The organism is Streptomyces sp. NPDC090021, from assembly GCF_044748225.1.
GTDB lineage: Bacteria > Actinomycetota > Actinomycetes > Streptomycetales > Streptomycetaceae > Streptomyces.
On the sequence record NZ_JBIVFO010000026.1, the window covers coordinates 15,444 to 73,114 of the forward strand.

A 57,671-nucleotide genomic window follows, 5' to 3' on the forward strand; every position below is an offset into this window, starting at 1 on the left:
GGGCCCCTGCGCCTCGAATGCCGGCGGGGTTGGAGGGGGGCTGCCCCGGGCCCCCGCGCCTCAGATGCCGGCGGAGCTGGATAGGCGGCTCCGTTTCGGGCCCCTGCGCCTCGAATGCCGGCGGGGTTGGAGGGGGGCTGCCCCGGGCCCCCGCGCCTCAGATGCCGGCGGAGCTGGATAGGCGGCTCCGTTCCGGGCCCCCGCGGCTCGATCGTCGGCGGGGTTGGAGGGGCGGGGTGTTGCCTTCGGGCTGCTGCGGCTCGAATGCCGGTGGGGCTTTGCTTCCGGCTTCTGGGCGTCGGGTGGCGGTGCGGTCGGGGGCGTTATGGGAGCGGGCCCTGGATCTCGACGGCTGCGCAGCGCCAGCGGAGGTCCGGGCCCTGTTCGAGGCGGAAGGCCATGGCCGTCACGCGGTCGCCGGTGGCGATGCGGGCGAAGGCCTCGATGACGCCCGGGCCGGGGATGAAGCGGCCGCACCGGCGGACGACCGGGCGCAGGCGTTCGCGCAGGGGGTCCGCCGGCGCCAGGGTGACCAGCTGCTGGTAGGCGGGGCCGACGGTGTGGCCCAGGAGCGAGTGGACCGGGCGCATGCCGCTGATCACCGCCAGCAGGCGTTCGGCGAACCAGTGGTGCGGGCCGAGGTGCGGCGGGCGCCCCGGACCCCTCGCCCCGGTGGGCCCCTCCCGCCCCTCCCGCCCCGCGGGCGGCGCGGGAGGGGCCGGGCGGCGCTGGTCGCGCCGGCCGGCGGGGCGGGTTCCGGAGCGGCCCGCGGGGCGGCGGCGGCCGCCGTTGCTGCCGATCGTGCCGCGCGTCGTGGTGTCCATCGAGATCTGCCCCCGAACAGGCCGGGCCCGGAGCGGTACCGGGCGGTAACTTGATGGGGACCTTCTACGGTCGGCGAACACGCTCCGCAACCGGCGGCCGGCCCCCGCCCGCGGCCCGCCGGGTTCACCTATCCGAGTGCGCGGCCCACCACCGGCCGGGCGGGGCGGCCGGGCGCCGGGGCAGCCGGTGGACGGCCCTCCCGTGGGCCGTGGCAGCCCGATGGGGTACGGCGGCCGTCACCCTGCCGGACCCCGGCCGGCCACCTCCGAGTCGTATCCTGGGTTGGTTTCCGACTACCGAAAGCAGCCGGCCATGCGCGTGTACGTCCCCCTGACCCTCCCCGGGCTCGCCGAGGTGCACAAGGCGGGTGAGCTGGGCCCCGCCCCGCTGCGGGCGTACGCCGTCACCCCCGGCCTGCGCGAGTGGTACGTCTCGGACGACATCGAGGAGCTGGAGTACGCGGCCCTGGGCCGGGCCGCGGCCGCCTCGCTGCGGCTGCTCGCCGCCGACCCCGGCGCACCCCGCCGTCGCGTCGTGGTCGCCCTCGACGTCGACGACAAGGCCGCCACGGCCTCCCCGGGCGTGGACGAGGCCACCCTCGGCCAGGTGAGCCTCGCCGCCGCGGTACGGCTCACCGTGGCCGCCGCCGTGCACGTGGACGCCGACGACGCCGAGGAGGACGTCGCCGCCGCCGCGCTGGCCCTGCCCGCCGCCGACGGCGGTGACGAGGACGCGCGGTTCACCGTCGACGGGGCCGATGACCACGAGCTGCTCTGGTTCGGCGTCCAGGAGATCCCGGGGCTGCTGAAATGACGCACACGAACCACCTTGTCTGGGACTGGAACGGCACCCTGCTCCACGACATCGACGCCGTCATCACCGCGACGAACGCCTCCTTCGCCGAGCTCGGGTTCGCGCCGATCACCCTGGAGACGTACCGCGAGCTGTATGTCGTACCGGTGCCGAAGTTCTACGAGCGCCTCATGGGGAGGCTGCCCACCGAGGAGGAGTGGCTCGTCATGGACGAGGCCTTCCACCGCCACTACTGGGCCGCCGCCGCGGACTCCGCTCTCGCCGAGGGCGCCCGGGAACTGCTCCGCGACTGGCAGTGCGACGGGCTCACCCAGTCCCTGCTGTCCCTCGCGCCCCACGACAAGCTCCTCCCGCTTGTGCGCGAGCACGGCATCGACGGGCACTTCCTGCGTGTCGACGGGCGGACCGGCCCCTCGCACACATCCAAGGCCGGACATCTCGTACGCCACCTGCAGGCCCTGGACCCGACGGGAGTGACCGCCGCCCGTACGGTCCTCATCGGGGACGCCGTGGACGATGCGCTCGCCGCCGCGCACGTCGGCGCCCGCGCCGTCCTCTACACGGGAGGTTCGCACAGCCGCCGCAGTCTGGAATCAGCCGGAGTACCGGTCGTGGACAGCCTGGCCGAAGCCGTTCTGACAGCTCGCGAGCTGGCCGAATAGCGACTGGACAGGCCGCTGCACGGACGGCCTGCCACGTCGCTGGCCAGAGTGTCAAAGTTCCACCCCAAGATTTGTACAGATGCAGTGAATGACGACTTGGGGGTAGGTCGGGATAGCCTTGTACCCGTGATCAGCGCGATATCCCTCGGGGGCACTGGAGCCTCCGTCCTGCGCCCGGCGTACGACAGTGCCCGGGCCATCGCTGATCGCCGCCACCGGGACCTCCTGCCGATCTTGGCTCATTCCCTCCCGGTCGGCTCTCACGACGGCATAGCGTCGGCCCAGAACGGACACCCCGCCTCGCGGCGCTACGCCATTCCTTCCTTCACCTACGTCACGCAATGGCGCGCGACAGGAGCCAGAGGACATGCAGACCAAGCTGGACGAAGCAAAGGCCGAGCTGCTCGCACGGGCGGCCCGGGTAGCTGAGCACAGCCCGGCCGGGGGGCTACTTCCGACTGGGTCCGAGCAGGGAGAGCGGCCGGACCAGGACACCGTCCTCTCCTACCTCCAGCGCTACTACCTGCACACGGCGCCCGAGGACCTCACGGACCGCGACCCGGTCGATGCGTTCGGAGCCGCGCTCTCGCACTACCGGCTGGCCGAGAACCGGCCGCAGGGCACCGCGAACGTACGCGTGCACACCCCCACGGTGGAGGAGAACGGCTGGACCTCCAGCCACTCCGTCGTGGAGGTCGTCACCGACGACATGCCCTTCCTCGTGGACTCCGTGACGAACGAGCTGTCCCGCCAGGGCCGCGGCATCCACGTCGTGATCCACCCGCAGGTCGTCGTCCGCCGTGACATCACCGGCAAGCTGATCGAGATCCTCGGTCCCGACTGCGACGCGCACGGTCCCCGCACGGCGCGCCCCCACGACTCCCTCGTCGAGTCCTGGATCCACGTCGAGATCGACCGCGAGACCGACCGCGCCGACCTCAAGCAGATCACCGTCGACCTGCAGCGCGTCCTGTCCGACGTCCGCGAGTCCGTCGAGGACTGGGAGAAGATGCGCGAGGCCGCGCTGCGCCTCGCCGAAGGCCTGCCCGACGAGCCCACCGCCCCGGACCTGCGCGAGTACGAGCTCGAAGAGGCCCGTGAGCTGCTGCGCTGGCTCGCCGACGACCACTTCACCTTCCTCGGCTACCGCGAGTACAACCTCGTCGACGGCGACGCCCTGTCCGCCGTGCCCGGCACCGGCCTCGGCATCCTGCGCTCCGACCCGCACCACAGCGGCAAGGAGGACGGCCACCCCGTCTCGCCGTCCTTCAACCGGCTGCCCGCCGACGCCCGCGCCAAGGCCCGCGAGCACCGCCTGCTGGTGCTGACCAAGGCCAACAGCCGCTCCACCGTGCACCGCCCCTCGTACCTCGACTACGTGGGCGTGAAGAAGTTCGACGCCGCCGGCAACGTCGTCGGCGAGCGCCGCTTCCTCGGCCTGTTCTCCTCCGCCGCGTACACCGAGTCCGTGCGCCGCGTGCCGGTCATCCGCCGCAAGGTCGCCGAGGTCCTGGAGCGGGCCGGCTTCTCGCCGTCCAGCCACGACGGCCGCGACCTGACGCAGATCCTGGAGACCTACCCGCGCGACGAGCTGTTCCAGACCCCGGTCGACCAGCTCCAGTCCATCGTCACCTCGGTCCTCTACCTCCAGGAACGCCGCCGGCTGCGGCTGTACCTGCGCCAGGACGAGTACGGGCGCTACTACTCGGCGCTGGTCTACCTGCCCCGCGACCGCTTCACCACCGGTGTGCGGCTGCGCCTGATGGACATCCTGCGCGAGGAGCTCGGCGGTATCAGCGTCGACTTCACCGCCTGGAACACCGAGTCGATCCTCTCCCGCATCCACTTCGTCGTCCGCGTCCCGCAGGGCACCGAGCTGCCCGCGCTGACCGACGGCGACGTCGAGCGCATCGAGGGCCGCCTCGTCGAGGCCGCCCGCTCCTGGGCCGACGGCTTCGACACGGCCCTCAACGCCGAGCTCGGCGAGGAGCGCGCCGCGGAGCTGCTGCGCCGCTACGGCAACGCCTTCACCGAGGGCTACAAGGCCGACCACTCGCCGCGCTCCGCCGTCGCCGACCTCGTGCACCTGGAGAAGCTGCGCGGCAGCGACAAGAACTTCGCGCTGTCGCTGTACGAGCCCGTCGGCGCGGGCCCCGGCGAACGCCGCTTCAAGATCTACCGCGCCGGTGAGCAGGTCTCCCTGTCCGCCGTCCTGCCCGTCCTGCAGCGCCTCGGCGTCGAGGTCACCGACGAGCGCCCGTACGAGCTGCGCTGCGCCGACCGCACGACCGCGTGGATCTACGACTTCGGTCTGCGGCTCTCGGCGGGCGACCTCGGCGACGACGCCCGCGAGCGTTTCCAGGACGCCTTCGCGGCCGTCTGGAACGGCCAGGCCGAGAACGACAACTTCAACACCCTGGTGCTGAGCGCCGGTCTGACCTGGCGGCAGGCCGTGGTCCTGCGCGCGTACGCCAAGTACATGCGCCAGGCCGGCTCCACCTTCAGCCAGGACTACATGGAGGACACCCTCCGCAACAACGTCCACACCACCCGGCTGCTGGTCTCGCTCTTCGAGGCCCGGATGTCGCCCGTCCGCCAGGCCGCCGGCAGCGAGCTCGTGGACGCGATGCTGGAGGAGCTGGACGGGGCCCTGGACCAGGTCGCCTCGCTCGACGAGGACCGCATCCTGCGGGCCTTCCTCACCCTCATCAAGGCCACCCTGCGCACGAACTTCTTCCAGCTCGACGCCCAGGGCGAGCAGCACGCCTACGTGTCGATGAAGTTCGACCCGCAGGCCATCCCGGACCTGCCGGCGCCCCGCCCGGCCTTCGAGATCTGGGTGTACTCCCCGCGCGTCGAGGGCGTCCACCTGCGCTTCGGCAAGGTCGCCCGAGGCGGCCTGCGCTGGTCCGACCGCCGCGAGGACTTCCGTACGGAGATCCTCGGCCTGGTCAAGGCGCAGATGGTCAAGAACACCGTCATCGTGCCGGTCGGCGCCAAGGGCGGCTTCGTCGCCAAGAACCTCCCCGATCCGTCGGTGGACCGCGACGCCTGGCTCGCCGAGGGAATCGCCTCGTACAAGATCTTCATCTCGGCGCTGCTCGACATCACCGACAACATGGTCGCCGGCGAGGTCGTGCCGCCGCGGAGCGTGGTCCGGCACGACGAGGACGACACCTACCTCGTCGTCGCCGCCGACAAGGGCACCGCGACCTTCTCCGACATCGCCAACGGCGTGGCGGAGTCCTACGGCTTCTGGCTCGGCGACGCCTTCGCGTCGGGCGGCTCGGCCGGCTACGACCACAAGGGCATGGGCATCACCGCCCGCGGCGCGTGGGAGTCCGTCAAGCGGCACTTCCGCGAGCTCGGCCACGACACCCAGACCCAGGACTTCACCGTCGTCGGCGTCGGCGACATGTCCGGTGACGTCTTCGGCAACGGCATGCTGCTCTCCGAGCACATCCGCCTGGTGGCCGCCTTCGACCACCGCCACATCTTCATCGACCCGACCCCGGACGCGGCGACCTCGTACGCCGAGCGCCGGCGCCTGTTCGAGCTGCCGCGGTCCTCGTGGGCGGACTACGACACCTCGCTGATCTCGGCGGGCGGCGGCATCCACCCGCGTTCGGCCAAGGCCGTCCCGGTCACCGCGCAGATGCGCGCGGCCCTCGGCATCGAGGCCGGCGTCACCAAGATGACCCCGGCCGACCTGATGCAGGCCATCCTCAAGGCCCCCGTGGACCTGGTGTGGAACGGCGGCATCGGCACCTACGTCAAGGCGACCTCCGAGACCCACGCCGACGTCGGCGACAAGGCCAACGACGCCATCCGTGTCAACGGCTGCGACGTGCGGGCGCGGGTCATCGGCGAGGGCGGCAACCTGGGCCTGACCCAGCTCGGCCGGATCGAGTTCGCCCGCAGCGGCGCCGGCGGCGAGGGCGGCAAGGTCAACACCGACGCCATCGACAACAGCGCGGGCGTGGACACCTCCGACCACGAGGTGAACATCAAGATCCTGCTCAACGCGGTGGTCGCCGACGGCGACATGACCGTCAAGCAGCGCAACAAGCTGCTCGCGCAGATGACCGACGAGGTCGGCCACCTGGTCCTGCGCAACAACTACGCGCAGAACACCGCGCTGGCCAACGGCTCGGCCCAGGCGCCCAGCCTGCTCCACGCCCAGCAGCGCTTCATGCGCCGCCTGGAGGGTGCCGGACTGCTCAACCGCGAGCTGGAGTTCCTGCCCACCGACCGGCAGATCCGCGAGCTGCTCAACAACGGCAAGGGTCTGACCCAGCCGGAGCTGGCCGTGCTGTTCGCCTACACGAAGATCACGACGGCGGACGAGCTCATCGCCACCGGGCTGCCGGACGACCCGTACCTGCGCCGCCTGCTCTTCGCGTACTTCCCGGCGGTCCTGGGCGACAGGTTCGCCGAGCAGATCGACACGCACGCGCTGCGCCGCGAGATCATCACGACGATCCTGGTCAACGACACCGTCAACACCGGTGGTTCGACCTTCCTGCACCGTCTGCGCGAGGAGACCGGCGCCTCCACGGAGGAGATCGTCCGGGCACAGCTCGCGGCCCGCGAGATCTTCGGCCTGGCCGAGGTGTGGGACACGGTGGAGGCGCTCGACAACAAGGTGGCCGCCGACGTCCAGACCCGGGTGCGCCTGCACTCGCGCCGTCTGGTCGAGCGCGGTACCCGCTGGCTGCTCAACAACCGGCCGCAGCCGCTGCAGATCACCGAGACCATCTCCTTCTTCGGTGAGCGGGTGGCCCAGGTGTGGGCGGAGCTGCCGAAGCTGGTGCGCGGCGCGGACCTGGAGTGGTACCAGCTGGTCATGGACGAGCTGACCGGTGAGGGCGTGCCGGAGGAGCTGGCGGCGAAGGTCGCCGGATTCTCCTCGGCCTTCCCGACGCTGGACATCGTCGCGATCGCGGACCGGACGGGCGTGGACCCGCTGGGTGTCGCCGAGGTGTACTACGACCTCGCCGACCGCCTGGACATCACGCAGCTGATGGACCGCATCATCGAGTTGCCGCGGGCCGACCGCTGGCAGTCCATGGCCCGCGCGTCGATCCGCGAGGACCTGTTCGCGGCGCACGCGGCCCTGACCGCGGACGTGCTGGCGGTGGGCAACGGCGCGTCGTCTCCCGAGGAGCGCTTCACGGCGTGGGAGGAGAAGAACGCGGCGATCATCGGGCGGGCCCGGACGACCCTGGAGGAGATCCGGGGCTCGGACGACTTCGACCTGGCGAACCTGTCGGTGGCGATGCGGACGATGCGGTCGCTGCTGCGCGCGCACAGCTGATCGGCTCCGCGCAGCCGGACGGGCCGGGCCCGGGACCGAAGTGGTCCCGGGCCCGGCCCGTTCGTGTTCCGTCCTGTGATGTCCGCGGGTGCGGCGCCATTGCGGGGGCTCCGCCCCCGGGCCCCCGCGCCTCAAGCGCCGGCGGGGCTGGGAGGGCGCCTCGATCGCCGGCGGGGCTTCAGCGGGTGGAGGCTTCGTAGGCGGCGCAGACCTCTTCCGCCGGGCCGTCCATGCGCAGGACGCCCGAGTCCAGCCAGATCGCGCGGTCGCAGGTCTCGCGGACGGTGTTGATGGCGTGGCTGACCAGGAAGACGGTGCCGGCGCGCTCGCGCAGTTCCTCGATGCGGGCCTGGCTGCGCCGCTGGAAGGCGGCGTCGCCCGTGGCCAGTGCCTCGTCGATCATCAGGACGTCGTGGTCCTTGGCGGCGGCGATGGAGAACCGCAGCCGGGCGCCCATGCCGGAGGAGTACGTGCGCATCGGCAGGGAGATGAAGTCGCCCTTCTCGTTGATGCCGGAGAAGTCGACGATCTCCTGGTAGCGCTGGTGGATCTGCTGCCTGGACATGCCCATCGCCAGGCCGCCGAGGATGACGTTGCGTTCGCCGGTCAGGTCGTTCATCAGGGCGGCGTTCACGCCCAGCAGGGACGGCTGGCCGTGCGAGAAGATCCGGCCGCGGGCCACCGGCTGGAGGCCGGCGATGGCCTTCAGCAGGGTGGACTTGCCCGAGCCGTTCGAGCCGATGAGGCCGATGGCCTCGCCCTCGTACGCGGTGAAGGAGACGCCCTTGACCGCGTGCACCTCGCTCATCCCGGGGGTGGGCCGGCGGGAGAAGATCCGGCTGAGGGCGGCGGTGGCGCCGCCCTTGCGGGCTCCGGCGCCGTGGACCCGGTAGATGACGTGGACGCCGTCCGCGATCACGGTGGGCACCCGGGTGCCGGTCTTCGTCGTGGTGTCAGCCACGTCCGTACGCCTCCTCCGCCTTCCAGAAGTAGATGAATCCGCCGACGCCCGCGAGCAGTGCCCAGCCGACGGCCAGCGGCCACACGTGGTGCGGGAGGGCGTGGGCGGGGAAGCTGTCGATCAGCGCGAAGCGCATCAGGTCGATGTAGACGGCCGGGGGGTTGGCCTTGAGGGCCGTCAGCACCCAGTGCGGCAGGTCGTTCTTGCCGAGCATCTGGTCGATGGACCACATGACGCCCGAGGAGTACATCCACGTCCGCAGGACGAACGGCATCAGCTGGCTGACGTCGGGACTCCTGCTGCCGATACGGGCCATGACCATGGCGCAGCCGGCGGCGAAGACGGCCGTCAGCAGGAGCGCCGGCAGGGCCAGGAGCCAGGCCGGTCCGGGTCGCTGGCCGAAGGCGAGCAGCAGGATGACCAGGGCGGCCATGGAGACGAGCAGCTGCTGGAAGAGCTGTACGACGGTGGAGATGGGCAGGCTCGCGCGGGGGAAGTGCAGGGCGCGGACCAGGCCGAGGTTGCTGTGGACGGCGCGGGTGCCGGCGTTGACGGAGCTGCTGATGAAGTCCCAGACGAAGATGCCGGTGATCAGGAACGGGACGTAGTCCGGCACGCCGTGGCTGGCCTTCAGGACGAGGCCGAAGATGAAGTAGTAGACCGCCGCGTTGAGCAGCGGCGTCACCAGGTGCCAGACCTGGCCGAGCCGCGCCGTGCTGTACGTGGCCTGCATGCGGGCGGTCGCGTAGGCGCTCACGAAGTGGCGGCGCTGCCAGAGCTGCGTGAGGTAGCGGGGGAGCGGGGGGCGGGCGCCGCTGAGCGTGAGGCCGTGGGCGGCGGCCAGCCGGGCGAGTTCCGCGGAGGTGGCGGGAGCCGGTGCGGGCGCGGGCGTGGATGCGGTCGCGGTGGTCACTGGGTTCGCTTTCGCTTTCGACGTAGGTCGGGACGGGTCCGTATCGTCGCTACGGCGAGGTTAGGGCGTCGTGCGATGGAACGCAACCGTATCGTCGTTACGGGGCGCAGCTATGCTCTGTGCATGACCACGGACCCCGCCCCCTCCGCCGCCGCCCCCGCCCGCCGTGCCCCGGCCGGTGCCGCCGTCCTGCGCGAGGACGTGACCGAGGCGATCCGCGACGCGGTGCTGGAGGAGCTGGCGGCGGTCGGCTTCTCCCGGATGTCCATCGAGGGCATCGCGCGGCGCGCCGGGGTCGGCAAGACCGCCGTGTACCGGCGCTGGAAGTCGAAGCTGCACCTGGTGCTGGACCTGGTCGGCGCCTTCGCGGTGGACGGCCTGCCGGTCCCGGCGACGGGCTCGCTGTACGGCGACGTACGCGCCCTGCTGGAGGTCATGTCACACGTGCTGCGGCACCCGGTGGCCTCGGCGGTGATCCCCGACCTCCTGGTCGAGGCGTCCCGCAACCCGGAGATCGCGGACGCGGTCCGCGGTGCCCTCCTGGACGGCCAGCACCGCATGGCGCAGGGCATCGTCGCGGACGCCGTCGCCCGTGGCGAACTCCCGGCCGACATCAGCCCCGACCACGCCCTCGACCTGCTGATCGGCCCGCTCTACTGGCGCCAGGTCGTCGTCCGCGACGCGGTCACCCCCGCACACCTCGACGCCCTGGCCCGCCAGGTGGTGGCAGGCCTGAAATCGGCCGCCGGCCCGGCGTGACGGGTGCCCCGGCCGCCTCGTGGACGCCGTTTCGCCGCGGCGGCGGCAGTGCCGCCCCGGCTCCGACTACGGCCAGACGTGGGCCAGGGCCGGTTCCGGGGTGGTGGCCGGTGGGGGTGCGGGGGTCGGGTGGCGGTCCGGGAGGGGGACGATCGGCGGGGTCGGGGTGGGCTGGCCCAGGAAGACCCGGCGCACCACCCGCTCCGCCGCGTGGCCGTCGTCGTAACCGCAGAAGCGGGCGCGGAACGCTCCGCGCAGCTGCGCGGAGCGCGAGCCCTGCCAGTGCCCCGTGGTGAAGATGTCCACCAGCTCGTCCTGGGTGCGGGCGATCGCGCCCGGCGGGCGCGAACGCAGGTCGAAGTACGTGCCCCTGGCGGCCTCGTACGCCTCCCAGTCGTCCGCGTGGATCACGATCGGCCGGTCCAGCGCCGCGTAGTCGAACATCAGGGACGAGTAGTCCGTGACCAGCGCGTCCGAGGCCAGGCAGAGCTCCTCCACCGAGGGGTGGGCGGAGACGTCCAGCAGGCGCGGGTGGGGCTCCCACGTGCGGTCGGCGCCCGCGTACGTCAGGTGCGTGCGGACCAGCACCGTGAAGCGCGGGCCCAGCTCCTGCAGGAGCCGCTCGAAGTCCAGGTGGTCGGGCCGGCTGCGGCGGTAGTCGCGATGGGTGGGCGCGTACAGGATCGCCGTCGAGCCCGCCGGGATCCCCAGCCGCTCGCGCAGCTCCAGCACGTCCGAGCGGGTCGCCCGGTGGAAGACGTCGTTGCGCGGGTAACCGTATTCGAGGGTCGTGTAGGAGGACGGGACCGCCTTCTCCCAGACCAGCGTGGAGTGCCGGTTGGAGGAGAGCAGGTAGTCCCACTGGTCGGCGCCGCGCAGCAGGCCCGCGAAGTCCGTGGTGGGGGTGGCCGCCGGCCGGTCCTGGAGGTCGAGGCCGACCCGCTTGAGCGGGGTCCCGTGCTGCGTCTGCAGCAGGATCTGGCCGGGCCGTTTGACCAGCGCACGGTCGAAGTTGACGTTCGTGACCAGATATCCGGCCCGGGCCAGGGCGCTCCAGTACGCCGCCGAACCCGGCCGCAGCGCCACCGTCTCCCGCGGGAGCGTGGCCGCGTGCGCCGGGTCGCAGATCCACGCCGTCCGCATCCGGGGCGCCAGTTCCCGCAGTTTGGCCTCGATCGCCGCCGGGTTGCAGGCGTAACCGCCGTGCCAGTACGCGGAGAAGACCGCGAGTTCCGGGCGCAGCGGCAGCAGCCGCTGGATCCGGTAGTGCAGCCGCAGCGCGGACTCCTGCAGGCCCCGGCCCAGCGCCGAGGCGGCCCGGCCCAGCACCCGCCCCGCCGAGCGCAGCACCGACAGCAGCCGGTAGCAGCGCCGGGCGCCCAGCCGCATCAGGGCGTGCCGGATCCGGTCGGTCCGCGACAGGGACAGCGGCGGCGAACTGCGGGCACCCGGGTCGCGGTGGCGGCGCAGCATGTCGGAGGCGCGCGCGAAGAACTCGGCCCGGCTGGCGCGCGGGAGGCGGCGCGTGTCGGAGTGGACGGCGCAGAAGTGCTCGGCCATCCGGCGGTGCAGGGTGGAGTGCCAGCGCTCCAGCTCGGGGCGCCCGGCGAGGTGGCCGAAGACCCGTTCGTACTGGTCGAAGATCTCCAGGTGGCGGGGGGTGGAGGTGGTCAGGATCGACCCGGTGCGCCGCTGGCGGTAGTGGACGCAGACCCGGTCCAGCACGGCGACCGACTCCGCCGCCAGCAGCGCCGCATAGGTCCAGGGGGTGTCCTCGTACAGTCCCGGCGGGAACGCGAGGCCCTCGCGTTCGACGTACTCGCGGCGGTACGCCTTGTTCCACACCACCATCAGCATCGAGAGCAGGGCCGGGCGGTCGGCGAGCCGGAAGCTGGCCGGGCCCTCCTCGGACAGCCGGTGCGAGAGCCGGTTGCGCACCACTTCCCCGGACCAGTAGGCGCGTGCGTAGTCGTAGATCAGGACGTCGGGGGAGCCGGTGGCCTTCAGCCGGTCGGTGAGGGCCTGCAGGGCGCCCGGGACGAGGGTGTCGTCGCCGTCGAGGAAGATCAGGTAGTCGCCGGTGGCCCGGGCCAGGCCCGCGTTCCGGGCCGGGCCGAGCCCCAGGTTCTGCGCGAGGTGCACCGGGGTGACCCGCGGGTCGCGGGCCGCGTACTCGTCGATGATCGAACCGCAGGCGTCGGGGGAGGCGTCGTCGACCGCGATCAGTTCCAGGTCCGGGCAGGACTGCGTCAGGACCGAGTCCAGACTCTCCCCGAGATAGGCCTGGACCTTGTACGCGGGCACGATGACGCTGAACCGGGGCACGGGACATCCAGAAGTCGGCGCGGGTATTTCGCCCAGGAACCCCCGCCGCGGCGATCGGGTTACGCAGCGTGTGGCATTCGGGTCACGGAGCGTCAACCCCGCATGCGGGGCCGGGCCGCCACGGGCAGCGGGCCGCCGGGCCGGGCCGGGCAGCGCAGGGTCGTGCCGGGCGGGGTTACTTGACCGCGCCGGCCATCACCCCCGTGACGAACTGCCGCTGGAAGGCGAAGAAGACGACGAGCGGGACCACCATCGACAGGAACGCGCCGGGCGCCAGCACGTCGATGTTGTTCCCGAACTGCCGTACCTGCTGCTGCAGCGCGACCGTGATCGGCGGACGCGCCGAGTCGGCGAAGACGAGCGCCACGAGCATGTCGTTCCACACCCACAGGAACTGGAAGATGCCGAGCGAGGCGATCGCCGGGCCGCCCAGCGGCAGCACCACCCGTGTGAACAACCGCAGTTCACCCGCACCGTCGAGACGGGCCGCCTCCAGCAGCTCGCGCGGGATCTCCGCGAAGAAGTTGCGCAGCAGGAACACCGCGAAGGGCAGCCCGAAAGCGGTGTGGAAGAGCACCACGCCCGCCGTGGTCTCGAACAGCCCGATGGTGCCGAAGAGTTCCGAGACCGGGATCAGCGCCACCTGCACGGGGACGACGAGCAGTCCGACGACGACGAGGAAGAGCCAGTCCCGGCCGGGGAACTCCAGCCAGGCGAAGGCGTATCCGGCGAACGCGCCGAGGCCCAGCACGAGCAGGGTCGCCGGCACCGCGATAGCGAACGTGTTCAGCAGCGAGGAGGTGACCGTCTCGTTGGCCAGGAGCCGCTCGTAGTTCTCGGCGGTCAGCCGCGAGGGCGCGCCGAACACCTGCCACCAGCCGCCGTCGTTCAGATCGGTCGGGGAGACGAGGGAGGAGACCAGCAGGCCCAGGGTGGGCAGCAGCCAGAAGAGCGCCGCCACGACCAGGAAGACGCGCACGGCCCCGCCGGCCAGCCGGCCGGCGGCCCGCCCGGCCCACGGAACGGTACGCGGGGCCGGCGTCGCGCCGGCGCCGGACCGGGTCATCGGGCCCCCTCCTTCCGCAGACGGCGGATATTCACGAGCATCACCGGAATCACCAGCACCAGCAGCAGCACGGCGATGGCGCTGCCGAGCCCCGGATCGGCGTCGGTGCCGAAGGACGTCCGGTACAGCTGGAGCGCCAGCACGTTCGCGTCGTCCTGGACCGCTCCCGGCGCGATCACGAAGACCAGGTCGAAGATCTTCATGACGTTGATGACGAGCGTGACGAGCACGACCGCCAGCAGGGGAGCCAGCAGCGGGACGGTGATCCGGCGGAACACCTGCCACTCGGTCGCCCCGTCCACCCGCGCCGCCTCCAGCAGCTCGCGCGGTACGGCCGCCAGCCCGGCCCCGATCAGCACCATCGCGAACCCGGCCCACATCCACACGTACGCCCCGATGACCGCCGGGGTGACGAGCGCCGGGCCGAGCCACTGCACCCCGCCGTACGCCTCCCGGAAATTGACCGCGGGCAGCCGCAGCAGGGCGCCGTCGGCCTTCTCGGACAGGGTGAAGGTGCCGTCGGCCCGGGCCGTCGCCGCATCGACGACCCGGCCGTCCCTGACCGCCTCGATCCGCATCCCGGCGAAGCCCTGCTCGCTCGGGTCGATCACGTTCGTCACGCCGCCCCCGCCCCGGGTGAAGTCCTGCCAGACGGTGCCGGTGACCTTCCCCGCAGCGGCCGCCGCCGTGCCCGCCGTACGGGTCCCCTCGGGCAGCGCCTCCGGCGCCACGCCCACCAGCGGGAGCAGCACCGGCACCCCGGCGCGCACCGGCTCGCGGGTCACGAAGGCGCCCCCGCCCGCGTCCGCCAGCGGAGAGTCACGGCCCGGCCGGGCCTTGGGGAAGGCCGAGGGCTGCGCGAAGGTGTCGTGGACGCCGACCAGGACTGCGTTGGCGACGCCCCGATCAGGGTCGTGGTCGTAGACGAGCCGGAAGATGATGCCCGCCGCCAGCATCGAGATCGCCATCGGCATGAACACCAGCAGTTTGAACGCCGTTCCCCAGCGCACCCGTTCGGTGAGCACGGCGAAGATCAGCCCGAGGGCGGTGGCCGTGGCCGGGGCGAGCACCACCCACACCGCGGTGTTCTGCAGGGCGGTGCGGATGCCGTCGTCGGCGAAGATCTCCCGGTAGTTGTCGCCGCCGACGAACACCTCGCCGGAGCGGTCGAAGAAGCTGCGGTAGAGGGAGTAGCCGATCGGCTGCACGACGAGCGCGCCGAGCAGCACGAGGGCCGGCAGGAGAAACGCCACCGCCACCAGGCGGCGGCGCCGTGCCCCGGCGGACGGGCCGTGCGCGGCGGGGGCCGTCACGGGATCAGTTCCCGTAGGCCTTGGCCGCGTCCGCCTCCAGTTTCGCCTGGGTGCCCGCCACGTCCGACGGGTTCGCCAGGAAGTCCTGCAGCGCCTTCCACTCACCCGCGCCCGGGGTCCCGCCGAAGGCCGCCGGTGCCTGGTCCGACATGTCGAAGCGGAAGTCGTCGCCCGCCGCGATCAGCGATATGGCGATACCGCGCTGGATGTCGTTCGGGTACACCGCCGGGTCGACCGACTTGTTCGGCGAGAGGAATCCGCCCTCGCGGGCCTGGATCTGCGCCGCGTCCGGCGATGCCAGGAAGGTCAGCAGTGCCTGCGCCCCCTTCGACGGCTTCAGCGCGACGGCCACGTCACCGCCCGAGACCACCGGCGCCTTCGCCCCGACCGCCGGGAAGGGGAAGACGAGGGCGTCCTCGCCGATCTTCGCCTCGGTCTGCGCGATGTTCACCGCGACGAAGTCGCCCTCGAAGACCATCGCGGCCGCCGGCCGGTCGCCGCCCGTGAAGGTCTGCGTCACCGACTTCGGGAACTCGGTGGCCAGCGCCCCGCTCGTGCCGCCCGCCAGGAAGTCCTTGCGCCCGAACAGCTCGCCGAGCGTGGTCAGGGCCTGCCCGACGCTGTCGTCGGTCCACTTGATCTCGTGCTTGGCCAGCCGGTCGTACTTCTCCGGGCCCGACTGGGAGAGGTAGATGTTCTCGAACCAGTCCGTGAGGGTCCAGCCGTCCGCGCCCGCGACCGAGACCGCCGGGGTGCCCGACGCCGACAGGGTGTCCGCCGCGGTGATCAGTTCCTTCCAGGTCTTCGGCGGCTGGACGCCCGCCGCCTCGAACGCCTTCGCGTTGTACCAGATCAGCGACTTGTTGGCGGCCTTGTAGTAGATGCCGTACTGGGTGCCGCCGACCGAGCCCAGCGACCTCCAGCCCGCGGAGTAGTTCTTGTCCAGCTGTGCCTGGGCCTCCGGGCCCACCGGCTGCGCCCACTTGTTCTGCACCGCCGAGACCAGCGCCCCGACCTGTGGCAGCAGCGCCACGTCCGGCGGCGCCCCGCCGGCGATCTTCGTGCCGAGGAAGGTGACGATGGGGTCCTGGGCCGGGACGAAGGTGACGGTGGCGCCCGTCCGCTTCTCGAACTCCTTCAGGACCTTGGTGAAGTTCTCCTGCTCGGGCCCCGTCCAGACCGCCGCGACCTGGAGTTTCTCGCCGTCCAGCCTCGGTAACCGCACCCCGGGCGAGGATGTGGCGCCCTGTGGCGGCCGGGGCTCCTTCCCGGCGTCGCCGCCGCACGCGGTCAGCGCGAGAGCGCCCGCCGCGGCCAGCGCCGCCCACCTGAGATGCGTACGGCTCGTTCCGTGCTCGCGCATGGCTCTGCCCCCGATACCCGTGGTGTGTCCCGGACCACAAGGTCTACGCCGACCCGCGCGGCCCCGCAATACCGCCTCGCGGTGACGGGCGCGAGCGGCCGGGCCGCTCAGGGAGCCGGCGGGAACAGCACGGGTATCGCCGAGACCAGGTGCGCGGCCCGGTCCAGGGCACTGGCCAGCAGTGCGAGGTCGGTCGGTCCGTTGCCCAGCTCGCGTACCGGCCGGCGGGCCGGCGGATCGCCCATCCGCTCCCACTCCACGGGGACCACCGTCGGCCGCAGGGTCGCCGTCCGGGGGATCCGCCCGGTGACCCGGCCGGCCTGGAAGGGCACCGTACGGCCGTCCGCGAACCGCAGCACGCCGCGGCCGGGCCCCGGCTGGTCCGGCGCCTCCAGCTCCACCCGCAGGGCCGCCATCCGGGCCGGACCGGTGTCGGCCGTACGGTCCGGGCGGGAGGTGCTCGCCACCAGGTGCACGCCGAGCCGGGCGCCGTCCCGGGCCACCGCCTCCAGCGCCCGGACCACCGAACCGGCGGCGGGGCGGCCCGCACTGCCCAGCCCGGGCGCGACCAGCGCGTCGAGGTCGTCCACCAGCACCACCAGGCGGGGCAGCGGGCTCGGGCCGACCGGATCCGTACGGGTGGCCGCGGCGCGCAGCCGGAGCGTCCCCGTCCGTACGGGCTCGCCCTGGCCCGCCCGGCCGTCGGCGCCGCCGTCGCCGCGGACCTCGCCCGGGGCGGGCCGGCGGGGCGCCACCATCCGGCCGGACACCTCGCGCTGCGCGTGCCACTCGGCGAAGGGCACGCCGTCCAGCAGTTCGGCGCGCCGCTTGAGTTCCGCGCCCAGAGCCTGCGCGAACTCCCGCATGCGCAGCGGATCGGAGGCGACCAGGTGGGCGGAGACGTGGGGGAGCTCGGTGCAGGGCAGCAGGCCGTCGCCGCGCTCCCCGCCGGCCCCGTCGAGGAGGACCAGCCCGAGCCGGTCGGGCCGGGCACCCGCGGACAGGGACGCGGCCACCGACCGCAGCAACTCGGTCCGCCCGCTCCCGGCGGGGCCCTCGACGACCAGGTGCGGGCCGTCGTGGACCAGCTCGGTGCCGACGGGGCCGCGCCGTCCGCTGCCGAGCACGATCTCGGCCAGCCCGCCCTGCCCCTGGTCGGTGGCGGCCGCCCAGCGGGCCATCAGGGAGGCCGGAGTGGCCCGGGCCAGCCCCAGCTCGTCCAGCAGCCGTGCCGTGGCGGGCAGCGTGGCGGCCGTGGGACGGCTCGGCCCGCCGGCACTGCCGTCGGTGGGCCGCAGGGGTGCCAGCGCCCGGGCGAACCGCTCGGCCCAGGCCGTGGAGACGGCGTCGCAGACGGCCGTGGCGCCGGAGGGGACCGGCCGGCCGCCCCGGACCTCGAAGGTCCGTACGGCCGTGGCCACGTCCCCGCTGAGGAGGGCGACGGCGCCGCAGTCCCGGAAGGCCGGGACGGCCGCGCAGGCGGTCTCGTAGGTGTCGCAGACGGGGGAGGCGGCGGTGGCGGCCGGGGCCTCGGCGAGCGCCAGGACGTGGATCCCGGCGGCCGGGCCGTGCGAGGCGAGCCGGCCGGTGATGTCGCGCAGCGCGCCGGTTCCGGGGTCGCCGTCCAGGACGAGGAGCGTGTACGGGCCCGTGTGGGCGTCGGCCGCCTCGCGGATCTGCTCGGCGGGGGCGCTCGCCCAGTGCGCGCCGAGCGGGCCGTCGTCGAGGCGCCGGGTCAGCTCGGCGGTGCGGGCGGCGGCCTGGTCGCGGTCGTACGCGAGGAGCAGGCGGCAGTCCTGGCCGTGCGCGGGCCGTACGTGGGGCAGCCAGCCCAGCCAGGCCCAGTCGCGCCGCCGGTCGGCGAGCGGACGGGCCCGGTCGGCACTGACGAGCACGATCTCCAGCTGTCCCGGTGCGTGCAGCCCCGCGAGCTGCGCCACCACCCAGCGGGCGGCCCCGGACAGCCGGGGCCGCGGGCCGGCGATGCCGAGGGCGCCCACGGCCGACAGGGACACCCGGCTCCCGACGCCGAGCCCGACCTCCAGCGGCGCGGCGCGGCCGGCCCGCCCGGACGTACGGGACCACAGGCGGCCGGTGGGGCCCATCGCGGCCAGCAGCAGCGCGGCCGGGTCGTCGGGGTGGGGCGCGGCGGCGGTGATCACGGTCTCCGGCAGGGCCTGCGGGGCGTCCTGCCCGCGCACCCATTTGCGGGCCCAGGCACCGAGGCCCCTGCGGCGGCCCGAGCCGGGCCGGGCACCGTCCGGTCCGGTCGCGTCGGGGGCGCCGGAGGGGCCGGGGGAGCCCGGGTGGGCCGCGCCGGTCGCACCCGCCGGCCCGTACGGACCGGTGGCGTCCGCGGGCGTGCCGGTGGCGCCCGGTGGTGTGCCGGGGGCGGCGCCCGGCACGGGCGGGGCGTACGCTCCGGGGCCGGCCGGACCGCGGGCACCCGCCGCCGTCCCGGGGGCGTCGGGGAAGGCGCCGGTGGGGCCGTCGGGGCCGTCCGGGGCGGTGGGTGCGGTGGGGGCAGCGGGTGCGGCGAGGGCCAGGTGGCCCTCCTGGTCCGGGGTCACCGGCAGCGAGGGCGTGCCCGCGGGCGCCAGCCGCAGGGTGGACTCGCCGACCCGTAGCAGGGCCCCCGGGGGCAGGGCGACCGGCTGGGCGCCCACCGGGGAGCCGTCGAGGGTGGTGCCGTTCGTGGAGTTCAGATCGGCCACGGCGATCCGGCCGTCGTGGACCATCGTCACCGCGCAGTGCATGCGGGAGACGTCGGGATCGTCCAGCGGGACGTCGGCGTCGCCGGACCGGCCCACCCGGATCTGCCCGCCGTGCAGCAGGTGCACCCCGCCCGCGTCGGGTCCGGCCACGACGTGCAGCTGGGGTGCGCCGAGACCGTCCTCGGGCAGTACGTCCGGCATCGGCGCGTTCAGCGCCAGCACCGCGCCGTCCACCAGCGGCGGCTCGCCCAGCACCCGCCGCTGGAGGTCGAGGCGCTCGGAGCCCGCGTACAGCACGACCGTGCCCCCGGTGTCGGGGCCGCCGACGGTGGCCGCGAGCCCGGAGGCGACCGCGGCCAGCGCGGTGCCGACGGGCGCGGTGACGAGCACGTCACAGCTCGCCGGGGCGGTCGCGGCCTGGTGGCCGCTGCGCGACCCGAGGACGGTCAGTCGGATCTGCATCGCCGTCAGCGGTCCCTTCTGCGCGGTGCGCGGTGTGTGCGCCCGGCAGGGGACCCGTGACATGACTGCCCGATCGCCCCCCGCCCGGCACGGACGCGTCGTCCGGTCAGGTCTGCCCGGAAGGCGCGGCTCCCGTCCCGTGCCGTTCCGTACGGGTGCATCCTCGCACCTGTCGCGGACAACACGCCCGGTACCCGGCAAGAAATGATCTTGATCTGTCGCGGGGTGCGCCGGGGCCCGGCCGAATCCGGACCGCGAGCGGGGGAAACAAGGTGAAAATCGCCTCCGGCATACCCCGAGGACGTCACCCTCCGTACATATGTACGGCAACCAACCTCCGGGGACCCGCGTCTTCCCGGGGGACACCCCCTAGAGTGGGCCGGAAAACCACTCGACGGATCGACCACAGCAGACGACAAGCAGGGGAGCGCGAGACGTGCGGCCAGTCGGCAGTAAATACCTGCTCGAGGAGCCGCTCGGGCGCGGCGCCACGGGTACCGTCTGGCGTGCCCGCCAGAGGGAGACCGCCGGTGCGGAGGCGGCCGTCGCGGGACAGCCCGGCGAGACCGTGGCCATCAAGGTCCTCAAGGAGGAGCTGGCCCAGGACGCGGACATCGTCATGCGCTTCCTGCGCGAGCGCTCGGTCCTGCTGCGCCTGACGCACTCCAACATCGTGCGCACCCGCGACCTCGTCGTCGAGGGCGACCTGCTCGCCCTGGTCATGGACCTGATCGAGGGCCCTGACCTGCACCGGTACCTGCGCGAGAACGGCCCCTTCACGCCGGTCGCCGCGAGCCTGCTGACCGCCCAGATCGCCGACGCGCTCGCCGCCAGCCACGCGGACGGCGTCGTGCACCGCGACCTGAAGCCCGCCAACGTGCTCCTCGACGAGCGCGGCGGCCAGATGAAGCCGATGCTGACCGACTTCGGCATCGCACGCCTCGCCGACTCCCCGGGCCTGACCCGCACCCACGAGTTCGTCGGCACCCCGGCCTACGTCGCCCCCGAGTCCGCGGAGGGCCGGCCCCAGACCTCCGCCGTCGACATCTACGGCGCCGGCATCCTCCTCTACGAGCTGCTCACCGGCCGCCCGCCGTTCGCCGGAGGCACCGCGCTCGAAGTGCTCCACCGCCACCTCAGCGAGGAGCCGCAGCGCCCCTCGACCGTGCCCGAGCCGCTCTGGACGGTCATCGAGCGCTGCCTGCGCAAGGAGCCGGACGAGCGCCCCAGCGCGCTGAGCCTGGCCCGCGCCCTGCGCGTGGTGGCCGCCGGCATCGGCGTGCACTCCTCGGCCGCCGACGTGGAGGCCGCGCTCGGCGTGGGCGCCCTCCTCGCGCCCGACCCCTCGCCCGCCCCGGTCCCCGAGACCCCCGGCGCCGCGGACCCCACCCAGGTACTGCCGTCCGGGGCGGGCTCCCCGGCGGGCGCCTACGACCCGAACGCGATGACCAGCGTCATGCCGCCGGTCGGTGCCGCCGACGCCACCTCGGTGCTGCCCTCCACCGCGGGCCCCGGGGCCGACCCGACCTCGGTCATGCCGCCCGTGCAGCAGCCGGACGCGCCGCACCCGTGGCAGAACCAGATGCGGGCCGCCCGCGACCGCAACGAGCAGACGCAGATGCAGTACCTCGACCCGGAGGACGACCCGCTGCGCCGCCGCCCGCAGCGCCAGGCGCCCCCGCCGCCGCAGCACCGGCCGCAGCAGCCGCCGCAGTACCGGCAGGGACCGCCGCCGCAGCAGCAGTACCAGCAGCCGCAGTGCCGCCAGCCGCCGCAGCCGCCGCAGTCGCAGCAGCAGTACGCGCCTCCGCCCCCGCCGCCGCAGCACTACCAGCCGCAGCAGCGCCAGCCCCAGCAGTACCAGCAGCCGCAGCAGCCCCAGTACCGGCAGCCGCAGCAGCCCCAGCAGCCCCAGCAGGCCCCGCCGCAGCCGCCGGCCCCCCGGGAGCCGCGTGAGCCGCGCCGCCGCAGCGCCAACCCGGTGCGGATCCCCGGCCTCGGCTGCCTCAAGGGCTGCCTGGTGCTGATCCTGGTGTTCTTCGTGGCGGGCTGGCTGATCTGGGAGCTCACCCCGCTCCAGGAGTGGGTGGGTACCGGCAGGGGATGGTGGGACCAGGTCTGGGCCTGGGGCTCCGGAATCGTCGACTGGGTCACCACGATCGGGGACTCGGCGAGCTCGGGCTCCTCGGGTTCCGGCTCCGGCACCCCCTGAGGAGGGGCCCGTAGCGACGACTTCGTGGATTTGTCGACATCCAGGACGTGATTTCGCCCCCGGAAGTGAAGGTCGTCGCGAATCGGGCCCCCTGCCGGACTCCGAAGCCCGCCGGGCCGCGTAGCTTTGGGGCGTACGCCAGCCACTGAGGGAGCAGTCGTGGCACGGAAGATCGGCAGCCGGTACACCGCGCACCAGATCCTGGGGCGCGGCAGCGCGGGCACGGTGTGGCTGGGCGAGGGGCCCGAGGGGCCCGTCGCCGTCAAACTCCTGCGCGAGGACCTCGCGTCCGACCAGGAACTGGTCGGACGCTTCGTCCAGGAGCGCAGCGCCCTGCTCGGCCTGGAGCATCCGCACGTCGTCTCCGTCCGCGACCTCGTCGTGGACGGCAACGACCTCGCCCTCGTCATGGACCTCGTCCGCGGTACGGACCTGCGCACGCGGCTCGACCGCGAGCGCCGGCTGGCGCCCGAGGCGGCCGTGGCGATCGTCGCGGACGTGGCCGATGCGCTGGCCGCGGCGCACGCGGCGGGGGTCGTCCACCGCGACGTCAAGCCGGAGAACGTCCTGCTGGACATGCAGGGCCCGCTCGGGCCGGGCGGTTCGCACCCGGCCCTGCTGACCGACTTCGGCGTGGCCAAGCTGATCGACTCCCCGCGGCGGGCCCCCGCGGGCCGGGCCACCGCCTCGGCGACGCGCATCATCGGCACCCCGGACTACCTGGCGCCGGAGATCGTGGAGGGGCTGCCCCCGCGCGCGGCCGTCGACATATACGCCCTGGCCACCGTCCTGTACGAGCTGCTGGCCGGATTCACGCCCTTCGGCGGGGGCCACCCGGGCGCGGTCCTGCGGCGGCACGTGACCGAGACGGTCGTCCCGCTGCCGGGGATCCCGGACGAGCTGTGGCAGCTCATGGTGCAGTGCCTGGCCAAGGCCCCGGCCTCGCGGCTGCGGGCCTCGGAGCTGTCGGTCCGGCTGCGCGACCTGCTGCCGATGCTGGCCGGGATGCCGCCGCTGGACGTGGACGAGCCGGACGACGCGGAGCCGGAGCCCGCCGCCCCGGAGGAACCCTCCGCCGACCCGGTGCGGCGGCGGAGCGTGGTCCCCCTGGTGCCGGGGTCGGCGACCGACTCCAACCGGGACACCCACACCTCGATGCGGGTGCCCGGGCCGGACGAGCTGTCGGGCGGGGCGCTGGGCACGGCCCGCGTGCCGCGCCCGGCCGGCGGGCACCGGCCCGGCTCGGCCCGGCACCGCGCCGAGGCCGCCCGCAAGCGGCGGCTGACTCTGTCCGCGGTGGCGGTGGCCCTGGCCGCCGCGGTCGGCCTGGGCAGCTGGCTGGCCCTGTCGGGGGGCGACGAGCCGAAGCCCCGGCAGGACAACAAGCAGTCGGGCCCCCGCCACCCGTAACCCGTCCGCGGCGCCGGGTGCCGGGGGCGCCGCTCCCGGACCCGCGCGCCTCAAACGCCGGCGGGGCTGGATTTCCCGGCCCGGGAGGGACTACACCGCGGCCAGCTCCGGGTGCCAGCGCCGTGCGACGGCCGGGTGGGCGCGCACCCATCCCTTGAGTTCGTTGCGGCCGTACTCGGCGTGCAGCGGGTTCGACGCGTCGTGCGCGACGCCGGGTGCCGAGCGCAGGTAGTCGCCCGGGACGGTGTCGATCACGGCGTCCAGCCGCGGGTTGTAGAAGAACGGCACCGAGAACCGCTCCACCGCCCCGGGCGGGCTGACCACCCGGTGGTCGGTCGCCGTCAGGTAGCCCTCGGTCGCTATCTCCAGCAGTTCGCCCAGGTTCACCACGAAGGCCCCCGGCATCGGCGGCACGTCCAGGTAGCCGCCGTCCCGGACCACCTGCAGGCCGCCCACCGAGTCCTGCAGCAGCAGCGTGAGGAAGCCGTAGTCCTTGTGCGCCCCGACCCCCTGGTCGGCGCCGGACGGGGCCGACCCCGGGTAGCGGATCAGCTTGGTGTGCAGGTGGGGGCGGTCGGCGAAGGCCTCGTCGAAGAAGTCGGCCGGCGCGCCGATCGAGACCAGCAGCTCCTGCAGGAGGCGGTGCGCCACCGCCGCCAGGCGGGACTGCCAGTCGAGGACCACCGTACGGAGCTCGGGGAGGGCGGCCGGCCACTGGTTCGGGCCCTCCAGCCACAGGTACGCCGGGTCGTCGGGGCCCACCTGCGGCGCCGGGCGCTCCGCGCCGACGTCCAGCTGGTCGCGCCAGTCGGAGGCGCCGCCGGTCAGCTCGTGGCCGATGCGGGTGTAGCCGCGGAAGTGCGGGGAGTTCAGGTTGCTCACGGCGAGCCGGTCGGCCTCCGGGAGGGCGAAGAAGGCCCGGGTGACCTCCAGGATGCGGGCGCTCTCGGCGGCGGTGACGCCGTGCCCGGTCAGGTGCAGGAAACCGGTGTCCCTGGCTGCCGCGTGCAGCTTCTTCAGGAATTCGGCCCGCTGGGCCGGGTCGTCGGCCTGGGAGAGGTCCAGGACGGGGAGAGAGTGCGCGGACGGCATGACGGCTCCGTTTCGGATGTCACGGGGTCCTGTTCCCCAGAGGTGGCGGGGTGCGGGTGGGGTGGGGCCGTCGGCAGGGGTGGCGCCGGGGCCGCTTGGCTCGCGTACAGGACCAAGTCGGATCGGTGTGGATCAGGCTTGGGGTCGGTCCGGCGGCAGACAGCTCGTCGTCGTGACGCGCATGAGGTCCACATGGCGGCGCTTGACGAGGTGAACGGTCATACGGTGAGCGTACGCCCGCACGAGCCGTCATCAGAACGGGTGATCCGGCCTGCCCGGACGGGCTCGCCCGCGGACCGGCTAGGCTGGACCCGTGGCAGTCGTCGATGTTTCCGAAGAGCTGAAGTCCCTCTCCTCGACCATGGGGTCGATCGAGGCCGTCCTGGACCTCGACAAGCTGAGGGCAGATATCGCCGTGCTTGAGGAGCAGGCCGCCGCGCCGTCCCTGTGGGACGACCCGGAAGCCGCCCAGAAGATCACGAGCAAGCTTTCGCACCTCCAGGCGGAGGTCCGGAAGGCCGAGACCCTGCGCGGGCGCATCGACGACCTCGGGGTGCTGTTCGAGCTCGCCCAGGAGATGGACGACGCGGACACTCTCGCCGAGGCCGAGACCGAGCTGGCGTCCGTCCGCAAGGCGCTGGACGAGATGGAGGTCCGGACCCTGCTCTCCGGCGAGTACGCCGAGCGCGAGGCCCTGGTCAACATCCGCGCCGAGGCCGGCGGCGTCGACGCCTCCGACTTCGCCGAGCGCCTCCAGCGCATGTACCTGCGCTGGGCCGAGCGCCACGGCTACTCCACGGAGATCTACGAGACCTCGTACGCGGAGGAGGCCGGCATCAAGTCGACCACCTTCGTGGTCAAGGCCCCGTACGCCTACGGCACCCTCTCCGTCGAGCAGGGCACCCACCGCCTGGTGCGCATCTCGCCCTTCGACAACCAGGGCCGCCGCCAGACCTCCTTCGCCGGTGTCGAGGTGCTCCCGGTCGTCGAGACCAGCGACCACGTCGAGATCGACGAGTCCGAGCTGCGCGTCGACGTCTACCGCGCCTCCGGCCCCGGCGGCCAGGGCGTCAACACGACCGACTCGGCCGTGCGCATCACGCACATCCCGACCGGCATCGTCGTCTCCTGCCAGAACGAGCGCTCGCAGATCCAGAACAAGGCCAGCGCCATGAACGTCCTCCAGGCCAAGCTGCTGGAGCGGCGCCGCCAGGAGGAGCAGGCCAAGATGGACGCCCTCAAGGACGGCGGCAGCTCCTGGGGCAACCAGATGCGCTCCTACGTCCTGCACCCGTACCAGATGGTCAAGGACCTGCGCACGGAGTTCGAGGTGGGCAACCCGCAGGCGGTCCTCGACGGCGAGATCGACGGCTTCCTGGAGGCCGGAATCCGCTGGCGCAAGCAGCAGGAGCAGACCGCGTAAGGCGGGAAAGCGCGCACGCCGCGCGCACAGGACACGGGAAGGGTCCGGACACGACAGGTGTCCGGACCCTTCCGTCACATGTGATCGGTACGCGGCGCGGGCACCGACGAGTACCGGCGCCGGGTCCCGCCCGGACAGCGCCTCCTAGGCGGTCTGCTGGGCCACCAGCACCAGAGCTGCCACGAGCACCACCATGAGCACGATCAGAGCCACGGGGTTCAGGCCGGAGAAGGGGCCCTCCTGCTGGAGGCGCTCCCGGTTCGCCCGGCACACAGGGCAGCGGCCCTGGCTGACGGGTGCGGCGCAGTTCGCGCACACGAGCCGGTCATATGTCATGCGCTCCTCCTCTCGTCCCCTCGGTCTTCCTTCTTGCCTAACGGCGCGGGGAACCGGACCGTTCCCCCTACCACTGTGCCAGCTTCGCCGACATTCGGCGCGGCCCGTCCGGGCAATCGCGGTCCGGACCCTCCGGGACCACGGGATAAACCGGACAACTCCGGATGCCGGGTCCACACCTCGGGCCCGTTCGCGTATGGTCACGCACACCTACTCCCGGCGACCATGGTGCACCCGTGATCCGATTCGACAGCGTCTCCAAGTCCTACCCGAAGCAGAGCCGCCCCGCACTCAGAGAAGTCTCCCTCGACATCTCGAAGGGCGAGTTCGTCTTCCTCGTCGGCTCGTCCGGCTCCGGCAAGTCCACCTTCCTGCGCCTCATCCTGCGCGAGGAGCGCGCCAGCCACGGCCAGGTGCACGTCCTGGGCAAGGACCTCGCCAAGCTCTCCAACTGGAAGGTCCCGCAGATGCGGCGCCAGCTGGGGACCGTCTTCCAGGACTTCCGCCTGCTGCCCAACAAGACGGTCGCCGAGAACGTGGCCTTCGCCCAGGAGGTCATCGGCAAGCCGAGGGGCGAGATCCGCAAGGCGGTCCCGCAGGTCCTCGAACTCGTCGGCCTGGGCGGCAAGGAGGAGCGCATGCCCGGCGAGCTCTCCGGCGGTGAGCAGCAGCGCGTGGCCATCGCCCGCGCCTTCGTCAACCGCCCGGCCCTGCTGATCGCGGACGAGCCCACCGGCAACCTCGACCCCCAGACCTCCGTCGGGATCATGAAGCTGCTGGACCGGATCAACCGGACCGGCACCACCGTGATCATGGCGACGCACGACCAGCAGATCGTCGACCAGATGCGCAAGCGCGTCATCGAACTCGAACAGGGCCGACTCGTGCGCGACCAGTCGCGCGGCGTCTACGGCTACCAGCACTGAAAGGCCCCCCAGAGTCATGCGCGCCCAGTTCGTCATGTCCGAGATCGGCGTCGGCCTCCGCCGCAATCTCACCATGACCTTCGCGGTCATCATCTCCGTGGCCCTGTCGCTGGCCCTGTTCGGCGGCTCCCTGCTCATGAGCGAGCAGGTCAGCAAGATGAAGGGCTTCTGGTACGACAAGGCCAACGTCACGCTCTACCTCTGCAACAAGCAGGACGCCCAGGAGGCGGGCGAGGCCGCCGCCAAGAACGGCACCCCGGGCGTGGCGACCTGCGCCAAGGGCGCGGTCACCGAGGACCAGAAGAAGCAGATCGAGGCCGAACTGGGGCAGATGTCCCAGGTGAAGTCCGTCGCCTACGAATCGGCGGACGAGGCCTACAAGCACTACCAGGAGCGGTTCGGCAACACGGCCCTCGCCTCCTCCATCACCCCGGACCAGATGCAGGAGTCCTTCCGGGTCAAGCTGAAGAACCCGGAGAAGTACAAGGTGGTCACCTCCGCCTTCGCGGGCAGGGACGGTATCCACACCGTCGACGACCAGCGCCAGGCCATCGACGACCTGTTCCGGATCCTGAACTACCTCAACATGGCCGCCATCGGCATCATGCTGATCATGCTGGTCGTGGCGCTGCTCCTGATCGTCAACACCGTGCGCGTCTCGGCGTTCAGCCGCAGGCGGGAGACCGGGATCATGCGGCTCGTGGGTGCCTCCAGCTTCTACATCCAGGTCCCCTTCATCATGGAGGCCGCCGTCGCCGGGCTCATCGGCGCGCTCTTCGCCTGCGCCATGCTCGTCTCCGGCCAGTACTTCGTGATCGACCACGGCGTGGGCCTGCGCGAGAAGATCCAGCTCATCGACTTCATGGGCTGGGGATCGGTGCTGGCCAAGCTCCCGTACGTACTGTTCATCGGCCTTCTGATGCCTTCCATGGCCGCTTTCATCGCCCTGCGCAAGTACCTGAAGGTGTGACAAGCGCCCCGCAAGTGGTCCGGTCAACCATCCGTACCGGCGCGGGGCTTGTCCTAGACTCGGCGCCATGCTGGGCTTGCCGAGTATCCCCGCCTTCTGTCTCCGGCCCCGCGACCCACGTCGCGGGGCCGTTTTGGCGTTAACGTTCGCCGCGGTCGTCGCCGTCGGCGCGTTCACCGGCTGCTGGGACCGCGCGGACGGTGCCGCGGTCGTGGCCCGTACGGACACGCCCGGGCCCGGGGCCGCGCGCCCGGAGGGCACCGCCGACCGCGAGGCGGTCGCCCGCGCCGCCGCCGAGGCCGTCGCCGAGGGCAAGTCCGGCAAGAAGGCCGCGCAGGAAGTGGTCAGCCGCAGCGGCGACCGCTGGGGCACGGTCTACGACCGGGGCGAGTACGCCGCCTTCGCCGAGGGCCTCGACGGGCACTGGACCGGGGTCGGGGTCTGGGCCGTGGGCACCCAGGACGGCGTGATCACGGTCGACGGCGTCGAGCCCGGCAGCCCTGCCGCCCGGGCCGGCCTGCGCGCCGGGGACCGCCTGCTGAGCGTCGACGGGCACGGGGTGACCGGGCTGGCCGTGGCCGACGTGGTCGCCCTGCTGCGCGGTACCGCCGGCACCCCCGTCGTGCTGAACCTGAGCCGGGACGGTGCCGACCTCACCGAGACCGTGGTGCGTGAGCGGCTGCGCACCGAGCCGGTGACCGTGCGGCGGCTCGCCGGCGACGTCACCGTCATCAAGGTGACCTCCTTCACCCGCGGTTCCGGCGACCGGGTCCGGGCGGCCGTCCGCGCGGCCCCGCCCGGCGGCGGGGTCCTGCTCGACCTGCGGGGCAACCGGGGCGGGCTGGTCGCCGAGGCGGTCACGGCCGCCTCCGCCTTCCTGGACGGCGGGCTCGTGGCGACCTACGACGTACGGGGCGAGCAGCGCGTGCTGAACGCGGCGCCGGGCGGGGACACGACCCGGCCGCTGGTGGCCCTCGTCGACGGCGGCACGATGAGCGCCGCCGAACTGGTGACGGGCGCGCTCCAGGACCGGGGCCGGGCGGTCGCGGTGGGCAGCAGGACCTTCGGCAAGGGCTCGGTGCAGATGCCGACCGAGCTCCCGGACGGCTCGGTGGCCGAGCTGACGGTGGGCACGTACCGCACCCCGGCGGGGCGCAGCCTCGACGGCGGCGGCATCACCCCGGACGTACCGGCCGGCGAACGGGCCGAGGAGCGGGCCGTCACGGTATTGGGTGGCCTCGGGGTGGGTCCGTAGTGCGAAAATGACCGCACTATGGCTAAGGAAAAAGGGCGCAAGCTGATCGCCCAGAACAAGAAGGCGCGGCACGACTACGCGATCCTCGACACCTACGAGTGCGGCCTGGTGCTCACCGGTACCGAGGTGAAGTCCCTGCGCCAGGGCCGGGCCTCGCTGGTGGACGGCTTCGTGTCGGTGGAGAGCGGGGAGGCGTGGCTCTACAACGTGCACGTGCCGGAGTACAGCCAGGGCACGTGGACGAACCACAGCGCCCGGCGCAAGCGCAAGCTCCTGATGCACCGGGAGGAGATCGACAAGCTGGAGCGCAAGGCCGACGAGTCGGGTCACACGATCGTGCCTCTCTCCCTGTACTTCAAGGACGGCCGGGCGAAGGTCGAGATCGCGCTGGCGAGGGGCAAGAAGGAGTACGACAAGCGGCAGACGATGCGGGAGAAGCAGGACACCCGCGAGACGAACCGGGTGATCTCGGCCATCCGTCGCAAGCAGCGCGGCACGGTTTAATCACCTGGCACGCGGTGGTCCACTTCGCGTACCATGGCGTCAGCACCGCCCCCCGGGGTGGAGCACATTGTTAAAAGAACATGGGGATGATCGGTTTCGACAGCGGATGTCGATGCAGGGGAAGCGAGCCGAGGAAGCGGCAATGATCTCGCTAACCACATGTCGCAAAAAATAATCGCCAACTCCAAGAGCGATAACTCCCGCTTCACCCTCGCTGCCTAATAACAGTGAGCTGAAGCCTCTGTGAGGAGCGTCAGCCCGGAAGTGGTCCCGGTCCGGATCCTGGCGTCAACAAGGGATCTAAACCTCTAGCCCCGGTCACGGGGGCCGGAGGGAAATCAAACAGTGACTGAGCCCGTCGGAGACTTGTCCGTGTGATCTCCGGGGCCGAGAAAAGCGCAGCGGACTGCGCTCGGAGAAGCCCTGCTTCTGCACCGTTGGACGCGGGTTCGATTCCCGCCATCTCCACTCATCCCATGTGGGCGAAGGCCCCCTGACCTGCGAGGAATCTCGCCAGGTCAGGGGGCCTTCGTCATGTGGGAGCCCGACGGGAGCACCACCCTTCAGGGAGCGTGACGGATGCGGCGGTGTGTCAGGTGCCTGGGTGCGGAGACCGATCGCTGTCGGCAGTGATGACCTCGATTCGGCAATGCGGCTTCTGAACGCCGCGTTTGATGCGCACGTCCGCCGTCAGCAGGTGGACGCCCAGCGCCTCGGCGAGGGCGACGTACGTGGCGTCGTAGGCGGAAAGGTTGGCGTACAGCTTTCGGATCCGGGGGAGCAGGGGGCCCGTATCGTGCCGCTGTACGCGCAGCCCCTGGTAGGTCTTGAAGTGCTCGTCGAGGCTCGCGGGGGCGATTTTGGAGCCGCGTGCCATGCCCAGAAGGGCGGAGGTGATCTCGGTGTCCAGCAGGTAGGGAGCGGCGAGAAGGTCTTCCTCGCCGATCCGCCGGCGGGCAGCGGCACCCCGGGAGCCCTTGTCCGTGAGGAACAGGACCAGGGCGGAGGAGTCCACGACGATCAACGGCCCATCCTGCCCGCGTCGATGGCGTCGAGGACGTCCTGGATATCAATGTCCTCCGTGGCGTAGCGCTCGGCACGGTCGGCCATTTCGGCGAGCGTGGGCTGGGTGGCGTCTCGGGTGACGAGGCTGAGCAGGTAGCTCTGCAGGGACTGCCCGGCCTCGGCGGCCCGGACCTTTATGCGGCGGGCGATGTCATCGGGGACTTCCCGGATCGTGAATGCAGTCATGACTGCATTTTATCGTCGATGCAGTCATTTTGCAGTCACTCGCAGCCGCTCGACAGTTGAGCCCTCCGGTCGCCTGCCGGTGGCTGGTGCCGGCGGACGTGTCGCACCGAGGGATCCCGTGCTCCCGCCGGGAGCACCAAGGGGTGCCGGATGCTGTCGGGTCGTGCCGTCTTGTAGGCCCTGAGCTGTGGGAATGGCGCCCCGGGCGGCTGGAGGTAGGGCTTGTTGGCGGGTTCTATTCCCGCCATCTCCACTCATCCCATGTGGGCGAAGGCCCCGCAGCCCCTCGGCTGCGGGGTCTTCGTCATGCCCGAAGCATCCCGCGTGACGGTGGGAACGGCGGTAGCGTGGGACCCACTCCCGAGAGGAGCCCGACCGAGGAGGACACGTGAGTACGCCGATCCCCGCCGAGGGCGGGCCGCTGATCCCCATGCCGGAACTCACGCCTGCAGCTCTGCGCGAGGCTGTCGCGAAGATCGCTCCGAGCCGCGTGCCCGACTTGACGCTGCACCTCTTCGAAGCCACGACGAACGCCCAGCAGACTCAGTCCCTGGCCCCGTTGCGCGCCTTCATCCACTCCTGGGCCGTCTTCGTGGAGATCGAACGCCATCCCCACAGGGCGGCACGCCTCCACGCACTGGAGCGGCTGGTCCAGGAAGGGGCGGACGATCCGGCGTCCGCCCTGGCGGAGATCCAGCAGATCCTCGACAAGGCGGAGGCCGTGACCGGCCTGTGAGCGACTGGACCTGGGACTACAACACCGACGACCACGCTCACGTGACCGGTGGTCTGCCGCCCGGTGTGATCGCGGAGGTAGAGCGCATCGCCACCGAATTGGCGGCACTGGGCCGGGACGCGGAGGCCGTCGGCCGTCCCACAGGAAGGCCTGGCGGCCTCCGCGAATTCGACATTCTCGGCGGCCGCGGCTTCATCAGCTTCCTCGCCGTCCACCGGCACGAGTGCGTCTACGTATGCAGGGTCACCTGGTACGAGTGACGCCCCGCAGCCACTCGGCTGCGGGGCCTTCCTTCACGGTGGTGCCGGTCCGGCGCACCGGGTGAGGGGCGTGTGCCGGTTCATGGCGGTGGGCCCCCGGCCGGGTGGCCGGGGGTCCGGGTCAGGCTTGGGTGGTGATCAGCAGAACGGGACCTTGTTGAGGTTCTTGGCGTAGCGGGCGGCGATCCAGCCGCTGCCGTCGGCGAGCTTGTACCAGATCGAGTTGCCGTCGACCTTCTGGCCGTTCACCTTGCACTGGAGGGCGACGACCGAGCCGGTCTTGATCTTGCCCTTGTGCGCGTAGTGCGTGCCGGGGCCGGAGCGGACACCGAGGCCCTTGCCGGGGGAGACGATCTTGGCCTTGGGGTGCTCGTGGTGGTCCTTGCCCTTGCCGCCGCACTTGCAGTCGCCGGGCTTGCCGGGCTTGCCGGTGTCGCCCTTCGGACCCTTGGGGCCCTGCGGGCCGGCCGGGCCGGGCTTGCCGGGGTGGCCCTTCGGGCCCTGGGGCCCTGCGGGGCCGGGCTTGCCGTCACGGCCGGGCTTGCCCTCGTGGCCCTTCGGGCCCTGCTTGCCGGTGTCGCCCTTCGGGCCCTGCGGACCGGCGGGGCCCGTGTCGCCCTTCGGGCCGTTCGCGGGACCCGGCTCGCCCTGCGGTCCGGGCGGCCCGTCGTGGCCCTTCGGCCCGCGCCTGCCGGTGTCGCCCTTGTCGCCCTTCTCGCCCCTGTCGCCCTTCGGGCCGGGCTCGCCGCGGTCGCCCTTGTCCCCCTTCTCGCCCTTCTCGCCCTTCGGGCCGTGCTTTCCGGGCTTGCCGTGGTCACCGGGCCTTCCGGGCCTTCCGGGCTTTCCGTCGTCCCCCTTGTCCCCCTTGTCGCCCTTGGGGCCCGACACCGGGGTGGCCACGGCGAACAGGGCCGGTGCCTCCACGTCCGTCGCCCACTCGCCGCCGGTCAGCGTCGTGCCGCCGGGCGCGTCGGCGTCCACCCGTACGGCCACGGACAGTTGGGTCTGCTCCTGCGCCGCGAAGCGGAAGCCGGCGCGGGTGCCCGCCTCGCAGGTCAGCAGGCGTGCGTCGGAGGACCGCGTACACGGCGCCGCCGCGCGGGTGCCGTTCCAGTAGAAGCGGGTCTCCGGGAAGGTCGTGCGCTCCGGAGCGGTGATGCGGAAGGTGCCGCTGGCGACCGGCTCCGCTCCGCCCCGGGCCGCGATGACGACGCGTCCCGTGGCTCCGGGGGCGATGGAGGGCACATAGGGCTGGTGGAAGCGGATGTCCGACGAGTCGGCGGACGCGGGGACGGTCGGCGCGAGGCAGGCGGCGGTGACGGCCGCGACGAACAGGGCGGCGGGCACGGAACGGTAAGCAGGCACGGGTGGTTCCTCCGCAAAGGGAAGGGCGCTGAGGGGAAAGCACCCCCAGTTATTGCGGATCCCCCGCGGTGGCCGTGCGTACCACGCGGGAATGATCACTCGTGCGCCGGATCGATCGCCCTGTCAGGGCGATCGCCAGGGCGATCAGGGCGGCCGCCGCCGGCACCGCGTACGCGGCGACCGGGCCCGGCCCCTCCACGACCCAACCGGCGCTCGCGGAACCTGCCGCGATGCCCGCGAGGATGGCGGTGACCGCCAGGGTCATGCCCTCGTTGAGCCGCCCCTCGGGGATCCGGGCGTGGACCTGCGACATCGCCGAGACCATCGTCGGCGCCGTGGCCATGCCGGCCAGCAGGAGGGCGCAGGCCAGGGCGGTCACGGAGCCGGTGGCGGCCGCGGCCCAGGGGAGGGTCATCGAGGCGGCCAGGGCGCACACGCACGCCTTCAACGAGCGGGCGCTCAGGGTGCCGTAGAGCAGACCGGCCGCGCATGAGCCCGCCGCCTGGAGGGCCAGGACCAGCCCGGAGGCGGCGCCCAGGCCCTGGACGTCGAGGTAGGCGATCGAGGCGACCTCCATCGAGCCGAAGACCACGCCCGTGACGAGGAAGAGCGGCAGCAGCGGGCCCAGCGCGCGCAGCGGTGAGCCCTGCCGCGGCGCCGCCGTCACGGGGGGCTGGGTGGCGCGGCAGGAGGTGAAGACCAGCATGCCGGTGAGCAGCAGGGCCGCCCCGGCGAGGGTGCCCGCCTCCGGGAACACGGCTGCGCACAGGAAGGCCGCCAGCACCGGTCCGAGCATGTAGCACAACTCGTCCGCGGCCTGTTCGAACGACATCGCCGTGTGGTGGGCGGCGGGGGAGTCGCGCAGCAGGTGCGTCCAGCGCGCGCGGGACATGCCGCCGATGTTGGGTGTCGTCGCGGTCGCCGCGTACGAGGCGAAGAGCGTCCAGGCGGGAGCGCCGCTACGGACGCACGCGACCAGGGACAGCGAGCCGAGGACCGCGATCAGGGTGGCCGGTACGGCGATCCGGGCCTGGCCGTGGCGGTCGATCAGGCGGGCGGTCCAGGGCGCCACCACGGCCGTGGCCGCGAGCCCGGTGGCCGTGACGGCGCCGGCGAGCGCGTACGAGCCCCGCTGGCCGGCGATCATCATGACCGCGCTGACCCCGAACATGCCCATCGGGAGCCGGGCGATGAGGTTCCCGGCGGTGAAGCCCCGGGCGCCGGGTACCGCGAACAGCCGACGGTAGGGGCCGGGTGTCCGCCCCGCGGTACGGGCCCGCGCGGCGGGGGCAGTGGGGTCGGCGGGGTCGGCGGCGGCGCCGGGCGCGGCGGCGGACGCGGCGGCGGGGGCGGTGTCGATGGCGGTGAGGACGAGGGTGCTGCCGGTGACGGTCATGAGGGGCATACAGCCACCCTCGGCCGGGGCGGGGCGCACCGTCCAACACCTGTTCCGAAGCCATTCACCCGTTCCTGTTGTTAGTCTCCGGGGGTGAATCCCCGTGATGTGGAACCCCGGCTGCTGCGCGGGTTCGTCGCCGTTGCCGAGGAACTGCACTTCACCCGCGCCGCCGCCCGCCTGTACGTCGCCCAGCAGGCGCTGAGCCGGGACGTCCGGCGGCTCGAACAGAACCTTGCGGCGACGCTGTTCGTCCGCACCACCCGCGCCGTCGAGCTGACCGCCGACGGTCAGCGCCTGCTGCCCCTGGCCCGGCGCGTGCTGCGCGCGCACGAGGAGCTGACGGACGCCTTCGCAGCCGGGGCCGCGGCCGGCGCGGCGCCCCGGCCGCTCCTCGTCGACCTGAACACCGACGGCCCCGGCACCGCGCGCACCGTGCTGGAACGGGCCCGCGAACTCGCCCCGGACTGCGAGCTGATGGCCCGCTTCGAAAGCGGGCTCACCCACGCCGCCGCCGAGGTCGCGGCCGGCCGGCTCGACGTCGCCTTCGGGTACGCCGACGGCCTCGACCCCGCGCTGCGGGCCCCGCTCGCGCAGCGGCCCGTACGGTACGAGCCGCTCGCCGTGCTGCTGCCCGAGGGGCACGCCCTGGCCGCGGGAGATTGCGTACCGCTCGACGCGCTGGCCGGGGAGACCGTGTACGCGGGCGCCGGGAACCCGCGGACCCTGGAGTGGACGGGGCTGGCGCGCGAGCTGTTCGCCGGACGGGGGATCCTCATGGCGCCGCCCGCGCCGGTCGCGATCGGCAAGGAGGAGTTCCGCCGGGTCATGGTCAAGACCGGCAACCCGGTGCTGGCGACGGTGGGGTTCCTGGACATGCCGGGGTGCGTCAAGCTGCCGCTGACCGACCCGGTGCCGCTGTCACCGCTGTCCATGGTGTGGCGCACGGGTTTCAGCCACCCCGGACTGGACGCCCTGCACGCCGCGGCCGACGGCCTGGCGGCCGAACGCGGCTGGCTCCGGCCCCCGGCCGGGAGCTGGCTGCCCGCCCCGCTCACACACCGCCCGGGCGGCGGGTGAGAGCAAGGTTTCCCGGCGGTCATCCGGCGGGGACCGGGGCCGAAACGCGCCTTTCCTACGGTCGGTGCCACGGACGCGACAGCTGTGGAGGCGTGTGATGACCGGAACCGCACCCCGTAGGCGGGGCCGCTGGATCGAGCAGTGGGATCCCGAGGACGAGACCTTCTGGAAGGAGACCGGGGAGCGGGTCGCCCGCCGCAACCTGCTGTACTCCGTGCTCTCCGAGCACATCGGATTCTCCATCTGGTCCCTCTGGTCCGTGATGGTCCTCTTCATGGGCCCCGAGTACGGCATCGACCCGGCCGGAAAGTTCTTCCTGATCGCGACGGCGACCTGCGTGGGCGCCGTCGTGCGCGTGCCGTACACCTTCGCCGTCGCCCGCTTCGGCGGCCGGAACTGGACCGTCTACAGCGCGCTGCTCCTGCTCGCCCCGACGGTCGCCGCGATCGTCGTCATGGAACCGGGCACCTCCTACGGGACCTTCCTGCTCGTAGCCGCCCTCACCGGGGTGGGCGGCGGAAACTTCGCGTCCTCCATGACCAACATCAACGCCTTCTTCCCGATGCGGAAGAAGGGCTGGGCGCTCGGCCTGAACGCGGGCGGCGGCAACATCGGTGTGCCCGTCGTCCAGCTGGCCGGGCTGCTCGTCATCGCCACCGCCGGGGCCGGACACCCGCGGCTGCTGCTCGGCGCATACATCCCGCTGATCGTGCTCGCCACGGTGCTGGCGGCCGTACGGATGGACAACCTGGCGCCGGTGCGCAACGACACCGGCGCGGTCCGCGAGGTCCTGAAGGACCCGCACACCTGGATCATGTCGTTCCTCTACGTCGGGACGTTCGGGTCCTTCATCGGCTACAGCTTCGCCTTCGGACTGGTCCTGCAGACCCAGTTCGGGCGCACCCCGCTCCAGGCGGCCTCGCTGACCTTCATCGGACCGCTGCTGGGCTCGCTGGTCCGGCCGGTGGGCGGGGCGCTGGCCGACCGCTTCGGCGGGGCCAGGATCACCCTGGGCACCTTCGTCGCGATGGCCGCGGCGACCGGAGTCGTCGTGTTCGCCTCGGAGCGCTCCTCGCTGACGGTCTTCCTCGTCGGGTTCGTGGCCCTGTTCGTCCTGAGCGGGCTCGGCAACGGCTCGACGTACAAGATGATCCCCGGCATCTTCCAGGCGAAGGCGCTGGCCCGCGGGATGAGCGGCGAGAGCGCCGCCGCGTACGGGCGGCGGCTCTCCGGGGCCTCCATGGGGCTGATCGGCGCCGTCGGCGGGCTCGGGGGCCTGGGCATCAACCTGGTCTTCCGGGAGGCGTTCCGCTCCTCCGGGTCCGGCACGACCGCCTTCGCCACCTTCCTCGCCTTCTACGCGGTGTGCTGCGCGGTGACGTGGGCGGTATACCTTCGCCGCCCGGCGGCCCGGGTGCCCCACACGGCCGAGGCCCCGGTGAAACCCCAGCTCACGTCGGTGTAACCGGGGCGAAATACGGGTGAACCGAGTCCGACACGCCGAGTTGGCAGGCTCGGTCCACCCGTACCGCCCCCACACGCGTCAGTAGGCAGGTCACGATGGACGACAGGAACACCCGCCCGCTCGCGGGCTTCACCGTCGGGGTCACCGCCGCCCGGCGGGCGGACGAGCTCATCGCGCTGCTGCGGCGGCGCGGAGCGTCGGTGCTGCACGCACCGGCGCTGCGGATCGTGCCGCTCGCCGACGACAGCGAACTGCTGGCCGCCACCAAGGAACTGATCGGCGCTCCGCCGGACGTGGTCGTCGCCACCACCGCGATCGGCTTCCGCGGCTGGGTCGAGGCCGCCGACGGGTGGGGGATCGGCGAGCAGCTGCTGGAGACCCTGCGCTCCACCGAACTGCTGGCCCGCGGGCCGAAGGTCAAGGGCGCCATCCGGGCCGCCGGGCTCGTGGAGGAGTGGTCCCCGGAGTCGGAATCGCTCGCCGAGGTACTGGACCGGCTGCTGGCGGCCGGGGTCACCGGCCGGCGGATCGCGCTCCAGCTGCACGGGGAGCCGCTGCCCGGCTTCGTCGAGGCGTTGCGGGCCGGCGGGGCCGAGGTGGTCGTGGTCCCGGTGTACCGGTGGATGGCCCCGGAGGACCTCGCCCCGCTGGACCGGCTGCTGGACGCCGTCGTCGGCGGCGGGGTGGACGCCGTCGGCTTCACCTCGGCCCCGGCGGCGGCCTCCCTGCTGTCCCGGGCCGAGGAACGGGGGATGCGGGAGGCCGTACTGGACGCGCTGCGCGGCGGCGGGCCGCTGACCGCGTGCGTCGGGCCGGTGACGGCACTGCCGCTCCAGGCGCTCGGTGTGGACACCGTGCAGCCCGAACGGTTCCGGCTGGGCCCGCTGGTGCAGCTGCTGTGCCGGGAGCTGCCCGGCCGGGCCCGGGTCCTGCCGGTGGCCGGGCACCGGCTGGAGATCCGGGGCCACGCCGTCCTCGTCGACGAGGAACTGCGGCCGGTGCCCCCGGCCGGGATGGCCCTGCTCAGGGCGCTGTCCCGGCGCCCCGGCTGGGTGGTGGCCCGCGCGGAACTGCTGCGGGCGCTGCCGGGCGCGGGGCGCGACGAGCACGCCGTGGAGACGGCCATGGCCCGGCTGCGCACGGCGCTCGGGGCGCCCGGCCTCATCCAGACGGTGGTCAAGCGCGGGTACCGGCTGTCGCTGGACGCGGGCGGCGAGGAGAAGTACGGGCAACTCCCGCAGGACGCAGCGGTGACGGCCAGGGGGGTCCTGGGCTAGCGTGCCGGGATGATCATTGACGGGGTGGAGATGAGGGGCGTCGCACTGGACGACGCCGCGGGACTGGCCGAGGCGTTCGCGCGGAACCGGGCGAACATGGCACCGACCGAGCCGCTGCGGACCGACGCCTTCTACACCGAGGCGGGGCAGCGGGAGCGGATCGGACAGCAGCTGGAGTCCCGGGACGCCGGCCGGCTGCTGCCGTTCGTGTTCGTGGACCTCGCGAGCGGCACCCCGCTGGGGACCATCAACCTCGGCAACATCCAGCACGGACCGCTGAGCAGCGGCGGCCTCGGCTACTGGGTCGACGAGGCCTGCCGCGGCAAGGGGCTGGCCACGGCCGGCGCCCAGGAGGTCTGCCGGATCGCCCGTGACGAGGTGGGGCTGCACCGGGTCGAGGCCGGGACCCTGGTCGACAACACGGCCTCGCAGCGGGTGCTGGCCAAGGCGGGCTTCGAGCAGTACGGACTCGCACCGCGCTACCTGCACATCAACGGCGCCTGGCGCGACCACCGCCTCTTCCAGCGGATCCTCCACGACCACCCGCCGGCGGCCTAGGGCCTGTATTGAGTTGCCCCGCGGCGTCGCGGCGCCCGGCACGCACCCCCGGCGCACGAGCCGAATGTCCTAGTAGCTCCGCTACGAGGATATTCGTCCCGCACGCCGAGGGCACGCACCGAACGCCGCTCCTTGCTCCACGGGGCAACTCAATACAGGCCCTAGCCCTGCCAGCCCCTCCGGCGTTTGAGGAGCGGGGATCCGGGGCGGAGCCCCGGCAGCGGTGCGCAGCACCGGTTCGGGGGCTTCCCCAGCGGGCGGCGTACGGGCACTCTGGGGAGGCGCCCCACGACGCGAGGCGGTGACGGGCATGCGGTTCGACTCCGGGCGGGTCTGCCTGGACCTGGTGGCCACTCTCGCCCCCCACGAGGGGATCCCGGACGGTGACGAGCTGCGGCTGTGGCTCGCCGGAGCCGGGCTCGTGCCCGACCGCACACCGCTGGCCCGGGTGGGCGCCGACTGGGCCGCGGCCTTCCGCGCGCTGCGCGCCGACGTGGAGACCCTCGTACGGACGGAACTGTCCGGGGGCGAGCCCGACGAGGACGCCCTGGCCCGGGTCAACGCGCTGGCCGCCGGACCACCCCCGGGGCTGTGCGCCGTACGGGACCAGGAAGGGCACCTCGTGCGGGAGTTGTGCGGCGGCGTGGAGTGCGGTGCGTTGCTCGCGGCGGTGGCCCGCGACGCCGTGGAGCTGCTGACCGACCCCGGTGACCGCGCCCTCCTGCGGGCCTGCGCGGGAGACGGCTGCACCCGCGTCTACCTGGACACCTCCCGCGGCCACCGCCGCCGGTGGTGCTCCAGCGAGCTGTGCGGCAACCGCGAACGCGTCGCCCGCCACCGCCGACGGCTCCTGGCGTCCGGATCCCGGTAGCCGGTGTACCACTGAGCGAGACGCGTTCCGGAACGGGCGTGCGGACCGGGGGCCGGTTCGCGTACGGTTGACGGTCGCCCATGCACGTCAGAAGGGGGCCTTGGTGGCCGCGCAGGATGCCGCTGTCGACAGCACGGCGGATTCCGTCCGCGATCGGGAGATCGCGGTCGAGCAGACGCATCTCGACCAGGTGTACCGACGCCTTGAGGAGAAGATCCACGAGGCGGAGTTCCTCATGAACGACGCCGCGAAGCGCGGGCAGGTCGGCACGCCCGGAGCCCTGGCCGAGCGCGACGCGCAGGTCTTCCGGGCGGGCATCCACCTGAACCGGCTGAACAACGAGTTCGAGGACTTCCTCTTCGGCCGCATCGACCTGGTGCTCGGCAAGGACGGGGAGCGCGGCCCGGACGGCGCGTACACCTCCGTCGAGCCCGCCGACGCGGCGATCCGCGAGGACCTCACGGCCGACATCGCCGAGACCCTGCACATCGGCCGCATAGGAGTCCTGGACTCCGACTACGCGCCGCTGGTCATCGACTGGCGCGCGCCGGCCGCCGCGCCCTTCTACCGCTCCACGCCCAAGGAGCCGGGCCGTGTCGTGCGCCGCCGCGTCATCCGCTCCAAGGGCCGCAAGGTGCTCGGTGTCGAGGACGACCTGATGCGTCCCGAGGTCACCGCCTTCCTCGACGGCCGCGAGCTCCCCGCCATCGGTGACGGCGCCCTCATGGCCGCGCTCGGGCGGGCCCGTACGCACTCCATGCGCGACATCGTGTCCTCCATCCAGGCCGAGCAGGACCTGGTCATCCGGGCCCCCGCCGCCTCCGTCGCCGAGGTGGCCGGCGGTCCCGGCACCGGGAAGACCGCGGTCGCCCTGCACCGCGCCGCCTACCTGCTCTACCAGGACCGCCGCCGCTACTCCGGCGGCATCCTGATCGTCTCGCCGACCCCGCTGCTCGTCGCGTACACCGAGGGCGTGCTGCCCTCCCTCGGCGAGGAGGGCCAGGTCGCCATCCGGGCGCTCGGCTCGCTGGTCGACGGGGCCGAGGCGACCACGTACGACGACCCGGCCGTGGCCCGGATCAAGGGCTCCTCCCGGATGCTCAAGGTCCTGCGCAAGGCCGTGCGCGGCACCCTGGAGCTCGGCGACGAACGGGGCCCGGCGCCGGACCGGCTGCGCGTGGTGGCCTTCGGCCGCCGCCAGGAACTGGAGGCCGACGAGCTGAACCGGATCCGGCAGAACGTGCTCGGCGGTACCGCGCCCGTGAACCTGCTGCGTCCGCGCGCCCGCAAGCTGCTGCTGGACGCCCTGTACGCGAAGACCGGCGCCGCCGGCCGGCACAGTGACCCGGAGCTCGCCGCCGAGCTGCGTTCCGCGTTCGACGAGGACATCTCCACCGAGGACGACTTCATCGGCTTCCTGAACGCCTGGTGGCCCGAGCTGACCCCGCGCCGGGTGCTCGCCGCGATGGCCGACGAGCGCAGGCTCGGCCGCTGGTCGCGCCGCGACCTCAACTCCCGCGAGACCCGCCAGCTGGCGCGTTCGCTGCGCCGGGCGGGCGCGGACGGCAAGGGTCCCCTCTCGGTGCACGACGTGGCGCTGCTCGACGAGCTCCAGCAGCTCCTCGGCGCCCCCGCGCGGCCGAGGCGGAAGCGGGAGATGGACCCGCTCGACCAGCTCAGCGGCCTGGAGGAGCTGATGCCGACCCGCGAGGAGACCCAGTGGGAGCGGGCCGAGCGGCTCGCGGCGGAGCGCACCGAGTACGCGCACGTCATCGTGGACGAGGCCCAGGACCTGACGCCGATGCAGTGGCGGATGGTGGGCCGCCGCGGCCGGCACGGCACCTGGACGGTCGTCGGGGACCCGGCGCAGTCCTCCTGGACGGATCCGGAGGAGGCCGCCGCCGCCCGCGACGAGGCGCTGGGGTCCCGGCCGCGCCGGCGCTTCACGCTCACGGTCAACTACCGCAACCCGGCCGAGGTCGCCGAGGTCGCCTCCCGCGTGCTGCGGCTGGCGATGCCCGGCATGGAGCCGCCGTCGGCCGTGCGCTCCACCGGGCTGGAGCCGCGGTTCACGGCCGCCGACGGAGAACTGGGCGCCGTGGTGCGGGAGGAGACGCGGCGGCTGCTGGAGCAGGTGGACGGCACCGTCGGTGTGGTCGTGGCCATGGACCGGCGCGCGGAGGCCGCGGGCTGGCTCGCCGACCTGGGCGAACGGGCCGTCGCGCTGGGCAGTCTGGAGGCCAAGGGCCTGGAGTACGACGCCACGGTGGTCGTCTCCCCGGCGGAGATCGCGGACGAGTCCCCGGCCGGCCTGCGGGTGCTGTACGTGGCGCTGACGCGTGCCACGCAGCAGCTGACCGTGGTCGCGGCCGAAGGGGACAAGCCGGACGTGGACGGGGTGCCCGAGCTGCTGCTGCCCCAGGGGTGACGCGCCGGTGACCCGCCGGTGCCCCGTCGGCGTCCGGCCCGTCGCGGGCGTACGGCCGGATGGTCCGCGGCCAGGCGCGTGGTCCCGGGAACCGACCGTCACCAGGGGGATCACATTCGGCGATCCTTTGTTAGCCTGGGTACGGCACCGACTCGATCCAAGCCCCCGGGCCCAACCTTCGTCGCTCAGAGCGACCACTTGCCGCGAGGCGAGCATGGCGGGTCGGTGTCATAGACAGAGGAAGAACCAGGTCCGCGCCCTCCACCCGTGGGGGGCGCGGACCTGTTTTGTATGACCCCACCCTTCCGAACCCCCTCCCATATCTCGTATGGTGGAAATGTCTTTCCGAATTTTGTAGCTGGTTACCTTGTACCGGCTGGTAGGTGGGACGATCGGACAACAGGTCCTGCCGCACCTGCTGTGGAGCGCGGGCCCTGTGTGTTAAGCGAACCAGGGACAGAAGAGGAAACACGGCCATGGCAACGGCGCCCAGCGTCTCGTATTCGATGACGGTCCGCCTGGAAGTGCCCGCGAGCGGAACCGCGGTCTCCCAGCTCACCACCGCCGTGGAGTCCTCCGGAGGATCGGTCACCGGTCTGGACGTCACCGCCTCGGGCCACGAGAAGCTGCGGATCGACGTCACCATCGCCGCGACCTCCACCGCCCACGCCGACGAGATCGTGGAGAAGCTGCGCGGCATCGAGGGCGTCAGCCTCGGCAAGGTCTCCGACCGTACGTTCCTGATGCACCTCGGCGGCAAGATCGAGATGTCGTCGAAGCACCCCATCCGCAACCGTGACGACCTCTCGATGATCTACACCCCGGGCGTCGCCCGCGTGTGCACCGCCATCGCCGAGAACCCCGAGGACGCGCGCCGCCTGACCATCAAGCGCAACTCCGTCGCAGTCGTGACGGACGGTTCCGCCGTGCTGGGCCTGGGCAACATCGGCCCGATGGCCGCGCTGCCCGTCATGGAGGGCAAGGCGGCCCTCTTCAAGCGCTTCGCCGGCATCGACGCCTGGCCGATCTGCCTCGACACCCAGGATTCCGACGAGATCGTCGCCATCGTCAAGGCCATCGCCCCGGGCTTCGCCGGCATCAACCTGGAGGACATCTCCGCGCCGCGCTGCTTCGAGATCGAGGCCCGGCTGCGCGAGGCCCTCGACATCCCCGTCTTCCACGACGACCAGCACGGCACCGCGATCGTCGTGCTCGCGGCGCTCACCAACGCACTGCGCGTGGTGGGCAAGGCAGTTGAGGACGTCAAGGTCGTCATGTCGGGCGCCGGCGCGGCCGGTACGGCCATCTTGAAGCTGCTCCTCGCGGCGGGTGTGAAGAACGCCGTCAGCGCCGACATCCACGGTGTCGTGCACGCGGGCCGCCCCGACCTCGTCGACGCGGCGGCGGACTCCCCGCTGCGCTGGATCGCCGACAACACCAACCCCGAGGGCTACACGGGCACTCTGAAGGAGGCCGTGGTCGGCGCCGACGTGTTCATCGGCGTCTCGGCCCCGAACGTGCTGTCCGGCGAGGACGTCGCCGCCATGGCGGAGGGTGCCATCGTGTTCGCGCTCGCGAACCCGGACCCCGAGGTCGACCCGGCCGTGGCCCGTCAGACGGCCGCCGTGGTGGCCACCGGCCGCTCCGACTTCCCGAACCAGATCAACAACGTGCTGGTCTTCCCTGGCGTCTTCCGCGGCCTGCTGGACGCGCAGTCCCGCACGGTGAACACCAGCATGATGCTCGCCGCCGCGACCGCGCTGGCCGACGTCGTCGGCGAGGACGAGCTGAACGCGAACTACATCATCCCGTCGGTGTTCAACGACAAGGTCGCCGGCGCGGTGGCGGGCGCCGTCCGCAAGGCCGCCTCGGCCGCCCAGAACGGGTCTGTGACGGGCCTCACGGCTCCCTGATCCCCGGCGCGTCGCGAGATGCGGGCCCGCCGGGCCGCCTCTAGGGTTGCGGGGATGCCAACGAGCTCCGCTGTTCGCATCCCACGGGTGCGGACGGAGCGTCACCGGGGCGTGACTGTGGCGCTTTTCGTGTGACCCCGGCGGGTGCCGGATTGGCTTTCCCGCCGCTGGTGGGGGCAGGATGCGTAACCGGGCGAGAGGGTCTGACGTTCAGACCCGGGTCCGGGGACTGTCCTAGGGCCCTGGCAGCATCGGCTTCGATCTCACGCCTCTAAGGCAAGTTGAACACGGGAGTACAACATGAACCGCAGTGAGCTGGTGGCCGCTCTGTCCGAGCGCGCCGAGGTGACCCGCAAGGACGCCGACGCCGTTCTGGCCGCGCTCGCCGAGACCGTCGGCGAGATCGTCGCCAAGGGCGACGAGAAGGTCACCATCCCCGGCTTCCTGACCTTCGAGCGCACCCACCGTGCCGCTCGCACCGCGCGCAACCCGCAGACCGGCGACCCCATCCAGATCCCGGCCGGCTACAGCGTGAAGGTCTCCGCGGGCTCCAAGCTCAAGGAAGCCGCCAAGGGCAAGTAAGTCCTGCCCCGGCGCCGGGGGCCGCGCAGGCCTCGGGACGTAGAGCACGGCTGAATGCAGCAGTAGTACGCAGAAACGGTGAAGGGCGGCCACCCCGGGCGGGGCGGCCGCCCTTTCGCCTGCCCGCGGTACGTCCGCTGCCCGCGGTACGTCCGCGCGGGGCCCCGCGCCGCCCTCCCGGCCCATGCGGGGTCCGGCAGGCCCTGTGAGGCCCCGTCAGGGCCCGTCACGGCCCGTCAGGGCCCTCCCCCCGGCCAGGGGAGCCCCGGGGAGGGCGCATGCGAAAGCCCCCCGGGCCCTTGCTGCGGGGCCCGGGGGGCTTCGGTGTCCGTACGGCGGGACGGCGGTACGGGCTAGACGAGGTCGCCGCCCGGCAGCTCGACCTTCGCACCGAGCTCGACGAGCTTCTCCATGAAGTTCTCGTAGCCGCGGTTGATCAGGTCGATGCCGTGGACCCGCGAGGTGCCCTCGGCGGCCAGCGCCGCGATCAGGTACGAGAACCCGCCGCGCAGGTCGGGGATGACCAGGTCGGCGCCCTGCAGCTTGGTCGGGCCGGAGACGACCGCCGAGTGCAGGAAGTTGCGCTGGCCGAAACGGCAGGCCGAACCGCCCAGGCACTCGCGGTACAGCTGGATGTGAGCACCCATCTGGTTGAGCGCCGAGGTGAAGCCGAGCCGGGACTCGTAGACCGTCTCATGGACGATCGAGAGGCCGGAGGCCTGCGTCAGGGCCACCACGAGCGGCTGCTGCCAGTCGGTCTGGAAGCCGGGGTGCACGTCCGTCTCCAGCGCGATGGCGTTGAGCGGGCCACCCGGGTGCCAGAAGCGGATGCCGTCGTCGTCGATCTCGAAGGCGCCGCCGACCTTCCGGTACGTGTTGAGGAAGGTCATCATCGAGCGCTGCTGGGCGCCGCGCACGTAGATGTTGCCGCCGGTGGCGAGCGCCGCGGACGCCCAGGAGGCGGCCTCCAGGCGGTCCGGGAGGGCCTTGTGGTTGTAGCCGCCGAGCCGCTCCACACCGGTGATCCGGATGGTGCGGTCGGTGTCCATGGAGATGATGGCGCCCATCTTCTGCAGCACGCAGATGAGGTCCTCGATCTCCGGCTCCACGGCGGCGTTGCTGAGCTCGGTGACGCCCTCGGCCAGAACGGCCGTCAGCAGCACCTGCTCGGTGGAGCCGACGGAGGGGTAGGGCAGGCGGATCTTGCAGCCGCGCAGCCGCTGCGGGGCCTCCAGGTACTGGCCGCCCTCGCGCTTCTCGATGGTCGCGCCGAACTGGCGGAGCACGTCGAAGTGGAAGTCGATCGGCCGGCCGCCGATGTCGCAGCCGCCGAGGCCCGGGATGAAGGCGTGGCCGAGACGGTGCAGCAGGGGCCCGCAGAAGAGGATCGGGATGCGCGAAGAGCCCGCGTGGGCGTCGATGTCCGCGACGTTCGCGCTCTCGACGTGGGTGGGGTCGAGCACGAGCTCGCCCGGCTCCTCGCCGGGACGGACCGTCACCCCGTGCAGCTGGAGCAGCCCGCGCACGACACGCACGTCACGGATGTCGGGAACGTTGCGCAGCCTGCTGGGTTCGCTGCCGAGCAGAGCGGCGACCATGGCCTTGGGCACGAGGTTCTTCGCACCGCGGACACGGATCTCGCCCTCGAGCGGGGTGCCGCCGTGGACAAGCAGTACATCGTCACTGATGCCGGTCATGAATCTCGCGTTCCGGAGAGGGTGGGCAGGGGGCCAGGGAAAAGGGTAAGGGCCATCACCCCCTTGTTCGTAAGGCCGACGCGGCCGTAGGACTGTCATGAATTCGGTACAACACCCTCCGTATCCACCGCATGGCGGAGTGTTGCGTTCCGCCCAGTTCGTCCGTACGCGCTCCTCGCTGCCGCCGTGCGCCCTGAGCTGCGCGCGATCAGATCCGCCCGCCCGCTCCCCGCGAAGGGCGGTTGTGCGGGATCATGGCGGCATGACCGAGGTGTCCTCCCTCACAGGGCGGCTGCTCGTGGCCACCCCCACCCTCGCGGATCCGAACTTCGACCGCGCGGTGGTGCTGCTGCTCGACCATGACGAGCAGGGCTCCCTCGGCGTGGTCCTCAACCGGCCGACCCCGGTGGGCGTCGGCGACGTCCTGCTGCCCTGGGCGCCGCTGGCCGGAGCCCCCGGCGTGGTGTTCCAGGGCGGGCCGGTGGCGCTGGACTCGGCCCTCGGGCTCGCCGTCGTCCCCGGGGAGGAGGGGCCGCTCGGCTGGCGCCGGGTGCACGGGGCGATCGGGCTGGTCGACCTGGAGACGCCGCCCGAGCTGCTGGCGCCGGCGCTGGGGGGCCTGCGCATCTTCGCCGGTTACTCCGGCTGGGGGCCGGGCCAGCTGGAGCAGGAGCTGGGCGAGGGCGCCTGGTACGTGGTGGAGTCGGAGCCCGGGGACGTGTCCTCGCCGGATCCGGAGCGGTTGTGGCGGTCGGTGCTGCGCCGCCAGCGCAGCGAACTCGCGATGGTCGCCACCTATCCGGACGACCCGTCGCTCAACTGACGGGCGCGGGGTTAAGTACCCTGGGTTCCATGAGCACTCTTGAGCCCGAGCGCGGGACTGGCACGGGGACCCTCGTAGAGCCGACGCCGCAGGTGTCGCACGGTGACGGCGACCACGAGCGCTTCGCCCACTACGTCCAGAAGGACAAGATCATGGCGAGCGCGCTCGACGGGACCCCCGTCGTCGCGCTCTGCGGCAAGGTCTGGGTACCGGGCCGGGACCCGAAGAAGTACCCGGTCTGCCCCATGTGCAAGGAGATCTACGAGTCCATGGGCCCCGGCGGGGACAAGGACAAGGGCGGCAAGGACAAGTAGTCCGAGCCGACTCACTCTCGCCTTTCGCGGGACCGGGCCCCCGGCGCACCACCGTGCGTCCGGGGGCCTTTGCCGTGCCCGCGGGGCGCGTTAGGGTCGGCGCGACGAGCACCCGGCGGAACGCGTGTTGCGCAGGGCGCAACCGCTCCCGCGAAGGGCTGTGACGCATGGACCTGATCCGCACGGGCCTGATCCCCGCACCCCGGGCCGTACTCCTCGACGGGGACGGGCGCCGCTTCGCATTCGGCCCCGAGCCCGTCCTCGACGCCGGGCCCGGCACCGGATCCGTCGCCCGCTGGATGCGGCGCGAGCTGGGGGCGGCCACCGGCTGGACACTGCCCGCCGCCCCGGCCGGGACCGGACCCGGCGGCGGCGCCGTCGCGGAGCTGCGGCTGCGGATCGACCCGGACGTCGCGGGGGACCGCGGGCCGGAGTCGTACCGGCTCGACATCGGCGGGGACGGGGCGGAACTGACGGGAGCGACGGCCGCCGGACTCTTCTGGGCCGCCCAGACCCTGCGCCAGCTGCTCGGCCCCGACGCGTACCGCAGGGCACCGCTGCCCGGCCGCGCCTGGAGCCTGCCGTACGCCGGCGTCGTGGACGGCCCGCGCTTCGGCTGGCGCGGGCTGATGCTCGACGTCGCCCGGCACTTCATGCCCAAGGACGGCGTGCTGCGCTACATCGACCTGCTCGCCGCCCACAAGCTCAACGTGCTCCACCTGCACCTGACCGACGACCAGGGCTGGCGCGTGGAGATCCGGCGGTACCCGCGGCTGACCGGGGTCGGGGCCTGGCGGGAGCGCAGCCGGTGGGGCCACCGCGCCTCGCCGCTGTGGCACGAGACCCCGCACGGCGGCTTCTACACCCAGGACGACATCCGCGAGATCGTCGCGTACGCCGCCGAGCGGCACGTCCGGGTGGTCCCGGAGATCGACCTGCCGGGGCACTCGCAGGCCGCGATCGCCGCGTACCCGGAGCTGGGCAACACCGACGTGGTCGACACGGCGGCGCTCGGCGTGTGGGACGACTGGGGGATCTGCGAGAACGTCCTCGCCCCGACCGAGGCCGTGCTGCGCTTCTACGAGGGGGTCTTCGAGGAGCTGCTGGAGCTGTTCCCGGCGGAGGTCTCGCCGTTCGTGCACGTGGGCGGCGACGAGTGCCCCAAGACGCAGTGGAGGGCCTCCCCGGTCGCGCAGGAGCGGATCCGGGAGCTGGGCGTGGACGGGGAGGACGGGCTGCAGTCCTGGTTCATCCGGCACTTCGGCGGCTGGCTCGCCGAGCGCGGACGGCGCCTGATCGGGTGGGACGAGATCCTGGAGGGAGGGCTCGCGCCGGGCGCGGCCGTGTCCTCGTGGCGCGGCTACGCGGGCGGGATCGCCGCCGCCGAGGCCGGCCACGACGTGGTGATGTGCCCCGAGCAGCACGTGTACCTGGACCACCGTCAGGCGGGCGGCCCGGACGAGCCGATGCCCATCGGGTACGTGCGCTCCCTGGAGGACGTCTACCGCTTTGAGCCGGTGCCGCCGAAGCTGTCGCCGCAGGCCGCGGCCCATGTGCTGGGCGCACAGGCCAACATGTGGACCGAGGTGACGCAGGACCAGGGCCGGGTCGACTACCAGGTGTTCCCGCGGCTGGCGGCCTTCGCGGAGGTGGTGTGGTCGTGGCAGCCCGCGCCCGAGGAGCGCGACTTCGGGGGGTTCGAGGAGCGGATGGCCGCGCACTACCCGCGGTTGGACGCCCTCGGCGTCGGCTACCGGCCGCCGGGCGGCCCGTTGCCGTGGCAGCGGCGGCCGGGGGTGCTCGGACGTCCCGTCGAAGGCGCGCCCCCGAACGTGTGACACGGGAGCACGGTGCCGGCCCGGCGGCGGCCTGAACGGAAAAGGAACGGGTCCGGAACTCTGGCTGGATTTCCCGCTATACGCGGAAAACCGGGCAATACGGGAGGAGGGTCGTCGAAGGCGGTGTACACGGGGCCCTCCACCCCGTACGGGACAGCGCGCGCGGCGGCGGGGCGACGGGGAGGACCCTCGCGCCGGGCGGCCCGGAAGATGTGCCAGAGTTGCCACGTCCCGGCGGTGAGCACGTACCGTACGGCGGACAGGCGTGAGCGCCAGGACCGGGACATCGGGAAGGGGCAGCTGGGTTGACCACGCAGGCACCGCACGCACCGCACGCACCTGATTCACCTCAGGGGGCTCAGGGGCAGCAGGCGTCGCAGTCCGTGACGCTGCCGGCCTCGCTCGACGAGGCCGTCGCGGCGCTCACCGCCATGCCCGCCGCCGTGCCCGTCGCGGGCGGCACCGACCTCATGGCCGCGGTCAACGCCGGGCTGCTGCGGCCCGCCGCCCTGGTCGGCCTGGGCCGGATCAACGAGATCCGCGGCTGGCAGTACCAGGACGGTCACGCGCTGCTCGGCGCGGGCCTCACCCACGCCCGGATGGGGCGGCCGGACTTCGCCGCGCTCATCCCCGCGCTCGCGGCCGCCGCGCGCGCCGCCGGACCCCCGCAGATCCGCAACGCCGGCACCCTCGGCGGGAACATCGCCACCGCCGCGCCCACCGGGGACGCGCTGCCCGTGCTGGCCGCGCTGGAGGCCGTACTCGTCATCGTCGGCCCGGGCGGGCAGCGCGAGATCCCGGTCTCGCACCTGCTGGCCGGACGGGAGATGCTGCGGCCCGGTGAGCTCATCGGCTTCGTGCGGGTGCCGCTGCTGCACGCCCCGCAGGTGTTCCTCAAGGCCACCGGGCGCACGGGACCCGGGCGGGCGGTGGCGTCCGTGGGGCTCGTGCTGGACCCGGCGCGCCGGGGCGTGCGCTGCGCCATCGGTGCGGTGGCCCCGATGCCGCTGCGGCCGCTGGAGGCCGAGCAGTGGGTGGCCTCGCTGATCGACTGGGACGGCGGGCGGAGCCTGGCCCCCGAGGCGCTGGAGGCCTTCGGCGAGTACGTCGCGGCCGCCTGCGTCCCCGACCAGGGGGAACCGGTGGCTCCCGGCGTACTGCACCTGCGGCGGACGGTGGCCGTACTGGCACGGAGGGCCCTCGGAAGGGCGCTGACCTCATGAGCGAGAACGAGAACGAGAACGTGACCCAGGGGAACGGCACGGCGGGCTGGGGCTGGGAACCGGTCCCGCAGGGCGGCGAGTACGACTCGGACGCCACGGCCTTCGTGAAACTTCCGCAGGACATGCTGGACGCGCTCGGCACCGGCGAGCCGCTCGCGGCGCCCGGGCACGGCTACGTGCCGCCGCCGATGATCGTGCCGCTGGGCTCGGCCAGTACGGACCCGGCGGCCACGGGCACCTGGGCGATCCCGGCGCAGTGGCCGGAGGCGGGCGGCGCGTCCGATCCGTCGGGGTTCGGGGCGGGTACGGGATCCGGCGCAGGCTCCGCATCCGGTTCCGGTTCCGGTTCCGTGGGCGGTTCCGGCTCCGGCTCCGGTTCCGGTTCCCAGGGCGGTTCCGCGGGTGGTCCCGTGGGCGGTCCCGTGGGCGGGCCGATCCCGGCCTCGATCCCCATCCCGGCGTCGGTGGCGGCCGCGTTCGCCGAGCCGGAGGCGGAGGCGGAGCACGATCCCGGTGCGACGGCGGAGTGGCGCTTCCCCGAGGCGGTGCACAAGCCCGAGGAGGCGCCGTCGACGACCGGCCAGTGGGCCGTGCCCGACTTCGCCCAGCAGCAGGGAGACTTCCGTACGGGCAGTGGGCTGGACGCGGACTGGAGCCAGGCCCCGGCGACCCTGCCGGGCGGCGCCCCGGCCCCGTGGGCGTACCTGACGCAGCAGCCGTCCGCCGACCCGGACCCTGGCCGGGACGCGGGCGTCCTGCCGGGTACGGACGAAGCCGCCGCCGCTTCGGCCGCCGCTGCCACCGCCACCGCGCACGCCGCCGGACGCCTGCTCGGCGGCCCCGGTGTCGGCGCCGCGGGCCGCGGGCCGCGCGTGCTGGGCGGCCCCGGCGTGGGCACCGCGCTCCCGGAGGCCGAGCCCGCGCACCACCAGGCACCGCACGACATCGAGGCCGCGCACGGCCCGGCGGCAACCGCGCTCGCGGGGGAGCGGTCGCACCCGGGAGCCGCGGCGCACGAGCCGGCGGAGCCGGAGCACCCGGCGCAGCCCGCGAACGCCGAGCACGCCGAACCCGCCGACCGCGGGGCCGACGTCGAGCACGTCGAGCACGTCGAGCACGTCGAGTACTCCGAACGCGGTGCGCACCCCGACCACTTCGGGCAGGTCGAGCAAGCCGGGCACACAGGTCACATCGGACAAGCAGGTCACGCTGGTCACGCTGGTCACGTCGGCCATGCGGAGCATTCCGCGCACCCCGCGCACCCCGCGGACACGGACGGGCACGGCTTCACCGCGTTCGGCCGGGCCCCCGAGACGGCGTCCGCACAGGCGGACGGCCACGGCTTCGCGGAGCCGGGTGCCGTGCCCGCACCTGACCCGGCCGACACCGAAGGGCAGGCGCCCGCCGAGGCCGCCCCGTCCCCCGATGAGATCCCGTCCGAGGTCCCGTCCGAGATCCCGGCCGGGTCCACGTCGGCCGGGGACAGCGCCGACAGCGCGGCGGAGCTCCCGGACGAGGACACCGGGGAAGGGATCCCGGCGGAGGCGCCGGCGTACGAGGAGGACCACCGCGCCGCGGCCGCCGTCCACCACGAGCACCCCCACGCCTCCTACGTCCTGCGCGTCAACGGCGCCGACCGCCCCGTCACCGGGGCCTGGATCGGGGAGTCGCTCCTCTACGTGCTGCGCGAACGCCTCGGCCTCGCCGGCGCCAAGGACGGCTGCTCGCAGGGCGAGTGCGGCGCCTGCGCCGTACAGGTCGACGGCCGGCTCGTCGCCTCCTGCCTGGTCCCGGCGGCCACGGCCGCCGGCAGCGAGGTCCGCACCGTGGAGGGCCTCGCGACGGGCGGGGAACTCTCCGACGTCCAGCAGGCGTTGTGCAGGTCGGGCGCGGTGCAGTGCGGGTTCTGCGTGCCCGGCATGGCCATGACCATCCACGACCTGCTGGAGGGCAACCACGCCCCCAGCGAGCTGGAGACCCGCCAGGCGCTGTGCGGCAACCTCTGCCGGTGCTCCGGCTACGCGGGGGTCGTCGAGGCCGTGCGCGAGGTCGTGGCCGAGCGGGAGGCGGCGGCCTCCGCGGACGCGGCACAACTCCAGGCGCAGGGCCACGGACATGACGGGCACGGGCACGACGGGCACGGGCACGGACACGTTCAGGCGCAGGGCGAGGCGGCGCAGGAAGCGCGCATCCCGCACCAGGCAGCGCCCGGCGAGGGCGGCATCCACCACGGAGGCACGGCGTGAGCGGGCAGGACGCGGCGACCGCGACGACGGTGAACACCACGGTGACGGCCATGGCCGCAGCACCCGGGCCCGAGAGCCCCGATCAGCAGGTGCCGCGCGGCATCGGCGCCTCCGTCGAGGCCACCGACACCCGCGCCAAGACCGAGGGCACCTTCCCCTACGCCGCCGACCTCTGGGCCGAGGGCCTCCTGTGGGCCGCCGTGCTGCGCTCCCCGCACGCCCACGCCCGGATCCTCTCCATCGACACCACGGCCGCCGCGGAGATGCCCGGCGTACGAGCCGTCGTCACCCATGCCGACGTACCCGGCGCCACCACCCACGGCCGCCGGATCGCGGACCGGCCGGTGTTCGCGCACGACGTCGTACGCCATCACGGCGAGCCCATCGCCGCCGTCGCCGCCGATCACCCCGACACGGCCCGGCTCGCCGCGGCCGCGATCGCCGTCGAGTACGAGCTCCTCGACCCGGTCACCGACCCCGAGCAGGCCTTCGGCGCCCCCGCCCTGCACCCCGACGGCAACCTGATCCGGCACATCCCGCTGCGCTACGGCGACCCGGAGGCCACCGGCGAGGTCGTGGTCGAGGGCCTGTACCGGATCGGCCGCCAGGACCCCGCCCCCATCGGCGCCGAGGCCGGGCTGGCCGTGCCCCGTCCCGACGGCGGCGTCGAGCTCTACACCGCCTCCACCGACCCGCACACCGACCGCGACCTGGCCGCCGCCTGCTTCGGCCTGGAACCGGACCGGGTGCGCGTCGTCGTCACCGGCGTCCCAGGCGCCACGGCCGACCGCGAGGACGCCGCCTTCCAGCTCCCGCTCGGCCTGCTCGCCCTGCGCACGGGCTGCCCGGTGAAGCTGGCCGCCACCCGCGAGGAGTCCTTCCTCGGCCACACCCACCGCCACCCGACCCTGCTGCGCTACCGCCACCACGCCGACGCCGAGGGCCGCCTGGTCAAGGTCGAGGCGCAGATCCTGATGGACGCGGGCGCGTACGCCGACGCCTCCGCCGAATCCCTGGCGGCGGCGGTGGCCTTCGCCTGCGGCCCGTACGTCGTCCCGCACGCCTTCGTCGAGGGCTGGGTGGTGCGCACCAACAACCCGCCGTCGGGCCACGTCCGCGGCGAGGGCGCGATGCAGGTGTGCGCCGCGTACGAGGGCCAGATGGACAAGCTCGCGGCCGCCCTCGGCATCGACGGTGCGGAACTGCGCATGCGCAACGTCCTGGCCACGGGGGACCTCCTCCCGACCGGCCAGACGGTCACCTGCCCGGCCCCGGTCGCCGAACTCCTGCGTTCGGTACGCGACTGCGAGCTGCCCGCCCTCCCGAAGGACGCCCCCGAGGACGAGTGGCTGCTGCCCGGCGGCCCGGAGGGCGCGGGCGAGCCCGGCGCGGTGCGGCGCGGTGTCGGCTACGGCGTCGGCATGGTGCACATGCTCGGCGCGGAGGGGACCGACGAGGTCTCCACCGCCACCGTGAAGGTGGTGGGCGGCGCGGCCACCGTCATCTGCGCGGCGGTCGACACCGGCCAGGGCTTCGGCACCCTGGCCCGCCAGATCGTCCAGGAGGTGCTGGGCGTCGACGAGGTGGCGGTGGCCCCCGTGGACACCGACCAGCCCCCGGCCGGCCCGGCGGCGCACGGCCGCCACACGTGGGTGTCGGGCGGCGCGGTGGAGCGGGCCGCCAAGATGGTCCGCACCCAGCTGCTGCAGCCGATGGCGCACAAGCTGGGCATGTCGACGGAACTCCTGCAGATCCAGGACGGCCGGATCACGTCGTACGACGGCGCCTTCTCGATGTCGGTCGCGGAGGCCATGGCGGGCAAGGAGCTCTGGGCGACCGCCCAGTGCCGCCCCCACCCGACCGAACCGCTGGACGCGGAAGGCCAGGGCGACGCCTTCGTGGGCCTCGCCTTCTGTGCGATCCGCGCGGTGGTGGACGTGGACATCGAGCTGGGCTCCGTACGGGTGGTGGAGCTCGCGGTGGCCCAGGACGTGGGCCGGATCCTCAACCCCCGCCAGCTGGAGGCCCGTATCGAAGCGGGCGTCACCCAGGGCGTGGGCGCGGCCCTGACGGAGAACCTCCGCACCGTTGCCGGCCTGGTCCGCCACCCCGACCTGACGGGCTACGCCCTGCCGACCGCGCTGGACGCCCCGACGGTCCGCATCGTCAAACTGGTCGAGGAGCGCGACGTGGTGGCCCCGTTCGGCGCGAAGGCGGCGAGCGCGGTCCCGGTGGTGACGACCCCGGCGGCAATCGCCTCGGCGGTCCGCGCCGCGACGGGCCGCCCGGTCAACAGGCTCCCGATCCGACCGTCGGCGGCGGTGGCGACACCCAACTCATGACCGTGTGACCCGCATTGCACGTGCAACCCCGGACTTGGGGCTGTCGGTGCCGGTCGCTAGAGTGATCGCCGAGAGTGTGCGCGCACACGTGCGAACGGGTGCGAACGGGGACGGGGTGCGGCGCGGAGCGCCGCGCCCGCGGGGAGACGGGGAGTCGGGGAGGCCAACGTGGCAGAGGACAACGGCGGGATTCTGGCGGTAGGCCTGTCCGGGGACGTCGCGGCGTCGATCAGAGCCCAGGCGGACGCACAGGCGCGGGCAGCGGCGCTGCGGGTCGAGTACGACGACCTGAAGGGCTACAAGGCCCTTGTGGACGGCCTCCTGACGAAGCTTCAGGAGTCCCCTGCGCACCACGGGAAGCTGGCGGACGGCACGATGCCGACTGGCGTCCTGGGAACGGGCTTCCCCGAGGCGGACAAGCTGTACGAGGCGTACAAGACCGTCCATTCGGAGCTGCAGAAGCTGTCGAAGGGGCTTGCCGAGCAGATCGAGGGGCTGGGCATCGCGGTCCAGTCCGCGAGCGGCGGCTACGCGGTGGTGGACGAGGAACAGAAGCGGCGCATGGTCGTCATCGCCAAGCAGGCCCACGAAGAGTATGTCCGGGACCGTGACCCGTACGCAAAGAAGCAGAGCGACGGCACGCAGCCGAACGGGAAGAATGGCGGTGTTCTCTGATGACCAACTTCGAGGGGTACACGCACGCACAGCTGCACGCGATGATCGAGTCGCTCGATCCTGCGAAGGTGGCTGCGCTGGGCACGAAGCTGACGGAAGCCGCCACGACGATCTTGGAGATCGGGACCAAGCTCAAGGACCACAAGGTCAAGGGCTGGGAGGGTGAAGGCGCTACCGCGTTCCAGAACTGGGTGAGCCAGTCCGGCAGTGCCACGCTGCAACTGGCCGAATACAGCAAGGCGGGCGGCAAGTACATGGCCGAAGCCGCACAGGTCATGCGCGAGGTCAAGCCGTCCAAGGACGGGGTGGGGAACTTCCCCCCGTACGACGCGGCTGCGGACGCGAAGCTCAGGGAGAACCTGGCGACGTCGCGCGAGTACCACAACGACCCGGACGCGGTGCAGCTCGGCCAGGAGGCCTGGTCGAAGCTGAGCGGAGACCACGCGCGCGCCGTGGACGCGATGAACAAGCTGGCCGGGGCATACGACCAGTCCGCCGTGCAGATGGGCAAGGCGGAGATCCCCACGTTCCCGCCGCCGCCGCAGGTGCTTGTGCCGGTTGTCCGTGATGCAAGTCAGGACGTCGCGCGTGGCGGTGACGGAGGTGCGCGCTATGGAGGCGGAAACTCTGGTTCCTCCAACTACGCTTACTCCGGCGATTCCGGCGGAGCGCGCTCGACTGAATCTGGATCGGCGCCTGGGACGCGGCCTGACAACACGACCCCGTCGCTTTCCGTTCCGTCGATCCCGGATCGCGACGTGGACGTGGACCTCGACACCGTCGGTACGCTTCCGCCTCCCGCCACGCCGCCGCTGACGACCACGCCCGGTCTCCCGACGACCACAGGTCCCGTCGGACCCACCCCCGGCCCCTTCGTCCCGCCTGTGGCCATCCCGCCCGTCGGCGGCCTGAAGGGACCCGGCCCGTTCGGTACCGGTCCCGGAATCGGTCCGTACCCCGGATTGGGTGGTCCTGGCCTTCCTCCTGGCGGCAAGGTCATCGGTGCGCCCGGCCTGCCCCCGCGTGACGCCGGTATCACGGGTGGGCGTCCGGTGACGTCCACCGGCCCGGCCTCCGGTATCCCGCGCGGCATGGTCGTCGGCGAAGGTACTCAGGCCGGTCGTCCCATGGGTGGCGGTATGGGCCACGGCGCCGGGGGCCACTACGGCAGCACCCAGGCCGGTCTCCCGGCCGGCCGCCGACTGGCCACGGAGCCGGGTGGCGTCACGGGTGGGCGTCAGGCCGGTGCGGTCGGTCGTCCGATCGCGGCGGGCCAGCCGTTCACCCAGGGCGGTTCGGGCCTCGTCCGCAACGGTGCCGGTCCCGTGGGTCACGCGGGTGCAGGTATGCAGGCTCCGGGTAGGGGCCGGGACAACCAGGGGGGCCAGCGCCCCGACTACCTGACCGAGGACGAAGAGACCTGGCAGGGCAACCGTCGTGTCGCCCCGCCCGTGATCGACTGAGCAGAACGGACGTTGTACGGGATGCACATGCGCAAGGCGACCTCGGCCCTGGTGGGTCTCCTGCTGGCCGGGGTCGCCGCGACCCCGGCCCACGCGGAGACCATCCGATCGCAGCAGTGGCATCTCGACGCCATGAAGGCCGACGAGATCTGGAAGACCAGCACGGGGAAGGGCGTCACCGTTGCGGTGATTGACACTGGTGTCAATCAGATCCCGGAACTTGAAGGTCAAGTCCTTCCCGGCAAGG

The 57,671-nt window shown here is 72.9% G+C and carries 46 protein-coding genes and 1 other RNA gene (1 of these 47 only partly in view); 31 read left to right on the plus strand and 16 right to left on the minus strand.

Annotated elements, in window-relative coordinates:
- Positions 1-323: 323 nt before the first annotated feature.
- Positions 324-824 carry an Rv3235 family protein gene (locus tag ACIPXC_RS21335; protein ID WP_401620427.1) on the minus strand — a complete coding sequence of 167 codons (501 nt, stop codon included), beginning with the start codon at positions 822-824 and terminating at the stop codon, positions 324-326.
- A gap of 313 nt (positions 825-1,137) precedes the next feature.
- Here ACIPXC_RS21335 and ACIPXC_RS21340 point away from each other — a divergent pair, with 313 nt between their 5' ends.
- From ACIPXC_RS21340 to ACIPXC_RS21350, 3 genes are all read left to right on the plus strand, one after another.
- On the plus strand, positions 1,138-1,638 hold the full coding sequence (locus ACIPXC_RS21340; protein WP_401620430.1) for a DUF6912 family protein: 501 nt from the start codon (positions 1,138-1,140) through the stop codon (positions 1,636-1,638).
- Complete coding sequence (locus ACIPXC_RS21345) at positions 1,635-2,300, plus strand: HAD family hydrolase (protein ID WP_401620433.1); 666 nt, start codon at positions 1,635-1,637, stop codon at positions 2,298-2,300. The genes ACIPXC_RS21340 and ACIPXC_RS21345 overlap by 4 nt, the downstream gene beginning before the upstream one ends.
- Positions 2,301-2,667: 367 nt before the next feature.
- A complete protein-coding gene (locus ACIPXC_RS21350) occupies positions 2,668-7,617 on the plus strand; it encodes an NAD-glutamate dehydrogenase (RefSeq protein WP_401620436.1) in 4,950 nt (1,649 codons plus the stop codon).
- Between the two features lie 178 nt (positions 7,618-7,795).
- On the opposite strand, the gene ACIPXC_RS21355 is transcribed toward ACIPXC_RS21350, so the two are convergent.
- A complete protein-coding gene (locus ACIPXC_RS21355) occupies positions 7,796-8,578 on the minus strand; it encodes an ABC transporter ATP-binding protein (RefSeq protein ID WP_401620439.1) in 783 nt (260 codons plus the stop codon).
- Entirely contained in the window at positions 8,571-9,491 is a 921-nt protein-coding gene (locus tag ACIPXC_RS21360; RefSeq protein ID WP_401620442.1) for an ABC transporter permease, read from the minus strand. Before ACIPXC_RS21360 ends, ACIPXC_RS21355 begins: the two co-directional genes overlap by 8 nt.
- Before the next feature lie 123 nt (positions 9,492-9,614).
- Here ACIPXC_RS21360 and ACIPXC_RS21365 point away from each other — a divergent pair, with 123 nt between their 5' ends.
- The gene (locus tag ACIPXC_RS21365) at positions 9,615-10,250 is read left to right on the plus strand and encodes a TetR/AcrR family transcriptional regulator (protein WP_401620444.1); all 636 of its coding nucleotides are present in this window, start codon (positions 9,615-9,617) and stop codon (positions 10,248-10,250) included.
- Between the two features lie 66 nt (positions 10,251-10,316).
- On the opposite strand, the gene ACIPXC_RS21370 is transcribed toward ACIPXC_RS21365, so the two are convergent.
- The 5 genes from ACIPXC_RS21370 to ACIPXC_RS21390 all read right to left on the minus strand — a co-directional run bounded on the left by ACIPXC_RS21370 (position 10,317) and on the right by ACIPXC_RS21390 (position 19,493).
- Complete coding sequence (locus ACIPXC_RS21370; protein WP_401620447.1) at positions 10,317-12,575, minus strand: CDP-glycerol glycerophosphotransferase family protein; 2,259 nt, start codon at positions 12,573-12,575, stop codon at positions 10,317-10,319.
- A 175-nt stretch (positions 12,576-12,750) separates the two neighbouring features.
- Entirely contained in the window at positions 12,751-13,641 is an 891-nt protein-coding gene (locus ACIPXC_RS21375; protein ID WP_401620450.1) for a carbohydrate ABC transporter permease, read from the minus strand.
- Positions 13,638-14,954 (minus strand): carbohydrate ABC transporter permease, encoded by a 1,317-nt coding sequence (locus ACIPXC_RS21380; protein ID WP_401620453.1) that lies wholly within the window; start codon positions 14,952-14,954, stop codon positions 13,638-13,640. The genes ACIPXC_RS21375 and ACIPXC_RS21380 overlap by 4 nt, the downstream gene beginning before the upstream one ends.
- 4 nt (positions 14,955-14,958) lie before the next feature.
- Positions 14,959-16,317 (minus strand): ABC transporter substrate-binding protein, encoded by a 1,359-nt coding sequence (locus ACIPXC_RS21385; RefSeq protein WP_401620456.1) that lies wholly within the window; start codon positions 16,315-16,317, stop codon positions 14,959-14,961.
- 107 nt (positions 16,318-16,424) lie between these two features.
- Complete coding sequence (locus tag ACIPXC_RS21390) at positions 16,425-19,493, minus strand: FHA domain-containing protein (protein ID WP_401620459.1); 3,069 nt, start codon at positions 19,491-19,493, stop codon at positions 16,425-16,427.
- Between the two features lie 436 nt (positions 19,494-19,929).
- On the opposite strand from ACIPXC_RS21390, the gene ACIPXC_RS21395 reads away from it, so the two are divergent.
- Together ACIPXC_RS21395 and ACIPXC_RS21400 are read left to right on the plus strand one after the other, a co-directional pair.
- Positions 19,930-21,705 (plus strand): protein kinase, encoded by a 1,776-nt coding sequence (locus ACIPXC_RS21395; protein ID WP_401620462.1) that lies wholly within the window; start codon positions 19,930-19,932, stop codon positions 21,703-21,705.
- A 159-nt stretch (positions 21,706-21,864) separates the two neighbouring features.
- Entirely contained in the window at positions 21,865-23,115 is a 1,251-nt protein-coding gene (locus tag ACIPXC_RS21400; protein ID WP_401620465.1) for a serine/threonine-protein kinase, read from the plus strand.
- Positions 23,116-23,205: 90 nt separating this feature from the next.
- Here the strand turns inward: ACIPXC_RS21400 and ACIPXC_RS21405 are convergent, their stop codons facing one another.
- Positions 23,206-24,207 carry an isopenicillin N synthase family dioxygenase gene (locus ACIPXC_RS21405; protein WP_401620468.1) on the minus strand — a complete coding sequence of 334 codons (1,002 nt, stop codon included), beginning with the start codon at positions 24,205-24,207 and terminating at the stop codon, positions 23,206-23,208.
- 132 nt (positions 24,208-24,339) lie between these two features.
- Positions 24,340-24,429 carry a putative leader peptide gene (locus ACIPXC_RS21410; RefSeq protein ID WP_401620471.1) on the minus strand — a complete coding sequence of 30 codons (90 nt, stop codon included), beginning with the start codon at positions 24,427-24,429 and terminating at the stop codon, positions 24,340-24,342.
- Positions 24,430-24,520: 91 nt separating this feature from the next.
- Between ACIPXC_RS21410 and prfB the strand changes: the two genes are divergently transcribed.
- Positions 24,521-25,630 (plus strand): peptide chain release factor 2, encoded by a 1,110-nt coding sequence (gene prfB / locus ACIPXC_RS21415; protein ID WP_401620474.1) that lies wholly within the window; start codon positions 24,521-24,523, stop codon positions 25,628-25,630.
- A gap of 144 nt (positions 25,631-25,774) precedes the next feature.
- On the opposite strand, the gene ACIPXC_RS21420 is transcribed toward prfB, so the two are convergent.
- Positions 25,775-25,966 (minus strand): hypothetical protein, encoded by a 192-nt coding sequence (locus ACIPXC_RS21420; RefSeq protein WP_030662818.1) that lies wholly within the window; start codon positions 25,964-25,966, stop codon positions 25,775-25,777.
- Between the two features lie 236 nt (positions 25,967-26,202).
- On the opposite strand from ACIPXC_RS21420, the gene ftsE reads away from it, so the two are divergent.
- From ftsE to ssrA, 5 genes are all read left to right on the plus strand, one after another.
- A complete protein-coding gene (gene ftsE / locus ACIPXC_RS21425) occupies positions 26,203-26,892 on the plus strand; it encodes a cell division ATP-binding protein FtsE (protein ID WP_401620476.1) in 690 nt (229 codons plus the stop codon).
- 16 nt (positions 26,893-26,908) lie between these two features.
- Positions 26,909-27,862 (plus strand): permease-like cell division protein FtsX, encoded by a 954-nt coding sequence (gene ftsX, locus ACIPXC_RS21430; protein WP_401620479.1) that lies wholly within the window; start codon positions 26,909-26,911, stop codon positions 27,860-27,862.
- A 67-nt stretch (positions 27,863-27,929) separates the two neighbouring features.
- Positions 27,930-29,117, plus strand: coding sequence for a S41 family peptidase (locus ACIPXC_RS21435; protein ID WP_401620482.1), 1,188 nt, complete (start codon positions 27,930-27,932; stop codon positions 29,115-29,117).
- 18 nt (positions 29,118-29,135) lie between these two features.
- A complete protein-coding gene (gene smpB / locus ACIPXC_RS21440) occupies positions 29,136-29,621 on the plus strand; it encodes an SsrA-binding protein SmpB (protein ID WP_401620485.1) in 486 nt (161 codons plus the stop codon).
- An 82-nt stretch (positions 29,622-29,703) separates the two neighbouring features.
- Positions 29,704-30,092, plus strand: a transfer-messenger RNA (tmRNA) gene (ssrA, locus tag ACIPXC_RS21445).
- 121 nt (positions 30,093-30,213) lie between these two features.
- On the opposite strand, the gene ACIPXC_RS21450 is transcribed toward ssrA, so the two are convergent.
- On the minus strand, positions 30,214-30,636 hold the full coding sequence (locus ACIPXC_RS21450) for a type II toxin-antitoxin system VapC family toxin (protein WP_401620645.1): 423 nt from the start codon (positions 30,634-30,636) through the stop codon (positions 30,214-30,216).
- A 5-nt stretch (positions 30,637-30,641) separates the two neighbouring features.
- Entirely contained in the window at positions 30,642-30,872 is a 231-nt protein-coding gene (locus ACIPXC_RS21455) for a FitA-like ribbon-helix-helix domain-containing protein (RefSeq protein ID WP_401620488.1), read from the minus strand.
- Between the two features lie 430 nt (positions 30,873-31,302).
- On the opposite strand from ACIPXC_RS21455, the gene ACIPXC_RS21460 reads away from it, so the two are divergent.
- Positions 31,303-31,608, plus strand: coding sequence for a DUF6247 family protein (locus ACIPXC_RS21460; protein WP_401620648.1), 306 nt, complete (start codon positions 31,303-31,305; stop codon positions 31,606-31,608).
- Positions 31,605-31,868 carry a hypothetical protein gene (locus ACIPXC_RS21465; RefSeq protein WP_401620491.1) on the plus strand — a complete coding sequence of 88 codons (264 nt, stop codon included), beginning with the start codon at positions 31,605-31,607 and terminating at the stop codon, positions 31,866-31,868. The genes ACIPXC_RS21460 and ACIPXC_RS21465 overlap by 4 nt, the downstream gene beginning before the upstream one ends.
- A 138-nt stretch (positions 31,869-32,006) precedes the next feature.
- Here the strand turns inward: ACIPXC_RS21465 and ACIPXC_RS21470 are convergent, their stop codons facing one another.
- Entirely contained in the window at positions 32,007-33,233 is a 1,227-nt protein-coding gene (locus ACIPXC_RS21470) for a hypothetical protein (RefSeq protein WP_401620494.1), read from the minus strand.
- Positions 33,234-33,282: 49 nt separating this feature from the next.
- Positions 33,283-34,629, minus strand: coding sequence for an MFS transporter (locus ACIPXC_RS21475; protein WP_401620651.1), 1,347 nt, complete (start codon positions 34,627-34,629; stop codon positions 33,283-33,285).
- Between the two features lie 93 nt (positions 34,630-34,722).
- Here ACIPXC_RS21475 and ACIPXC_RS21480 point away from each other — a divergent pair, with 93 nt between their 5' ends.
- The 8 genes from ACIPXC_RS21480 (at position 34,723) to ACIPXC_RS21515 (ending at position 44,803) form a co-directional block, all read left to right on the plus strand.
- Positions 34,723-35,709: a LysR family transcriptional regulator gene (locus tag ACIPXC_RS21480; RefSeq protein ID WP_401620497.1), complete on the plus strand. Its 987-nt coding sequence runs from the start codon at positions 34,723-34,725 to the stop codon at positions 35,707-35,709.
- Positions 35,710-35,806: 97 nt separating this feature from the next.
- Positions 35,807-37,174, plus strand: coding sequence for an MFS transporter (locus ACIPXC_RS21485; protein ID WP_401620499.1), 1,368 nt, complete (start codon positions 35,807-35,809; stop codon positions 37,172-37,174).
- Between the two features lie 95 nt (positions 37,175-37,269).
- Complete coding sequence (locus ACIPXC_RS21490; protein ID WP_401620502.1) at positions 37,270-38,451, plus strand: uroporphyrinogen-III synthase; 1,182 nt, start codon at positions 37,270-37,272, stop codon at positions 38,449-38,451.
- Positions 38,452-38,460: 9 nt separating this feature from the next.
- Positions 38,461-39,009 carry a GNAT family N-acetyltransferase gene (locus tag ACIPXC_RS21495; RefSeq protein ID WP_401620505.1) on the plus strand — a complete coding sequence of 183 codons (549 nt, stop codon included), beginning with the start codon at positions 38,461-38,463 and terminating at the stop codon, positions 39,007-39,009.
- Between the two features lie 310 nt (positions 39,010-39,319).
- The gene (locus ACIPXC_RS21500) at positions 39,320-39,880 is read left to right on the plus strand and encodes a CGNR zinc finger domain-containing protein (RefSeq protein WP_401620508.1); all 561 of its coding nucleotides are present in this window, start codon (positions 39,320-39,322) and stop codon (positions 39,878-39,880) included.
- Between the two features lie 103 nt (positions 39,881-39,983).
- On the plus strand, positions 39,984-42,308 hold the full coding sequence (locus ACIPXC_RS21505; RefSeq protein ID WP_401620511.1) for a HelD family protein: 2,325 nt from the start codon (positions 39,984-39,986) through the stop codon (positions 42,306-42,308).
- 476 nt (positions 42,309-42,784) lie between these two features.
- Positions 42,785-44,221, plus strand: coding sequence for an NAD-dependent malic enzyme (locus ACIPXC_RS21510; protein WP_030662777.1), 1,437 nt, complete (start codon positions 42,785-42,787; stop codon positions 44,219-44,221).
- A 300-nt stretch (positions 44,222-44,521) separates the two neighbouring features.
- Positions 44,522-44,803, plus strand: coding sequence for an HU family DNA-binding protein (locus ACIPXC_RS21515; protein ID WP_007264399.1), 282 nt, complete (start codon positions 44,522-44,524; stop codon positions 44,801-44,803).
- Positions 44,804-45,156: 353 nt separating this feature from the next.
- Here the strand turns inward: ACIPXC_RS21515 and murA are convergent, their stop codons facing one another.
- Positions 45,157-46,500, minus strand: coding sequence for a UDP-N-acetylglucosamine 1-carboxyvinyltransferase (gene murA / locus ACIPXC_RS21520; RefSeq protein WP_030771691.1), 1,344 nt, complete (start codon positions 46,498-46,500; stop codon positions 45,157-45,159).
- 262 nt (positions 46,501-46,762) lie between these two features.
- Here murA and ACIPXC_RS21525 point away from each other — a divergent pair, with 262 nt between their 5' ends.
- The 9 genes from ACIPXC_RS21525 to mycP form a co-directional block, all read left to right on the plus strand.
- Positions 46,763-47,323 carry a YqgE/AlgH family protein gene (locus ACIPXC_RS21525; RefSeq protein ID WP_401620516.1) on the plus strand — a complete coding sequence of 187 codons (561 nt, stop codon included), beginning with the start codon at positions 46,763-46,765 and terminating at the stop codon, positions 47,321-47,323.
- 29 nt (positions 47,324-47,352) lie between these two features.
- Positions 47,353-47,637 (plus strand): DUF3039 domain-containing protein, encoded by a 285-nt coding sequence (locus ACIPXC_RS21530; protein WP_030010729.1) that lies wholly within the window; start codon positions 47,353-47,355, stop codon positions 47,635-47,637.
- Positions 47,638-47,804: 167 nt separating this feature from the next.
- On the plus strand, positions 47,805-49,475 hold the full coding sequence (locus ACIPXC_RS21535; RefSeq protein ID WP_401620519.1) for a beta-N-acetylhexosaminidase: 1,671 nt from the start codon (positions 47,805-47,807) through the stop codon (positions 49,473-49,475).
- A 305-nt stretch (positions 49,476-49,780) separates the two neighbouring features.
- Positions 49,781-50,698 (plus strand): FAD binding domain-containing protein, encoded by a 918-nt coding sequence (locus ACIPXC_RS21540; protein WP_401620522.1) that lies wholly within the window; start codon positions 49,781-49,783, stop codon positions 50,696-50,698.
- The gene (locus ACIPXC_RS21545) at positions 50,695-52,944 is read left to right on the plus strand and encodes a 2Fe-2S iron-sulfur cluster-binding protein (protein WP_401620525.1); all 2,250 of its coding nucleotides are present in this window, start codon (positions 50,695-50,697) and stop codon (positions 52,942-52,944) included. Before ACIPXC_RS21540 ends, ACIPXC_RS21545 begins: the two co-directional genes overlap by 4 nt.
- 50 nt (positions 52,945-52,994) lie before the next feature.
- A complete protein-coding gene (locus tag ACIPXC_RS21550; protein ID WP_401620654.1) occupies positions 52,995-55,286 on the plus strand; it encodes a xanthine dehydrogenase family protein molybdopterin-binding subunit in 2,292 nt (763 codons plus the stop codon).
- Between the two features lie 168 nt (positions 55,287-55,454).
- Positions 55,455-55,961 carry a hypothetical protein gene (locus ACIPXC_RS21555; protein ID WP_401620528.1) on the plus strand — a complete coding sequence of 169 codons (507 nt, stop codon included), beginning with the start codon at positions 55,455-55,457 and terminating at the stop codon, positions 55,959-55,961.
- Complete coding sequence (locus tag ACIPXC_RS21560) at positions 55,961-57,424, plus strand: WXG100 family type VII secretion target (RefSeq protein ID WP_401620530.1); 1,464 nt, start codon at positions 55,961-55,963, stop codon at positions 57,422-57,424. Before ACIPXC_RS21555 ends, ACIPXC_RS21560 begins: the two co-directional genes overlap by 1 nt.
- 21 nt (positions 57,425-57,445) lie before the next feature.
- Positions 57,446-57,671, plus strand: partial view of a type VII secretion-associated serine protease mycosin gene (mycP, locus tag ACIPXC_RS21565; RefSeq protein WP_401620533.1) — the 5' portion only. 950 nt of this gene lie beyond the right edge of the window; 226 of the gene's 1,176 nt are visible here — the first part of the coding sequence; it begins with the start codon at positions 57,446-57,448; the stop codon falls past the right edge of the window.

Bases quoted from the DNA above. Each gene is read 5' to 3' on its own strand.
- ACIPXC_RS21560 (WP_401620530.1), top strand. From the start codon at position 55,961: ATGACCAACTTCGAGGGGTACACGCACGCACAGCTGCACGCGATGATC.
- ACIPXC_RS21550 (WP_401620654.1), top strand. From the start codon at position 52,995: ATGGCCGCAGCACCCGGGCCCGAGAGCCCCGATCAGCAGGTGCCGCGC.
- ACIPXC_RS21530 (WP_030010729.1), top strand. From the start codon at position 47,353: ATGAGCACTCTTGAGCCCGAGCGCGGGACTGGCACGGGGACCCTCGTA.
- ACIPXC_RS21490 (WP_401620502.1), top strand. From the start codon at position 37,270: ATGGACGACAGGAACACCCGCCCGCTCGCGGGCTTCACCGTCGGGGTC.
- ACIPXC_RS21435 (WP_401620482.1), top strand. From the start codon at position 27,930: ATGCTGGGCTTGCCGAGTATCCCCGCCTTCTGTCTCCGGCCCCGCGAC.
- ACIPXC_RS21405 (WP_401620468.1), bottom strand. From the start codon at position 24,207: ATGCCGTCCGCGCACTCTCTCCCCGTCCTGGACCTCTCCCAGGCCGAC.
- ACIPXC_RS21385 (WP_401620456.1), bottom strand. From the start codon at position 16,317: ATGCGCGAGCACGGAACGAGCCGTACGCATCTCAGGTGGGCGGCGCTG.
- ACIPXC_RS21500 (WP_401620508.1), top strand. From the start codon at position 39,320: ATGCGGTTCGACTCCGGGCGGGTCTGCCTGGACCTGGTGGCCACTCTC.
- ACIPXC_RS21390 (WP_401620459.1), bottom strand. From the start codon at position 19,493: ATGCAGATCCGACTGACCGTCCTCGGGTCGCGCAGCGGCCACCAGGCC.
- ftsX (WP_401620479.1), top strand. From the start codon at position 26,909: ATGCGCGCCCAGTTCGTCATGTCCGAGATCGGCGTCGGCCTCCGCCGC.
- ACIPXC_RS21375 (WP_401620450.1), bottom strand. From the start codon at position 13,641: ATGACCCGGTCCGGCGCCGGCGCGACGCCGGCCCCGCGTACCGTTCCG.
- ACIPXC_RS21475 (WP_401620651.1), bottom strand. From the start codon at position 34,629: ATGACCGTCACCGGCAGCACCCTCGTCCTCACCGCCATCGACACCGCC.
- ACIPXC_RS21510 (WP_030662777.1), top strand. From the start codon at position 42,785: ATGGCAACGGCGCCCAGCGTCTCGTATTCGATGACGGTCCGCCTGGAA.
- ACIPXC_RS21515 (WP_007264399.1), top strand. From the start codon at position 44,522: ATGAACCGCAGTGAGCTGGTGGCCGCTCTGTCCGAGCGCGCCGAGGTG.
- ACIPXC_RS21535 (WP_401620519.1), top strand. From the start codon at position 47,805: ATGGACCTGATCCGCACGGGCCTGATCCCCGCACCCCGGGCCGTACTC.
- ACIPXC_RS21455 (WP_401620488.1), bottom strand. From the start codon at position 30,872: ATGACTGCATTCACGATCCGGGAAGTCCCCGATGACATCGCCCGCCGC.
- ACIPXC_RS21495 (WP_401620505.1), top strand. From the start codon at position 38,461: ATGATCATTGACGGGGTGGAGATGAGGGGCGTCGCACTGGACGACGCC.
- murA (WP_030771691.1), bottom strand. From the start codon at position 46,500: ATGACCGGCATCAGTGACGATGTACTGCTTGTCCACGGCGGCACCCCG.
- ACIPXC_RS21460 (WP_401620648.1), top strand. From the start codon at position 31,303: ATGCCGGAACTCACGCCTGCAGCTCTGCGCGAGGCTGTCGCGAAGATC.
- ACIPXC_RS21410 (WP_401620471.1), bottom strand. From the start codon at position 24,429: ATGACCGTTCACCTCGTCAAGCGCCGCCATGTGGACCTCATGCGCGTC.
- ACIPXC_RS21545 (WP_401620525.1), top strand. From the start codon at position 50,695: ATGAGCGAGAACGAGAACGAGAACGTGACCCAGGGGAACGGCACGGCG.
- ACIPXC_RS21365 (WP_401620444.1), top strand. From the start codon at position 9,615: ATGACCACGGACCCCGCCCCCTCCGCCGCCGCCCCCGCCCGCCGTGCC.
- smpB (WP_401620485.1), top strand. From the start codon at position 29,136: ATGGCTAAGGAAAAAGGGCGCAAGCTGATCGCCCAGAACAAGAAGGCG.
- ACIPXC_RS21345 (WP_401620433.1), top strand. From the start codon at position 1,635: ATGACGCACACGAACCACCTTGTCTGGGACTGGAACGGCACCCTGCTC.
- ACIPXC_RS21340 (WP_401620430.1), top strand. From the start codon at position 1,138: ATGCGCGTGTACGTCCCCCTGACCCTCCCCGGGCTCGCCGAGGTGCAC.
- ACIPXC_RS21335 (WP_401620427.1), bottom strand. From the start codon at position 824: ATGGACACCACGACGCGCGGCACGATCGGCAGCAACGGCGGCCGCCGC.
- ACIPXC_RS21420 (WP_030662818.1), bottom strand. From the start codon at position 25,966: ATGACATATGACCGGCTCGTGTGCGCGAACTGCGCCGCACCCGTCAGC.
- ACIPXC_RS21350 (WP_401620436.1), top strand. From the start codon at position 2,668: ATGCAGACCAAGCTGGACGAAGCAAAGGCCGAGCTGCTCGCACGGGCG.
- ACIPXC_RS21485 (WP_401620499.1), top strand. From the start codon at position 35,807: ATGACCGGAACCGCACCCCGTAGGCGGGGCCGCTGGATCGAGCAGTGG.
- ACIPXC_RS21525 (WP_401620516.1), top strand. From the start codon at position 46,763: ATGACCGAGGTGTCCTCCCTCACAGGGCGGCTGCTCGTGGCCACCCCC.